Source organism: Pseudundibacterium arcticum, from assembly GCF_042646465.1.
GTDB lineage: Bacteria > Pseudomonadota > Gammaproteobacteria > Burkholderiales > Burkholderiaceae_D > Undibacterium_A > Undibacterium_A arcticum.
The window spans coordinates 57,176-114,846 of sequence record NZ_JBHRTP010000048.1 but is presented as its reverse complement, the minus strand read 5'-3'; the positions used below and the strand labels follow the sequence as shown (position 1 = coordinate 114,846).

At 57.6% G+C, this 57,671-nt stretch carries 44 protein-coding genes, 3 tRNA genes and 2 pseudogenes (2 of these 49 running past the window's edge); 36 read left to right on the top strand and 13 right to left on the bottom strand.

Going from position 1 to position 57,671, the window contains the following annotated elements; translation table 11 throughout:
* From ACFOFO_RS15540 to rlmD, 4 genes are all read left to right on the top strand, one after another.
* Nucleotides 1-629, top strand: partial view of a protein-L-isoaspartate(D-aspartate) O-methyltransferase gene (locus ACFOFO_RS15540; RefSeq protein WP_390331956.1) — the 3' portion only. Its footprint begins 277 nt before the window's first position; 629 of the gene's 906 nt are visible here — the last part of the coding sequence; the start codon falls outside the window, past its left edge; it ends in the stop codon at nt 627-629.
* A gap of 40 nt (nt 630-669) precedes the next feature.
* On the top strand, nt 670-1,644 hold the full coding sequence (locus tag ACFOFO_RS15535) for a peptidoglycan DD-metalloendopeptidase family protein (protein WP_390328032.1): 975 nt from the start codon (nt 670-672) through the stop codon (nt 1,642-1,644).
* A gap of 10 nt (nt 1,645-1,654) precedes the next feature.
* Nucleotides 1,655-2,671: an RNA polymerase sigma factor RpoS gene (rpoS, locus tag ACFOFO_RS15530; protein ID WP_390324048.1), complete on the top strand. Its 1,017-nt coding sequence runs from the start codon at nt 1,655-1,657 to the stop codon at nt 2,669-2,671.
* A gap of 149 nt (nt 2,672-2,820) precedes the next feature.
* Nucleotides 2,821-4,176 (top strand): 23S rRNA (uracil(1939)-C(5))-methyltransferase RlmD, encoded by a 1,356-nt coding sequence (gene rlmD, locus ACFOFO_RS15525; protein WP_390331954.1) that lies wholly within the window; start codon nt 2,821-2,823, stop codon nt 4,174-4,176.
* A 211-nt stretch (nt 4,177-4,387) separates the two neighbouring features.
* Here rlmD and ACFOFO_RS15520 read toward each other — a convergent pair whose 3' ends face one another.
* Nucleotides 4,388-5,077 (bottom strand): Bax inhibitor-1/YccA family protein, encoded by a 690-nt coding sequence (locus ACFOFO_RS15520; protein ID WP_390324051.1) that lies wholly within the window; start codon nt 5,075-5,077, stop codon nt 4,388-4,390.
* Nucleotides 5,078-5,332: 255 nt separating this feature from the next.
* Here ACFOFO_RS15520 and ndk point away from each other — a divergent pair, with 255 nt between their 5' ends.
* From ndk to ACFOFO_RS15440, 16 genes are all read left to right on the top strand, one after another.
* Nucleotides 5,333-5,758, top strand: a complete 426-nt coding sequence (ndk, locus tag ACFOFO_RS15515; protein ID WP_390324053.1) for a nucleoside-diphosphate kinase — start codon at nt 5,333-5,335, stop codon at nt 5,756-5,758.
* 62 nt (nt 5,759-5,820) lie between these two features.
* Nucleotides 5,821-6,993, top strand: a complete 1,173-nt coding sequence (gene rlmN, locus ACFOFO_RS15510; RefSeq protein WP_390328034.1) for a dual-specificity RNA methyltransferase RlmN — start codon at nt 5,821-5,823, stop codon at nt 6,991-6,993.
* A 35-nt stretch (nt 6,994-7,028) separates the two neighbouring features.
* Nucleotides 7,029-7,790, top strand: coding sequence for a type IV pilus biogenesis/stability protein PilW (gene pilW, locus ACFOFO_RS15505; RefSeq protein ID WP_390331958.1), 762 nt, complete (start codon nt 7,029-7,031; stop codon nt 7,788-7,790).
* On the top strand, nt 7,783-8,757 hold the full coding sequence (locus tag ACFOFO_RS15500) for a helix-turn-helix domain-containing protein (protein ID WP_390324059.1): 975 nt from the start codon (nt 7,783-7,785) through the stop codon (nt 8,755-8,757). Before pilW ends, ACFOFO_RS15500 begins: the two co-directional genes overlap by 8 nt.
* A gap of 9 nt (nt 8,758-8,766) precedes the next feature.
* Nucleotides 8,767-10,038 carry a flavodoxin-dependent (E)-4-hydroxy-3-methylbut-2-enyl-diphosphate synthase gene (gene ispG, locus ACFOFO_RS15495; RefSeq protein WP_390324062.1) on the top strand — a complete coding sequence of 424 codons (1,272 nt, stop codon included), beginning with the start codon at nt 8,767-8,769 and terminating at the stop codon, nt 10,036-10,038.
* A 27-nt stretch (nt 10,039-10,065) separates the two neighbouring features.
* Nucleotides 10,066-11,412: a histidine--tRNA ligase gene (gene hisS, locus ACFOFO_RS15490; RefSeq protein ID WP_390331953.1), complete on the top strand. Its 1,347-nt coding sequence runs from the start codon at nt 10,066-10,068 to the stop codon at nt 11,410-11,412.
* Nucleotides 11,413-11,424: 12 nt separating this feature from the next.
* The gene (locus ACFOFO_RS15485) at nt 11,425-12,075 is read left to right on the top strand and encodes a YfgM family protein (protein ID WP_390324065.1); all 651 of its coding nucleotides are present in this window, start codon (nt 11,425-11,427) and stop codon (nt 12,073-12,075) included.
* 18 nt (nt 12,076-12,093) lie between these two features.
* Nucleotides 12,094-13,239, top strand: a complete 1,146-nt coding sequence (gene bamB, locus ACFOFO_RS15480; RefSeq protein ID WP_390331952.1) for an outer membrane protein assembly factor BamB — start codon at nt 12,094-12,096, stop codon at nt 13,237-13,239.
* 7 nt (nt 13,240-13,246) lie between these two features.
* The gene (gene der / locus ACFOFO_RS15475; RefSeq protein WP_390331950.1) at nt 13,247-14,590 is read left to right on the top strand and encodes a ribosome biogenesis GTPase Der; all 1,344 of its coding nucleotides are present in this window, start codon (nt 13,247-13,249) and stop codon (nt 14,588-14,590) included.
* 189 nt (nt 14,591-14,779) lie between these two features.
* The gene (hfq, locus tag ACFOFO_RS15470; RefSeq protein WP_390324068.1) at nt 14,780-15,016 is read left to right on the top strand and encodes an RNA chaperone Hfq; all 237 of its coding nucleotides are present in this window, start codon (nt 14,780-14,782) and stop codon (nt 15,014-15,016) included.
* Nucleotides 15,017-15,031: 15 nt separating this feature from the next.
* Nucleotides 15,032-16,192, top strand: a complete 1,161-nt coding sequence (gene hflX, locus ACFOFO_RS15465; protein WP_390331949.1) for a GTPase HflX — start codon at nt 15,032-15,034, stop codon at nt 16,190-16,192.
* A 36-nt stretch (nt 16,193-16,228) separates the two neighbouring features.
* The gene (gene hflK, locus ACFOFO_RS15460; RefSeq protein ID WP_390331947.1) at nt 16,229-17,512 is read left to right on the top strand and encodes an FtsH protease activity modulator HflK; all 1,284 of its coding nucleotides are present in this window, start codon (nt 16,229-16,231) and stop codon (nt 17,510-17,512) included.
* A complete protein-coding gene (gene hflC, locus ACFOFO_RS15455) occupies nt 17,512-18,396 on the top strand; it encodes a protease modulator HflC (RefSeq protein ID WP_390331946.1) in 885 nt (294 codons plus the stop codon). The genes hflK and hflC overlap by 1 nt, the downstream gene beginning before the upstream one ends.
* 240 nt (nt 18,397-18,636) lie before the next feature.
* Nucleotides 18,637-19,794: an ATP phosphoribosyltransferase regulatory subunit gene (locus ACFOFO_RS15450; RefSeq protein WP_390324071.1), complete on the top strand. Its 1,158-nt coding sequence runs from the start codon at nt 18,637-18,639 to the stop codon at nt 19,792-19,794.
* A gap of 28 nt (nt 19,795-19,822) precedes the next feature.
* On the top strand, nt 19,823-21,121 hold the full coding sequence (locus ACFOFO_RS15445) for an adenylosuccinate synthase (protein ID WP_390324073.1): 1,299 nt from the start codon (nt 19,823-19,825) through the stop codon (nt 21,119-21,121).
* A 1-nt stretch (nt 21,122) separates the two neighbouring features.
* Complete coding sequence (locus ACFOFO_RS15440; protein ID WP_390324076.1) at nt 21,123-21,701, top strand: phosphoribosyltransferase; 579 nt, start codon at nt 21,123-21,125, stop codon at nt 21,699-21,701.
* 478 nt (nt 21,702-22,179) lie between these two features.
* Here the strand turns inward: ACFOFO_RS15440 and ACFOFO_RS15435 are convergent, their stop codons facing one another.
* The 7 genes from ACFOFO_RS15435 to ACFOFO_RS15405 all read right to left on the bottom strand — a co-directional run bounded on the left by ACFOFO_RS15435 (nt 22,180) and on the right by ACFOFO_RS15405 (nt 34,356).
* Complete coding sequence (locus tag ACFOFO_RS15435) at nt 22,180-26,655, bottom strand: EAL domain-containing protein (RefSeq protein ID WP_390331944.1); 4,476 nt, start codon at nt 26,653-26,655, stop codon at nt 22,180-22,182.
* 111 nt (nt 26,656-26,766) lie between these two features.
* The gene (locus ACFOFO_RS15430) at nt 26,767-27,762 is read right to left on the bottom strand and encodes an ABC transporter substrate binding protein (RefSeq protein ID WP_390331942.1); all 996 of its coding nucleotides are present in this window, start codon (nt 27,760-27,762) and stop codon (nt 26,767-26,769) included.
* Between the two features lie 145 nt (nt 27,763-27,907).
* Nucleotides 27,908-30,013 (bottom strand): TonB-dependent receptor plug domain-containing protein, encoded by a 2,106-nt coding sequence (locus ACFOFO_RS15425; protein WP_390331941.1) that lies wholly within the window; start codon nt 30,011-30,013, stop codon nt 27,908-27,910.
* 61 nt (nt 30,014-30,074) lie between these two features.
* Nucleotides 30,075-30,899: a citrate synthase family protein gene (locus ACFOFO_RS15420; protein WP_390324093.1), complete on the bottom strand. Its 825-nt coding sequence runs from the start codon at nt 30,897-30,899 to the stop codon at nt 30,075-30,077.
* Nucleotides 30,896-31,702, bottom strand: coding sequence for a citrate synthase family protein (locus tag ACFOFO_RS15415; RefSeq protein WP_390331939.1), 807 nt, complete (start codon nt 31,700-31,702; stop codon nt 30,896-30,898). Before ACFOFO_RS15415 ends, ACFOFO_RS15420 begins: the two co-directional genes overlap by 4 nt.
* A 26-nt stretch (nt 31,703-31,728) precedes the next feature.
* Nucleotides 31,729-32,478: an SDR family oxidoreductase gene (locus ACFOFO_RS15410; protein WP_390331938.1), complete on the bottom strand. Its 750-nt coding sequence runs from the start codon at nt 32,476-32,478 to the stop codon at nt 31,729-31,731.
* A gap of 9 nt (nt 32,479-32,487) precedes the next feature.
* The gene (locus tag ACFOFO_RS15405) at nt 32,488-34,356 is read right to left on the bottom strand and encodes a thiamine pyrophosphate-binding protein (RefSeq protein ID WP_390331936.1); all 1,869 of its coding nucleotides are present in this window, start codon (nt 34,354-34,356) and stop codon (nt 32,488-32,490) included.
* 702 nt (nt 34,357-35,058) lie between these two features.
* On the opposite strand from ACFOFO_RS15405, the pseudogene ACFOFO_RS15400 reads away from it, so the two are divergent.
* Nucleotides 35,059-36,322: pseudogene (locus tag ACFOFO_RS15400) on the top strand (glutamine synthetase family protein).
* 326 nt (nt 36,323-36,648) lie between these two features.
* On the opposite strand, the gene ACFOFO_RS15395 reads toward ACFOFO_RS15400, so the two are convergent.
* Nucleotides 36,649-36,733, bottom strand: a tRNA-Leu gene (locus tag ACFOFO_RS15395).
* A 247-nt stretch (nt 36,734-36,980) separates the two neighbouring features.
* Here ACFOFO_RS15395 and rnr point away from each other — a divergent pair.
* The 4 genes from rnr to ACFOFO_RS15375 all read left to right on the top strand — a co-directional run bounded on the left by rnr (nt 36,981) and on the right by ACFOFO_RS15375 (nt 41,926).
* A complete protein-coding gene (gene rnr, locus ACFOFO_RS15390) occupies nt 36,981-39,470 on the top strand; it encodes a ribonuclease R (protein ID WP_390331935.1) in 2,490 nt (829 codons plus the stop codon).
* Between the two features lie 3 nt (nt 39,471-39,473).
* Nucleotides 39,474-40,214 carry a 23S rRNA (guanosine(2251)-2'-O)-methyltransferase RlmB gene (rlmB, locus tag ACFOFO_RS15385; RefSeq protein ID WP_390324103.1) on the top strand — a complete coding sequence of 247 codons (741 nt, stop codon included), beginning with the start codon at nt 39,474-39,476 and terminating at the stop codon, nt 40,212-40,214.
* Between the two features lie 205 nt (nt 40,215-40,419).
* The gene (gene cysE, locus ACFOFO_RS15380; RefSeq protein ID WP_390324105.1) at nt 40,420-41,169 is read left to right on the top strand and encodes a serine O-acetyltransferase; all 750 of its coding nucleotides are present in this window, start codon (nt 40,420-40,422) and stop codon (nt 41,167-41,169) included.
* Between the two features lie 43 nt (nt 41,170-41,212).
* Nucleotides 41,213-41,926, top strand: a complete 714-nt coding sequence (locus tag ACFOFO_RS15375) for a YceH family protein (RefSeq protein WP_390331933.1) — start codon at nt 41,213-41,215, stop codon at nt 41,924-41,926.
* A gap of 174 nt (nt 41,927-42,100) precedes the next feature.
* On the opposite strand, the gene ACFOFO_RS15370 is transcribed toward ACFOFO_RS15375, so the two are convergent.
* The 3 genes from ACFOFO_RS15370 to ACFOFO_RS15360 all read right to left on the bottom strand — a co-directional run bounded on the left by ACFOFO_RS15370 (nt 42,101) and on the right by ACFOFO_RS15360 (nt 44,200).
* On the bottom strand, nt 42,101-42,889 hold the full coding sequence (locus ACFOFO_RS15370) for a UDP-2,3-diacylglucosamine diphosphatase (RefSeq protein ID WP_390331932.1): 789 nt from the start codon (nt 42,887-42,889) through the stop codon (nt 42,101-42,103).
* A 102-nt stretch (nt 42,890-42,991) separates the two neighbouring features.
* Complete coding sequence (locus tag ACFOFO_RS15365; RefSeq protein ID WP_390324109.1) at nt 42,992-43,480, bottom strand: peptidylprolyl isomerase; 489 nt, start codon at nt 43,478-43,480, stop codon at nt 42,992-42,994.
* Between the two features lie 129 nt (nt 43,481-43,609).
* Complete coding sequence (locus ACFOFO_RS15360; RefSeq protein ID WP_390331930.1) at nt 43,610-44,200, bottom strand: peptidylprolyl isomerase; 591 nt, start codon at nt 44,198-44,200, stop codon at nt 43,610-43,612.
* A 401-nt stretch (nt 44,201-44,601) separates the two neighbouring features.
* Between ACFOFO_RS15360 and cysS the strand changes: the two genes are divergently transcribed.
* The 11 genes and pseudogenes from cysS to ACFOFO_RS15305 form a co-directional block, all read left to right on the top strand.
* Nucleotides 44,602-45,990, top strand: a complete 1,389-nt coding sequence (cysS, locus tag ACFOFO_RS15355; RefSeq protein ID WP_390331929.1) for a cysteine--tRNA ligase — start codon at nt 44,602-44,604, stop codon at nt 45,988-45,990.
* Nucleotides 45,987-46,634, top strand: coding sequence for a DNA-3-methyladenine glycosylase family protein (locus ACFOFO_RS15350; RefSeq protein ID WP_390324112.1), 648 nt, complete (start codon nt 45,987-45,989; stop codon nt 46,632-46,634). Before cysS ends, ACFOFO_RS15350 begins: the two co-directional genes overlap by 4 nt.
* A 51-nt stretch (nt 46,635-46,685) precedes the next feature.
* Nucleotides 46,686-47,660 (top strand): acetyl-CoA carboxylase carboxyltransferase subunit alpha, encoded by a 975-nt coding sequence (locus ACFOFO_RS15345; RefSeq protein WP_390324116.1) that lies wholly within the window; start codon nt 46,686-46,688, stop codon nt 47,658-47,660.
* Between the two features lie 112 nt (nt 47,661-47,772).
* Nucleotides 47,773-49,233 carry a tRNA lysidine(34) synthetase TilS gene (gene tilS, locus ACFOFO_RS15340; RefSeq protein WP_390324119.1) on the top strand — a complete coding sequence of 487 codons (1,461 nt, stop codon included), beginning with the start codon at nt 47,773-47,775 and terminating at the stop codon, nt 49,231-49,233.
* 320 nt (nt 49,234-49,553) lie between these two features.
* Nucleotides 49,554-50,804, top strand: a complete 1,251-nt coding sequence (locus ACFOFO_RS15335; RefSeq protein ID WP_390324121.1) for an aspartate kinase — start codon at nt 49,554-49,556, stop codon at nt 50,802-50,804.
* A gap of 144 nt (nt 50,805-50,948) precedes the next feature.
* Nucleotides 50,949-51,042: transfer RNA gene (locus ACFOFO_RS15330), tRNA-Ser, on the top strand.
* A gap of 182 nt (nt 51,043-51,224) precedes the next feature.
* Nucleotides 51,225-51,301: transfer RNA gene (locus tag ACFOFO_RS15325), tRNA-Arg, on the top strand.
* 364 nt (nt 51,302-51,665) lie between these two features.
* Nucleotides 51,666-52,055: an ATP-binding protein gene (locus ACFOFO_RS15320; protein WP_390324123.1), complete on the top strand. Its 390-nt coding sequence runs from the start codon at nt 51,666-51,668 to the stop codon at nt 52,053-52,055.
* A gap of 66 nt (nt 52,056-52,121) precedes the next feature.
* The gene (locus tag ACFOFO_RS15315) at nt 52,122-54,575 is read left to right on the top strand and encodes an EAL domain-containing protein (protein WP_390331928.1); all 2,454 of its coding nucleotides are present in this window, start codon (nt 52,122-52,124) and stop codon (nt 54,573-54,575) included.
* Nucleotides 54,576-54,765: 190 nt separating this feature from the next.
* Entirely contained in the window at nt 54,766-57,318 is a 2,553-nt protein-coding gene (locus ACFOFO_RS15310; protein ID WP_390324129.1) for a chemotaxis protein CheW, read from the top strand.
* A 74-nt stretch (nt 57,319-57,392) separates the two neighbouring features.
* Nucleotides 57,393-57,473: pseudogene (locus ACFOFO_RS15305) on the top strand (1,4-dihydroxy-2-naphthoyl-CoA synthase); the annotation flags it as partial.
* Nucleotides 57,474-57,630: 157 nt separating this feature from the next.
* Here ACFOFO_RS15305 and ACFOFO_RS15300 read toward each other — a convergent pair.
* Nucleotides 57,631-57,671, bottom strand: partial view of a LysR family transcriptional regulator gene (locus ACFOFO_RS15300; protein ID WP_390331927.1) — the final stretch only. 853 nt of this gene lie beyond the right edge of the window; 41 of the gene's 894 nt are visible here — the last part of the coding sequence; the start codon falls outside the window, past its right edge; the stop codon is at nt 57,631-57,633.

The window sequence follows — 57,671 nt, the reverse complement described above, 5'->3', positions numbered from 1 at the left end:
CGGTCAGGCGCGCGATGGTGGCGCGGGTCGCCAAACAGGGGGTCACCGATGCCAAGGTGCTGGCTGCGCTGGAAGCGGTGCCGCGCCACCTGTTCATCGATCCGGGATTATCTAGCCAGGCCTATATCGATTCAGCGTTGCCGATTGGGCATCACCAGACCATCTCGCAACCGTATATCGTCGCCCGGATGATCGAAGTAATGCGTCATAATGCGCTCGGCGGCAAGCTCGATAAGGTACTGGAAATCGGCACCGGCTGCGGTTATCAGGCCGCCGTACTGTCGTTGGTGGCGAAGGAAGTGTATTCGATTGAACGCATCAAGCCGCTGCATGAACTGGCGAAAAACAAGCTGCGCCCACTGCGCATTGCAAACATCCGTTTGCACTACGGTGATGGTATGCTTGGGTTGCCGCAAGTAGCGCCATTTGATGGCATTATTCTGGCTGCTGCCGGACTGGAAGTGCCGCCCGCCTTGTTGGAACAGCTGGCTATCGGCGGCCGTCTGGTTGCGCCGGTAGGCGGCCGCCAGCAAGTGCTGCAACTGATTGAGCGTGTGGGCAAATTGGAATGGAAAAGCGCCACACTGGAAGCTTGTCATTTTGTGCCGCTGCGTGCCGGCACGGTATGAAGCCTCGCCGTATCACCTTGAAATATTGAACATGATCAAAATGAAAAAAATCCGATTGGCTTGCGTGGTGTTAAGCGCGGCCGTGCTCGCCGCCTGCGGCACCACGCGCAACAGTGCGCCGGTGGTGGACCGTCCGGCAGGCGGCAAGACCAGCGAAACCGCCAAGTCGACCGCGAAGGTGGTCGACAGTCACGGCAACTACACCGTCAAGAAGGGCGATACGTTGTACCGGATCGCGCTGGATCAGGGCCAAAGTTACCGTGACATCATTGCCTGGAACAACCTGAACAATCCGAACGACATCAAGGTCGACCAAGTGCTGCGCGTGCTGCCGCCGGAAGCCGGCGCGTCGGGCAATGGCGCCCAGACCGCCGCCGTATCCGGTTCCGGCGTGGAAGTGCGGTCGCTGTCGAATGGCCAGCCGAGCGCCCAACCGGCAGCTGCGGCGGGCGCACCGCAGGGCCCATATTCGAACAAGGCCGGGCCGCGCGGTGACAAGCGGCCGTATTCCGACAGTGCCTTGGCCGAGTTGCAGAAACCCGATACTGGCGGCGCGACTGTGGTCGCCAAGTTTGAGCCGCCCAAGCCGATCGAGAGCAAGCCGGCTGAGAAACCGGCAGACAGCGCGCCAGCCGGTGCTGACGATGAAGCCGTGGCCTGGATGTGGCCGGCCGACGGCAAGGTGATCGCCGGTTTCGACGACGCCAAGAGCAAGGGTATCGATATCTCCGGCAAGCTCGGCCAGCAGGTGCTGGCGGCCGGGGCCGGCAAGGTAATGTACGCGGGCAGCGGGATCCGCGGCTACGGCAACCTGGTGATCGTCAAGCACACCAATAACCTGCTGTCGGCGTATGCGCACAACAAGGCAATTCTGGTCAAAGAGGGGCAAAGCGTGAGCAAGGGCCAAAAGATCGCCGAAATGGGCAATTCCGACAGCGATGCGGTCAAGCTGCATTTCGAGATCCGCCAGCAAGGAAAGCCGGTCGATCCATCCAAATTCTTGCCCAACCGCTAGAAGTACGCACATGATACGCAAGCCGCACCAGCAGCTCGAGGACGAGATGGTACCGGACGATTTTTCCGATGCAGCATCTGAATTGGCGGAACCGTTGATCGACGGCGAACCGGCGTCCGACGAAGCGGCAGAGGGTGCGCCCGGCGAGCTGATTCCGGTTGAGGAGCTGAAAACGGTACTGGCGGCAGAACTGTCGACCGATACCACGCAACACTATCTGAACCAGATCGGTACCCGGCAGCTGCTCACTGTGCCGGAGGAAGTGCATTACGCGACGCTCGCGAAAGCCGGCAATTTTGAAGCGCGGCAGAAGATGATCGAGCACAATTTGCGGCTCGTGGTTTCGATCGCCAAGCACTATATCAATCGCGGCGTGGTGCTGCTCGACATGATAGAGGAAGGCAACCTCGGCCTGATGCGCGCGATCGACAAGTTCGAGCCGGAGCGCGGTTTCCGCTTCTCGACCTATGCCACCTGGTGGATTCGCCAGAGCATCGAACGTGCGATCATGAACCAGGCCCGCACGGTACGCCTGCCGGTGCACATGGTGCGCGAACTGAACCAGATCCTGCGCGCCAAATACCATCTCGAGGCGCGCCACCACAACGGCAAGGACGCCACGGTTGAAGACATCGCGCATCTGGTCGACCGTCCGATCGAGGAAGTACAGAACATCCTGGCGCTGTCCGAACACGCCACGTCGCTCGATGCGCCACTCGACAACGACCCGCAATCGAGCCTGATGGACATGCTGCCGGGCGACAGCGATGACGGTCCTGATTTGCGCGCAGAACATCACGAGATGACGATCCTGGTACGCGACTGGTTGAAAAAATTACCCGACAAGCAGCGCATCGTGATCATGCGCCGTTTTGGGCTGGATAATGACGACCCGGCGACGCTGGAGACACTGGCCGAAGAAATGGGCGTCACGCGCGAGCGGGTACGCCAGATCCAGCAGGAAGCGCTGGTCAAGCTGAAACGGGCATTCGCCGCGCACGGCGTGGGGCGGGACGAGTTGTTATGATCGGGTTGTCCGGGATGCCGATGCGCAGTCTTAAATGATGCCGTCCCGGTACGGCAACAGCCGCTAATCGAGCGAACCCTTCACGATTTCAGTAACCTCCCTCTTTTTTATAATTATCGACCGAAAACATCCGGTCACTCACCTTTCCCATGCAAGAAAATATCATCGACATCGTCTCCCTCGACATGGATGCGCGCGGCATCGGCCACGTACCGAACGAAGACGGCACGCCCGGCAAGGTCATTTTTGTCGAAGGCGCGCTACCCGGAGAACGCGTCAGTTTTCAGTCGTTCCGTAAAAAGAAGAACTGGGAAGCGGCCCACATGACCGCTCTGCACCGTGAGTCATCACTGCGCGTCAAGCCGCAGTGCGAATATTTCGGCGTATGCGGTGGCTGCGCGATGCAGCATCTGGAGCCGGCGGCACAGGTCGCGATCAAGCAACGTGTGCTGGAAGACAATCTGTGGCATATCGGCAAGGTCAGGGCCGAAACCATCATGCGCCCGATCTACGGACCGACCTGGGGTTATCGTTACCGTGCCCGGCTGTCGGTCAACCATGTGCCGAAAAAGGGCGGCGTGCTGGTCGGTTTTCACGAAAAAAAATCGCGCTTCGTGACCGATATGAAGAGCTGCGAGGTGTTGCCGCCGCATGTGTCGGCGATGCTGGTGCCGCTCCGGCGGCTTATCGAGTCGCTGTCGATCTACAAGCAGTTGCCGCAGATCGAACTGGCGATCGGCGAGGGCGAACAGGTCAAGATCACCGCGCTGGTGCTGCGCATCATGGCGCCATTGACGGCGGACGACGAGACCAGGCTGAAAGCGTTCGCCGACCAGTATCAGATTCAGTGGTGGCTGCAGACCAAGGGCCCGGACACTGCGGTGCCGTTTTACCCGCTCGACCTTGAACTGCACTACAGCTTGCCCGAGTTCGGCATCAAGATGCCGTTCAAGCCGACCGATTTCACCCAGGTCAATCACCATATCAACCGGGTCATGGTGGCACGCGCATTGCGCCTGCTCGATGTGCAACCCGATGAGCGGGTCGCCGACCTGTTCTGCGGGCTTGGCAATTTCACCTTGCCACTGGCAACCCAGGCACGCGAGGTGGTTGGCATCGAAGGTAGCGCGACCCTGACCGAGCGCGCGCAACAGAACGCGCAGGCCAATGGCCTGGCCGCCAAGACGTCGTTCAGCACGCGAAACCTGTTCGAGATTACGACAGACGATTTGATTGCGCTTGGTAAATTCGATCGTTTCCTGGTCGATCCGCCGCGCGATGGCGCGATGGCGTTGTGCCAGGCCCTGATCGGATTGGGCGAGCAGCACCGTGACTTCAAACCAAAACGCATCGTCTATGTCTCCTGCAGCCCGTCGACGCTGGCGCGCGATGCCGGTCTGCTGGTCCATGAAGGCGGTTATGTGCTGAAGAAGGCCGGCGTGGTCAATATGTTCCCGCACACTTCGCATGTCGAATCGATGGCGGTGTTCGAACTGGTGGAGTGAGGAATGGCGCGTCGGAGTGATCCGGCGATGCGATTGGATGCCGTTCGATTGAAAAATACTGGGTTGTGTATTTTTAGAGCCGCGCATTTTACGTGCGTATCGAGTGGTGTTTTGGCGCATACTCCCAGATGAGCTGCACTTAAGCTGCACTTACCCATAAAAAAACCGGCCTGCTGGCCGGTTTTTTGTTGCGGATACTCTTCGTGCATCCTCAGTCGCGACTGCCGCCAAAGATGCCGAGCAGCGCCAGCAGATTGCTGAAGATGTTATACACATCCAGGTAGATCTTGAGCGTCGCCGAGATGTAGTTGGCCTCGCCGCCGTTGATGACCTGCTGCACGTCGTACAGGATGTAAGCCGAGAAAATTGCGATCGCGATCACCGACACGGTCAGGTACAGCGCCGGAATCTGCAGAAAGATATTGGCGAGGCCGGCCAGCAGGATCACCAGCAAGCCAGCGAATAGCCATTTGCCCATGCCGGAAAAGTCGCGCTTGGATACGGTTGCGACGGTTGCCATCACCGCCATGATACTGGCGGTGCCGCCGAAGGCCATCATGATCAAGGCCGCACCATTCGAAAAGTGCAGGGTGTGACTGATCAGTCGCGACAGCATCAGCCCCATGAAGAAGGTGAAGCCAAGCAGGAAAGCGACGCCGAGCGCCGAATTCTTGGTCTTTTCGATGGCGTAGAAGAATCCGACCGCGACCGCCATGAACAGCATGAAACCGATCAGCGGACTGCCGGCGAACAGCGAAAAATTGAACTGCACGCCCAGCCATGCGCCTAATACCGTCGGGATCATCGACAGGGCCAGCAGCCAATAGGTATTGCGCAGCACGCGGTGGCGTACCACCAGGATGTCACTGCCGGCGTAGCTTTGTTGCAGATTCTGGTTCATGGGCACTCCCGATATGGTATTTGGAAAAAAGCTTGCAAAAGCATAACACGGTCAACGATGCCGGGCCTGCGCCATGGCACCACGGACGGGACTGCAGCCTTCGGCGGCAGCGGTCCGGTCCCGGAATTTTGCACCGGACCTGCGCCAGATGTCATTTCTACATCTCTAATATAGGGTGTTTCATGCTAAAATCAAAGGTTGATTGAATCATCAATTATCCGTCTTAAACCTTTCTTTTTATTGGAGTTTTTACACATGGCAATCGAACGCACCCTGTCGATTATTAAACCGGACGCAGTGGCTAAAAATGTCATCGGCCAAATCTATTCCCGTTTTGAGACCGCCGGCCTGAAAATCATCGCCGCACGCATGACCCACCTGTCGCGCGCTGAAGCGGAAGGTTTCTACGCAGTACACCGCGAGCGCCCGTTCTTCAAGGATTTGGTTGAGTTCATGATCTCCGGTCCAGTCATCATCCAGGCCCTGGAAGGCGAGAACGCGATTGCCAAACACCGCGACCTGATGGGTGCTACCGATCCGAAGAAGGCTGAAAAGGGTACGATTCGCGCCGATTTCGCCGATTCGATCGACGCCAATGCAGTACACGGTTCCGACGCTGCCGAAACCGCAGCGGTCGAAATCGCTTATTTCTTCCCAACGCTGAATGTATATTCACGTTAATTGAAAGAAGCGCTTGCCAGGGCCGATGCTGATCGTCCCGGCCGGCGCGACGAAGGAGCAACATCATGACGGTACTCACCAACTTGCTGGACCTGGATCCCGCGCAACTCATCGCCTACTGCGGCGAGTTGGGTGAGAAACCGTTTCGCGCCAAGCAATTGCAGCGCTGGATCCACCAGTTCGGCGCCAGCAATTTCGACGCGATGACCGATCTGGCCAAGTCGCTGCGCGACAAGCTCGCGACGCGCGCGATGATCGCCGCGCCGGCTGTGATCAGCGACCATACATCAACCGACGGCACCCGCAAGTGGCTGCTCGACGTCGGCCAGGGCAACGCGGTCGAAACCGTTTTTATCCCCGAAGAAAACCGCGGCACGCTATGCATTTCGACGCAGGCGGGCTGTGCCGTCAATTGCCGCTTCTGCTCGACCGGCAAGCAGGGCTTTAGCCGCAACCTGACCGTCAGCGAAATCATTGGCCAGCTGTGGATGGCTGAATTTGAGTTGCGCAGGACCAAGGGCATCGAAGCCGGCCCCAAGGGTGAACGCCAGATCACCAACGTGGTGATGATGGGTATGGGCGAGCCGTTGCTCAATTTCGAGCCGACCGTGACCGCACTCAAGCTGATGCTCGACGATAACGCTTACGGCCTGTCGCGCCGTCGCGTCACCTTGTCGACCAGCGGTGTGGTGCCGATGATGGACAAGCTGTCGCAGGAATGCCCGGTCGCCCTGGCGGTATCACTGCACGCATCGAACGACCCGTTGCGCGACGGCCTGGTGCCGCTGAACAAGAAACATCCGCTGGCCGAGCTGATGGCAGCGTGCAGGCGCTATCTCGAATTCGCGCCGCGCGACTTCATCACCTTTGAATACTGCATGCTGCACGAGGTCAACGACAGTGACGCGCATGCGCGCGAACTGGTCGCATTGGTGCAAAATCATGCGAACCCGGTGTCGTGCAAATTCAACCTGATTCCGTTCAATCCCTTCCCCGAGTCGGGGCTGACGCGCTCGCATAATCCGCGCATCAAGGCCTTCGCGCAGATCCTGATCGACGCCGGCATCGTGACTACGATTCGCAAGACGCGCGGCGATGACATCGACGCGGCCTGCGGCCAACTGGCGGGCGAGGTGCAAGACCGCACCCGGGTGCAGGAGCGCATGGAAAAAATGACCGAATACCAGAAAAAATTTGGCAAGAACTTTGGCCGCATCGTGGAGGTGTCTGCGTGAAAATAACAGGTTGCAAATTAGTGGTGGCCACGGTGATGGTAGCCGCCGTGGTATTGGTGGGCTGCGCATCGAATCGGTCCGCCAGCGCACAGGGAGAATTGCCGACCAGTTCCGATCAGACCGATGTCCAGAAGCGCGCGGCAATCCGGCTGCAACTGGCGATTGGCTACTACGAGCAACATCAGAACGAAGTCGCATTGGACGAGATCAAGCAAGCTCTGCAGGCCGATCCGAATTCCGCTGATGCCTACAGTGTGCGTGCCTTGATCTACATGGATATGGGCGAAACCAGACTGGCCGAAGACAATTTTCAGCGCGCAATCAAACTGGCGCCGAATAACCCTGATTTGACCAACAATTACGGTTGGTTCCTGTGCCAGAACGGGCGCGAAAAGGAATCGATCGCGTATTTTGAAACGACACTCAAGAACCGGTCTTATCAATCGCCCGCCAAGGCCTTGAGCAACGCCGGCATTTGCAGCCTGAAAATGAAAGACGGCGCCGCAGCCGAGCGTTATTTCTTGCAATCGTTTCGGTTCGACCCGTCGTATCCGCCGACCAGCCTGAACCTGGCAAAAATTTATTACGAGCGTCGCGATTTCGAACGCGCGCGGTTTTATCTGACCCGTCTGACCAAGGCGGATGTGCTGGACGCCGATGTACTGTGGCTGGCGATCCGGGTTGAACGCAAACTGGGCGATAGGGCATCGGCGGAGTCGCTTGCCACCCAGTTACGTCGCCGTCATCCAACCTCGCCGGAGTCGGCGGCCTATCAGCGCGGAGCGTTTGATGAGTGAATCGGGATTCCCTGAATCGAATACCATGCCGGAATCGGCGCAACAGTCGGATGCACATGCGACGCTGCCGGGACCCGGCTCGTACCTGGCCGCGCAACGCCAGGCGTACGGCTGGTCGGTGGAGCAAATCGCCGATCAGCTGAAGCTGGCGCCACGCCAGGTGCTGGCACTGGAGGCGGATGACTATGCGTCATTGCCTGGTACGGCAGTGACGCGCGGCTTTGTCCGGGCCTATGCCAAGGCATTGAAGATGGATGCCGCGGAATTGATCGGAATGTTGCCAACCGATATCGGATCAGCATCAATGCCGGCACGGCGTGAACTGTCGACACCTTTCGCGCAGACCCGCATGCCGTTTTCAGGTCGTCGCGGCAACTGGTCGAAATGGACCGCGGGTGCCGCAGCACTTGGGGTGTTGCTGGTGGCCGTCATCGCCGGTCAACACATGGGCTGGCTGCCGGTATTGCCGAAATCGATATCGTTCAATCTGAACAAGGAGCCGGCACCAGCGACAGGTGCTGATGCCGCCGCTGCCGTCGACGCCTCGCCTGCCGCGGTGACGAGCCTGCAGACTTCGACTTCTGGTGCAGTCGACGCACAACCGGGCACGCCAAATGTGGCACCGATCGATACCGTACCGCAGTCCGAAGTGCGTCCCTCTGCGACAGCGGCGGTTGCCTCTCCGGCGGTGATAAATTCGCCAGCGACTGTGCCGAGCGCTGCCCCGAGTGGGGGCAATCTGCTGGTCGTGACGCTGCACGAGGATTCGTGGGTTGAAGTCAAGACCGCCGGCGGCACCAAACTGGTGTCGCGCGTGCTGAAGGCGGGTACCACGGAAAACGTGGAAATCAAGGAGCCGGTGACGCTGGTCATCGGTAATGTGCATGGCGTCAATGCCAGCTTGCGTGGTGCGCCGCTGGAGCTCAAGCATGGCTCCGGCAATACAATCCGACTCAACGTGAAGTAAGCGCCGATGATGTCTTCGTTCAATTCCCCGATCGGCTCCGGTCCGCTGCCGCGCCGCAATAGTCGCAGTGCCACGATACAGTATGGTGCGCGCCGAATTATCGTGGGCGGCGGTGCGCCAGTCGTGGTGCAGTCGATGACCAACACCGATACTGCCGATGCGATCGCCACGGCGATCCAGATCAAGGAACTGGCGCGTGCCGGATCCGAGTTGGTTCGCATCACCGTCAATAACCCGGAAGCTGCCGCCGCCGTTCCTGCGATCCGCGAACAGCTCGACAAAATGGACGTCGATGTGCCGCTGGTCGGCGATTTCCATTACAACGGCCATACGTTGCTGAAGGATTATCCTGACTGCGCTCGAGCCCTGTCAAAATATCGGATCAACCCGGGTAACGTCGGGCAGGGCGCCAAACGCGATACGCAGTTTGCGCAAATGATCGAAACCGCCTGTCGCTATGACAAGCCGGTACGGATCGGTGTCAACTGGGGCAGCCTGGATCAGGCCTTGCTGGCGCGCATCATGGACGAAAACGCGCAGCGCGCCGAACCATGGGAAGCACAGGCGGTGATGTATCAGGCACTGGTCACCTCTGCCATCGAAAATGCGCAGCGTGCCGAACAGCTGGGACTGGCCGGCGACAAGATCATCCTGTCCTGCAAGGTGTCCGGCGTGCAGGATCTGATCGCGGTGTATCGCGAACTGGCGCGCCGCTGCGATTATCCCTTGCACCTTGGCTTGACCGAAGCCGGCATGGGCAGCAAGGGTATCGTCGCGTCGACCGCAGCCTTGTCGGTGTTGCTGCAAGAGGGCATCGGCGACACCATCCGCATTTCGCTGACACCTGAGCCGGGCGGCGACCGCACTCGGGAAGTGATCGTCGCACAGGAAATTCTGCAGACCATGGGCTTGCGCAAATTTGCGCCGATGGTGATTGCCTGCCCCGGTTGCGGACGTACCACGTCCACCGTATTCCAGGAACTGGCCGACAATATTCAGACCTATTTGCGTGACCAGATGCCGCTCTGGAAAAAACAATACCCCGGTGTCGAAGGCATGAATGTCGCCGTGATGGGTTGTATCGTGAACGGTCCCGGCGAATCGAAGCACGCCAATATCGGCATCAGCCTGCCCGGCACCGGGGAATCGCCTGCGGCGCCGGTGTTTGTCGATGGCGAGAAAAAAGTAACGCTGCGCGGCGAGCGCATCGTTGAAGAATTCCAGGACATCGTGCTGGAATATGTCAAAACACATTATGGAAAAGAGACTGCCACGGCCTGATCAGGGTTGCGGCATTCTGGACGAAGCATGTCAGAAAACAAAAAGACCGAAAAAATAGTTGCCGTGAAGGGGATGAACGACATCCTGCCGGCCGAGGCACCGCTGTGGGAGTTGTTCGAGAACACAGTGCAGTCGGTGTTGAAAAGCTACGGTTTTCAGCAGATCCGCACTCCTATCGTGGAGCAGACGCCGCTATTCGCGCGCGCCATCGGCGCGGTCACCGACATCGTCGAAAAGGAGATGTATTCCTTCACCGATTCGATGAACGGCGACCAGTTGACCCTGCGTCCTGAAGGCACCGCGGGCGTCGTGCGCGCCGTGATCGAACATAGCCTGGCGTACGAAGGACCGAAACGCCTGTGGTACGCGGGTCCAATGTTCCGCCACGAAAGGCCGCAGCGCGGCCGTTATCGCCAGTTCCACCAGTTCGGCGCCGAGGCAATCGGCTTCACCGGGCCGGATATTGATGCCGAACTGATCATGCTGTGCCAGCGCCTGTGGGATGACCTGGGCCTCGAAAACATCAGGCTGGAGCTCAATTCGATCGGCGATGCCGACGAGCGCAACAAGCATCGCGTCGACCTGATCGCGTATCTGGAGCAGCACATCGACATCCTGGATGCCGAGGCGCAGCGCCGCATGTACACTAATCCGCTGCGTATTCTCGACACCAAGAATCCGGCGATGCAGGCGATGGTCAATGCGGCGCCCAAGCTGCTCGATTACCTGGGCCCGGATTCGCTGGCACACTTCGAAGGTGTGCAAAAAATCCTGAAGCATAACAATATCCCTTACACCGTCAACCCACGCCTGGTGCGCGGCATGGATTACTACAACCGCACGGTTTTTGAATGGGTAACCGACCAGCTCGGCGCGCAGGGCACCGTGTGCGCCGGCGGCCGCTATGATCCGCTGGTTGAAATGTTTGGCGGCAAGCCAACGCCCGCCTGCGGCTTTGGCATGGGCGTAGAGCGCCTGATTGAGCTGATGAAGGCGGCCGGCGAGCCGGCCACGCAGAATCAATGCGACGTCTATCTGGTGCATCAGGGCGAGGCGGCGCAGCTGCAATCGTTCGTGCTGGCCGAGCGTTTACGCGATGCCGGGCTGGATGTTGTGCTACATTGCGCATCGGCCAACGCCGGCGGCAGCTTCAAGTCACAGATGAAGCGGGCCGACGCGAGCGGCGCAGCATTCGCGATCATCCTCGGCGACGACGAAATGCATCAGAATGTCGCGATGATCAAGACCATGCGCGCTGACGACGGTGAGGGCAAGCAGACGCCGGTTCCTTTTGATGAGGTGGTGGACCACCTGGTCGACCAGATCATCGGTGCCGCCGAGCACGAGCACGAACACATTCATTACCACCATTAACAGCAGACAATCATGGCATACGACCTCGAAGAACAAGAACAGATCGCCTCCATCAAGGCATGGTGGAATCAGCACGGCAACCTGCTGACCTGGGTGCTGATCGTCGCGCTGGCGTCCTACGCGGCATGGACCGGCTGGAATACCTATCAGCGCAACCAGTCGACCCAGGCCTCGCAGTTGTACGACGAGCTGCAAAAGGCGGTGGCGGCGAAAGACAATGCCAAGGTGCAGCGGGCGGCCGCCGATATCGGCAGCAAATTCGGTAAAACGGCCTATGCACAGATGGCTGCACTGACCGCTGCCAAGAGCGCGTTTGATGCGAGCGATGTGAAGACCGCCAAGGAACGGTTGCAATGGGTGATCAACAACGGCAGTGCCGACGAATACAAGGCGATCGCAAAAATCCGTCTGGCCGGCATTCTGCTCGATGAAAAAGCCTATGACGAAGGCCTGAAACTGCTGTCCAGCGGTATTCCGAGCCAATTCGACGCCGACGTGGCCGATCGCAAGGGCGATATCCTGGTCGCACAAAACAAGATCCCCGATGCCCGGGTTGCCTATCAATCGGCGCTCGACAAAATGGACCAGAAAAATCCGGGCCGTCAGTTGATCCAGTTGAAACTGGACGCAATCGGTGGTGCGACCGCCAAACTTGTCGGTTAATCGGGAAAAAGGAAAACTATGCGCGTAGCCGCTAAATTCGCGAGTCTTGCACTGATTTCCGCTCTGGCGGGATGCGCTTCGCTTAACCCATTCAGCAAACCCGATCCCCGGACGAAGCCGGCGGCACTGGTCGACCTCAAGCCGACCCTGGCCGTCCGCACGGTCTGGTCGACCTCGATCGGTAAGGCGGGCGATTATATTTTTTCCCCCGCTTATGCCAGCGACAGCATCTTTGCCGCTGCCGCGGACGGCTCGCTGTCGCGACTGGATGCTGCGACCGGGCGCCAGCAATGGCGCATTGACGTCGGCACACGTTTGACAGCGGGTGTCGGCAGTGATGGCGATACGGTGGCAGTGGCCGGTGAAAAGGGTAGTCTGCTGGCTTTTGATGGTGCCGGCAAATTGCGCTGGAAGGCACAGAGTTCGAGCGAAATCCTGTCCACACCCGTAGTCGGGCAGGGATTGGTCATCGTTCGTAGCGTGGACAACCGGATTGCCGCATACGACGCCGCAACCGGCGAGCGACGCTGGGTGGTGCAACGTGCCGCGCCGGCGCTGACGCTGCGTTCCGCGCCGGGTCTGGTGATTGCCGGTCAGAGCGTATTTGTCGCATTGCCCGGCGGCCGGCTGCTGGCACTGGCTTTGAGCAACGGCGGTGCGCGCTGGGAAGTGGCGGTCGGCGATCCGCGCGGCGCGACCGAACTGGAGCGGATTGCCGATATTTCCGGCACACCAGTGATCGTCGGACATGATATTTGCGCGGTCGCCTACCAGGGTCGGGTTGCCTGTTTTGATGCCGCCAACGGCGCAGGTCGCTGGGCCCGGCCATTGTCCAGCAATGTCGGCCTGAGCGCAGACGAGCGCTTCGTGTTTACCTCTGATGAGCATGGCAGCGTCACTGCCTTTGTCCGTGACTCCGGCCAAGGGGCATGGCGCAACGATCAACTGACCAATCGTCGCCTGTCGGCGCCGGCGTCGTTTGAGCGTGCGGTGGCCGTGGGAGATTATCAGGGATATATCCACTTCCTGTCGCGTGAAGATGGCTCTTTACTGGCGCGCGTGAGCACCGATGGCAGTGCTGTTCTTCCTGCTCCCGTCGTGGCCGGTGCCAATTTGATTTTTCAAACCCAATCAGGAACACTGGTCGCCTTAGCGTCCGAATAAGAATTTGATGAAGCCGGTTATTGCACTTGTAGGTCGACCCAACGTCGGAAAATCCACGCTTTTCAATCGTCTCACGCGCTCGCGTGATGCGCTGGTGGCAGATATGCCGGGGTTAACCCGCGATCGCCATTATGGCGAAGGCCGCATGGGCGAGCGTCCATTCCTGGTGATCGATACCGGCGGTTTTGAGCCGGTCGCCAAGGAAGGCATCATGCATCAAATGGCCAAGCAGACCAAGCAAGCTGTGGCCGAGGCCGATGTCATCGTGTTTATCGTCGACGGTCGCCAGGGCCTGACGCCGCATGACAAGACGATTACCGAATTCCTGCGCAAGGCCGGCCGGCCGGTGGTATTGGTCGTCAACAAGGCCGAGGGCATGAAATACAGCGCAGTCGCGAGCGATTTTTACGAATTGGGGCTGGGCGATCCGCTGGCCGTGTCTTCGGCTCATGGCGACGGCGTGCACGACATGCTGGACGAGGCGCTCAATATCGCATTTGCCAACCAGCCGCCGATCGAAGAGGAGGCCGATCCTGCCGTGCGCGGCACCAAGCTTGCGATAGTCGGTCGCCCCAATGTCGGTAAATCGACGCTGGTCAATGCCTTGTTGGGCGAAGAGCGGGTGATCGCTTTTGACATGCCCGGCACCACTCGTGACTCGATCGAAATCCCGTTCGAGCGCGATGGACGGCACTACACCCTGATTGACACCGCCGGCATTCGGCGGCGCGGCAAGGTGTTCGAAGCGATCGAAAAGTTTTCCGTCGTCAAGACCCTGCAATCCATTTCCGAAGCGAATGTGGTGCTGCTGTTGCTGGATGCGCAGCAGGATATTTCGGAACAAGATGCACATATCGCCGGCTTTGTCCTGGAAACTGGTCGTGCGCTGGTGGTGGGCGTCAACAAGTGGGATGGCCTGCAGTCCGATCGGCGCGATGAAATCAAGATCGACATCGAGCGCAAGCTCAATTTCCTGTCATTTGCCAAGTTTCATTTCATCTCGGCGCTGAAATCTTCCGGTATCGGGCCATTAATGAAGTCGGTCGATGCCGCGTATGCTGCCGCAATGATCGATTTGTCGACGCCCAAACTGACGCGTGCACTGATCGAAGCAGTCGAACATCAGGAACCGCGGCGCAAGGGGTCGATCAGGCCAAAATTGCGTTATGCACATCAGGGCGGCCAGAATCCGCCGATCATCGTGATCCATGGCAATGCTTTGGAGGCGGTTGGTGATCCATACAAACGGTATCTGGAGAAGCATTTCCGCGATACGTTCTCGCTGGTAGGCACGCCATTGCGGATTGAATTGCGCACCGGCAAGAACCCATTCGCAAAAATGCCAAAATAACCCCGAATTTCGGGCGTGGCCGATTTTTTACCGGATCCGGCCTTGATTCAGAGGGCTAGCGTCGAAAATGTAAGAATTCGATTTCGTTTGTGCGAATAATTTGCATTCATATTAAGATCTAACCGTTACGCACTTGAAAAGATTCGAGTCGTCTCCAACTCTCTAACACAACAACATAATGGAGCTGTCATGAGCAATAAAGGGCAACTGTTACAAGACCCGTTTCTGAATGCCTTACGAAAAGAGCATGTCCCGGTGTCGATCTATCTGGTCAATGGGATCAAGCTTCAAGGCCATATCGAATCATTTGACCAATACGTGGTTCTACTGCGCAACACAGTGACCCAAATGGTCTACAAGCATGCCATTTCTACCGTGGTGCCAGCACGCGCCGTCAATCTCGCCATTGAATCCGACGCGGAGTAAAGTATCACTGCATCTATGTCTCGTGCAGCGACCCTGACCACGCGCGCCGCGTTAGTCGGCGTCGATTTCGGTCACGTTGATTTCGCAGCCAGCCTGGAAGAGTTGTCGTTGTTATCGAAATCGGCCGGTGCTGATTCGATGGTGACCATTACCGGTAAACGATCCAGTCCGGATTCAGCCTACTTTATCGGGTCCGGCAAAGTCGATGAAATTGCGCAAGTGGTTGCCGATCAGGCGCTCGATATTGTCATTTTCAATCATGCCTTGTCGCCGGCGCAACAACGTAACCTCGAGCGGCGCCTGAATACCCGAGTGGTCGACCGCACCAGCCTGATTCTCGATATTTTTGCGCAGCGTGCACAGAGCCATGAGGGCAAGGTGCAGGTCGAATTGGCCCAGTTACAGCACCTTGCGACGCGCCTGATTCGCGGTTGGACCCATCTGGAACGTCAAAAAGGCGGTATTGGCTTGCGCGGCCCAGGTGAAACCCAGCTTGAAACCGACCGTCGTCTGATCGGCGAAAGGGTCAAGGCACTGCGGGCGCGCCTCGCCAAATTGCACCGCCAACGCGAAACCCAGCGTCGTGCCAGAGGGCGCAACAACACGTTTTCGATTTCGCTGGTTGGCTACACCAATGCCGGCAAGTCGACGATTTTCAATGCGCTGGCCAAAGCACGAGCCTATGCCGCGGATCAGTTGTTCGCGACCCTGGATACGACTTCACGCCGCGTCTACCTGGAAGAAGTCGGCAATGTTGTCATTTCGGACACGGTCGGATTCATCCGTGAATTACCACATCAGTTGGTGGCCGCGTTCAGAGCCACGCTGGAGGAAACGATCCACGCAGACCTGTTGTTGCATGTCGTCGATGCCGCCAGTCCGGCCCGAATGGAGCAAATCGAACAGGTCAATCTGGTGTTGAAGGAAATCGGTGCCGACCATATTCCGCAAGTATTGGTTTGGAACAAGATTGATGCCGCTGGCCTTGAGCCATCTTTGGAACGTAATGAGTATGATAAAATTCAGCGCGTTTTCATTAGTGCGCAAACTGGCGCCGGCCTGAGTTTATTGCGCCAGTCGATCGCGGAATTTGCAAAAACGCATCTTACTGAGCGTTTGAATCTTCCGCAGGCCATTGATCAGGCAGAAGCACTCGATGTACCCGACCCCGAATAGCATTCCAACTAATAACTCACGCCGGATCGCGATAGAATGCTTGCCTCATTACTCAGAAAAATTGGCTTGAAGTTTTCGTTGAACGACCCTCGCTGGGGGCGCGGTTCACAGGATGACAACAATCAGAACCATGCCCAGGAAGGAAAGAAGCCGAATGATGGCCCGCCGGATCTGGATCAGCTGTGGCGCGATTTTAATCAGCGCCTGAATCGCTTTCTGGGGCCAAAAAATGCCAACGGCGGTGAACCCGGCGGTGGCGGTGGTTTCAAGCCGAACATGAAGGGCGCCGGCATCAGTGTCGGCGTGATCGCCGCGATCGTTGCGTTTCTATGGCTGGTGAGCGGCTTTTTTATCGTGCAGGAAGGTCAGACTGGCGTTATATTGACGTTCGGCAAGTATAGCCACAGCACACCCGCGGGGTTTAATTGGCGCTGGCCGTATCCGATTCAGAGTCACGAGATCGTCAACGTATCTCAAGTGCGGACCGTCGAGATCGGTTACCGTTCCACGGTCAGGAACAAGCAGCCAAAAGAGGCGCTGATGCTGACTGACGATGAAAATATCATCGATATCCAGTTTGCCGTTCAATACAAGCTAAAAAATCCGTCGGACTGGATTTTCAATAATCGCGATCAGGATGAAACGGTCCGGCAGGTTGCCGAAACATCGATTCGTGAGATCGTCGGCAGGAGCAAAATGGATTTCGTGCTGTACGAAGGACGTGAGAAAGTAGCGCTCGACGTCGGTTTCCTGATGCAGCAAATCCTCGATCGCTACAAGTCGGGGGCTCAGGTTACCAACGTCACGATGCAGGGCGTACAGCCACCCGAGCAGGTGCAGGCAGCGTTTGATGACGCGGTGAAGGCGGGACAGGACCGCGAGCGCCAAAAAAATGAAGGCCAGGCTTACGCCAATGACGTGATTCCGAAGGCTCGCGGCGCCGCTTCGCGCCTGATGCAGGAGTCGGAGGGCTATCGCGCCAGTGTGATTGCCAGCGCGGAAGGCGATGCCTCGCGTTTCAAACAGGTCTTGACTGAATACCAAAAAGCGCCCGCCGTGACGCGGGATCGGATGTACCTTGAAACCATGCAAAAGATTTTCACCAATTCCACCAAAGTGATGGTCGATGCCAAGAGCGGCAACAATCTGCTGTATCTACCACTGGATAAGCTGATCGCGCAGGATGCGGCTGCCGGCAAGTCGGGCAGTCCCGGTCAGTCGCTGAATCCCGTTAATCCGCCATCGGACTCGGGGCAGGCGCTGGATGCGCATCAGCGTGAACTGCGCAGCCGTGATTCCCGCGATCGGGAGGGGCGCTAATGAACCGCCTGTTGTCTACCCTCATCGCGGCTTTTATCGCGCTCCTGATCCTGTCGTCGACCGTGTTTGTCGTCGATCAGCGCCAATATGCGATCGTATTTGCACTGGGCGAAGTGAAGCAAGTCATCAGCGAACCTGGGCTGCATTTCAAGCTGCCGCCACCATTCCAGAATGTGCTGTTCCTGGACAAACGCATCCTGACCATTGACACACCTGATGCCGACCGTTTCATCACGGCAGAAAAAAAGAATATTCTGGTTGATGCTTTCCTGAAATGGCGTATTACCGATCCCAAGCTGTATTTCGTCAGTTTTGGCGGTGACGAGCGACGCGCGGCCGACCGGATGTCACAAATCGTCAAAGCGGCGCTGAACGATGAAATTACCAAGCGTACTGTGCGGGAAGTGATCTCCGGTGAGCGTGGCAAGGTGATGGATGCGATCCGCAAGAAAGTCGCCGACGAGGCACAACAAATCGGCGTCGACATCATTGATGTGCGCCTGAAGCGGGTCGATTATGTCGATCAGATCAATGCGTCGGTGTATGACCGGATGAAAGCCGAGCGTACCCGGGTTGCCAATGAGTTGCGCTCGACCGGTTCGGCAGAATCGGAGAAAATCCGCGCCGATGCCGACCGCCAAAGGACGGTTTTGCTGGCCGAAGCATATCGTGACGCGGAAAAAATGCGTGGCGAAGGCGATGCCAAGGCGTCGCAGATCTATGCCGAGGCATTTAGTCAAAATCCGGAGTTTTACAAGTTTTATCGCAGCCTGGAAGCCTATCGCGCCAGTTTCAAGACGCGCAGCGACCTGATGGTGATCGATCCCAATTCCGAATTTTTCAAATACTTCAAGAGCCCCGGCGCCGCGGCCGCGAAAAAATGAATTGACCGGAATGTGGGTATTCCTAAACTGCCGTGTATGAAATAATGCGGGCTGTGGCCCGCATTATTTATTGTTGTGTTGGTTCTCATAGTAAAAAAGGCAACGACGCCTGGTTGCGACGTCGCCGGTCCTGAATTGTTGCGGCCATTTGTTGTTGTCGTGTATTGCTATCATTTATTGCTGCCATCCGGATTGACGGCATCCAATCGTACTTACCTATTTTCTGACGTCCTCCCTGTTATGCCCAACTGGCTTCTTCCTGAAAATATCGCCGATGTATTGCCGTCTGAAGCGCGCAAGATCGAAGATTTGCGTCGGGGTATTCTCGACAACTTCCGTCTGTACGGTTATGAACTGGTGATGCCACCGATGCTCGAGTATCTCGAATCGTTGCTGACCGGCGCCGGGCAAGACACCGATCTGCGCACATTCAAGCTCATCGATCAATTATCGGGCCGCACCTTGGGCCTGCGCGCGGACATGACGACCCAGGTGGCGCGGATTGATGCCCATTTGCTGAATCGGGCGTCTGTCACGCGGCTATGCTACGCCGGCAGCGTGTTGCATACGCGTCCGTCCGGACTGCACGCGACCCGTGAGCCGCTGCAGATCGGCGCCGAGATTTACGGTCATGCAGGGCTCGAGGCCGACGCAGAGATCCAGGAGTTGGCCCTGGCTTCGCTGGCGCTGGCAGGCTTTTCTCAGGTCCGACTGGATCTATGCCATGTTGGTGTGCTGCGCGCGATCATCGCAACCGATGCGGCAGCGCAAAAAGATCAGGCTGAACTGCATATTTTGCTGAGGGCCAAGGATGTTCCGGGCCTGCGAATCATCACTGCGAACTATGCTACGGTGACCCGTGACGCACTACTGGCCTTGCCGAATCTGTATGGCGATGCGAGTGTCATCGCGCGGGCGCGACAGCTGTTGCCACAACTTCCCGGCATCATCGCCGCACTCGACGAACTGGACACCTTGATCAGATCGGCGAATCGGGCCATCGTGACCATCGATTTGGCCGATTTGCGCGGCTACCAGTATGAGAGCGGCGCGATGTTCGCGATTTACGTGGCCGGATTGCCAAACGCAGTGGCGCGCGGCGGGCGTTATGATCATGTTGGCGAAGCGTTTGGCCGGGCTCGGCCGGCGACCGGTTTTTCGATGGATTTGCGTGAATTGTCGCGTCTGTTGCCCATCGCCGAACGCAAACGTTCGATCCGCGCGCCTTGGGGCAAGGAACCCGGCTTGCGGGCAAAAATCGCCGAATTGCGCAAGTCCGGCGAAGTCGTCATTCAAAGCCTGCCTGGGCACGACAACGATCAGGACGAATTTGATTGTGACCGCGTGCTGGTGCAAGACGATGGCAGCGGACATTGGATTTTGAAAAAATTGGCCTAAACGAAGTAACGGAAAATTAGAGAAGATTATGACAAAGAACGTGGTAGTTATCGGTACCCAATGGGGTGATGAGGGCAAGGGCAAGATCGTTGACTGGCTGACCGATCACGCGCAGGGCGTAGTGCGTTTTCAGGGCGGCCATAATGCCGGACACACGCTGGTGATCGGCGGCCAAAAAACCGCCTTGCAGCTGATTCCGTCGGGCATCATGCGCGCCGGCGTGGCCTGCTATATCGGCAATGGCGTGGTGCTGTCGGTACCGGATCTCCTGCGCGAGATCGATAAATTGCAGGCGATCGGCGTCGAAGTCGCATCGCGGCTGAAAGTGTCGGAAGCCTGTCCGGTCATCTTGCCTTACCACATCGCACTTGATTGCGCGCGCGAAGCTGCGCGCGGCGAGGCCAAGATCGGCACTACCTGCAAGGGCATCGGTCCGGCCTATGAAGACAAGGTGGCGCGCCGCGCGATCCGGGTGGCCGATCTGCTGAATGAAACACGTTTTGCGGAGAAGCTGCGCGAAAATCTCGACTACCACAATTTCGTTCTGACCAACTATCTGAACGCGCCTGCGGTCGATTACCAGAAGACGCTGGACGACGCGCTGGCGACCGTACCGCGCCTGAAGCCGATGGTGACTGACGTCTCCAGTGCGCTGCACACGGCCTACAAGAGCGGCGCCAAGCTGTTGTTTGAAGGCGCGCAAGGCAGTCTGCTGGACGTCGATCACGGTACTTATCCATTCGTCACCTCCAGCAATTGCGTGGCCGGGAATGCTGCCACCGGCTCTGGCGTCGGCCCGGGCATGCTGCATTACATCCTTGGCATCACCAAGGCGTACACCACCCGCGTTGGGTCCGGTCCGTTCCCGTCGGAGTTGCCGAGCGATCAGGGTGTCGGCGAACATTTGTCCCGTGTCGGTCATGAATTCGGTACCGTCACCGGCCGCGCGCGCCGCTGTGGCTGGTTCGATGCGGCACTGCTAAGACGCTCGGTGCAGATTAACGGCGTCACCGGTATGTGCCTGACCAAACTGGATGTGCTCGATGGCCTGGAATCGTTGAAGCTGTGTACTGGTTACAAGCTCCATGGCAAGACCATCGATATTTTCCCGGTCGGCGCTGAAGACGCAGAAAGCTGCGAGCCAATCTACGAAGAAATGCCAGGCTGGAAGGACAGCACGGTCGGCGCGAAATCGATGGATGCGTTGCCGCCCAACGCCCGCGCCTACATCAAGCGGATCGAACAATTGGTCGGCGTTCCGATCGATATGGTATCGACCGGTCCGGACCGCGAGGAAACCATCGTCTTGCGTCACCCGTTTGTCTGACATGCAGTCAACCTCAAAGCTCAGCGTCGTGCCACCCGCATCGAACGAGAAAGACCTGTGGGTCTCGTGGGACGGATACCATCGCCTGATCGAACGACTGGCGCTGCAGGTCCATGAATCCGGCTGGAAGTTCGACCAGATCCTGTGCCTGGCGCGCGGCGGTTTGCGGCCAGGCGATCTGCTGTCACGCATATTCGATGTGCAGTTGGCGATCCTGTCGACCAGTTCCTACCGCGAAACGGCGGACGCACAATCGAACCCCCAACGCGGCGAACTCGATATCGCCCGCAATCTCACGCTCAGCAAAGGTACGTTATCCGGCAAGGTGCTGCTGGTCGACGACCTGATCGATTCTGGCGTCACATTGGACAAGGTTCAGCGCCATCTGAGCCACAATTTTGGCGCCGTGACCGAAGTCAAATCAGCGGTCATCTGGTGCAAGGCAGGCGCATCAATGCGGCCCGACTTTTGTGCCGAGTATCTCGTCGGCGATCCATGGATCCACCAGCCGTTCGAGGAATATGACGCGCTGCACCCGCATATGTTGTCGGCGCGCTTGCGGCGACACGACGCCGAATAACCCGTTTGAGTTGCGGTTGACTCGCCTCGTGAGTATGCGTTATGTGCGATCATGCTGATTGCGTTTCTGCTTGCCTGCTCTGCCAGTATGCTGGAACACGCACTTCCCTGACGCCCTTGCATGGAATATGCAGCGAATGATGGTGATGAAAATGGTCTGGTGAGGGAAAATGGACCGTTTGTCTACCGATGAAATGCTGCGGATCCAAGCAGAAAAAAATACCGAGCAAATGATTTCAGAACTCGATACCCGCCGAGTTCGTCGAAATGGGCTATCGCGGCGCCCGGTTAAGCGGATGCCACGCCTTAACCCAAGTTAAAAAGCGGAGCCCGACGGACTCCACTTTAAACTTTGATGGATGCACATGCTGTAGGAGCGCCCCGTGGGGCACACCTACAAAGTAAGCCGTTTTTGCATGAAATCCTGATACTGTTTTCGCATGAAGCGCCGCTGCGCTTGGCATGGCTTCCCGCGTTTATTATGAAATATCCGGGTTAGGGATATCTTCCTGCCTGAGGCGGGTCTGGGACATGATGAAATGGGCGAACTGCTGTGCCGGTACCGGCTTGCTTAGCAGATAGCCCTGCATCAGGTCACAGGATTGATCCCGCAGGAAACGCAGCTGGGCTTCGGTTTCCACTCCTTCGGCCACCACTTCCAGGCGCAGACCGTGGGCCAGCGTGATGATGCCCTTGATGATGGCGGCGTCATCGGCATCGTGCGGCACGTCACGCACGAAGTATTGGTCGATCTTGATGGTATTGACCGGGAAGCGCTTCAGATAGGCGAGCGAGGAATAGCCGGTGCCGAAATCGTCAATCGACAGCCGCACATCCAGACTGCGCAGACGCTGCAGTGCCTGCAAGGTGTCTTGGGCGTTGTCCATCAGGGTGCTCTCGGTAATTTCCAGCTCCAGCAACTGCGGTGATAGCCCGGTGTCCGCCAGAACTTGCGCCACCGTGGCGCTGAAGTCTTCCTGCAAGAGCTGGCGCACCGAAAGGTTGACCGCCATTCTCATGGGCGGCATGCCAGACTTGAGCCAAGTCTGGAGTTGGGTACAGGCGGTACGCAGAACCCACTCGCCAATCGGGTTGATGAGACCGGTTTCCTCTGCCACCGGAATGAATTCGGCAGGAGAGACTGGCCCACGAGTCGGGTGGTGCCAGCGCAACAGGGCTTCCATGCCAACCACCAGGCCGTTATCGAGCCGGGCCTGGGGCTGGTAGTACACTTCCAGTTCCTGTCGGTTCAATGCCTCGCGCAGGTCACTTTCCAGGCGCATGTGTTCGGAGACTGCCAACTCCATGGCCGCCTCGAAAAACGTGAAGCCGGAGCGGGCCTTCTTGGCCCGGTACATGGCGGTATCGGCGTGCTTCAGGAGCGCGACCGCGTCGATGCTGTCGTGCGGATAGAGCGAGATGCCGATGCTGGTGCTGACAAAGATGTCGTGGCCGTCAATCTGGAATGGCGTAGACAGGGCGCGGCAGATGTTCTGGGCGGCAGCGGCAGCAGTATTCGGACCTGTCATGTCGGCCAGCACCACGGTAAATTCGTCACCGCCCAGGCGGGCCACGCAGTCCACGCTGCGCACACTGCGCCGAATCCGCTGCGCGACTGCTACCAGCAGCCGATCGCCTACTTCATGACCGAGGGTGTCGTTGACATTTTTGAAACGATCCAGGTCCAGGAACAGCACGGCCACCATTTCCCCGGTTTGCCGTGCCTGCTCGATACAGCGTTCCAGCTGCTTGAAAAACAGGGCACGGTTCGGCAGATCTGTCAGCGGGTCGTTATAGGCCAGGTGGCGGATGCGCTGCTCCGTCCGGTTGGCATCGACGATGCGCCGCACCCGCTGTGACAGGACGGCGAAATGGATCGGTTTGGGGATATAGTCGCTGGCGCCGGCGGCAAATGCCCGTTCAACCGAAAGATTGTCTTCCAGCGCGGTAATCATCAGCACCGGGATGGCGTGCCCGTTGGGATGCTCTTGTAGTCGGGCGCAGGTGGTAAAACCGTCCATTACCGGCATCAGTGCATCCATCAGGATCACATCCGGTTGGATGCGCTTGAGCAGCATCAGGGCCTGGGCGCCATTCTCGGCCTCTTCCACCCGGAAACCGTCCCTTGATAACGTATGCCGTAAGGCGCTGCGTGTGCTGCGGTCATCATCCACCACCAGCACCAGGATACTTGCCTCTTCGGGCTTGATGGGGCGCTGGTTTTCGAGAAATACCTCGCTGCCAAGCAGTACCGCCACCTCGTCGAAGGCTGAACGCAACTGTGGCAATAGCAGGCGTATGTCATCGATCTGTTGCTTTAAGGCTAAGTCTTCCACTGCCTTGGCGCACAGGGTCAGGCTGGTGGCACCCAGGTTGCTGCTGCAGCCCTTGATGGTGTGAGCTGCGGCCCCGGCTGCTTCGGCGTCACGTTGGCAGACGGCCTGCTCCAGTTGTTCCAGATAGGCCGGCACGTCTTCCAGGAAGGGCCTCACTGCATGTTGCAAAGCGGGGCCGAGAATTTCACGCAGCTTGTCGAAGACGACCCGATCCAGCACGCCATCTTTAACCGCTACCGGGTTCGGTATTTCTTCGACTGTCTGCTTTGTCGCCATGCCTTTGGCAAACCAGCACTCCAGCTTGTGCCGCAGCGCAACCAGGGTGATGGGTTTTGCCAGATAATCATCCATGCCTGCTGCCAGGCATTTTTCCAAATCTCCCGGTTGGGTGTTGGCAGTCATGGCGACGATCGGAGTGCGTCGTCCCTGCGGCTCTTCAATATTGCGAATCTGCGCCGTGACTTCATAGCCGTCCATCTCCGGCATGTTGCAATCCATTAGAATCAGGTCGAAACGGCTGCGACGGGTGGCTTCAATCGCCTCCCAGCCGTTGGAGGCAAATTCGCAATGGCAGCCGCTCATGGCCAGCATACCGCCCGCCACCACCTGATTGGTACGGTTGTCTTCCACTACCAGCACCTGATACGTGCCGGCTGCAGTTGTCGGACCCGCCGGCAGAGTGGGTGGTGTTGCTGCAATGCTGCGGGTTTCCCCGTCCGACAGCAGATGTCGGATCGCATCCAGCAGACGATTCAGGCGCAACGGTTTTCCCAAATAGCCATCGGCTCCCACCGGCAGTTCACTCTGCGGCGCACCATAGCGATCCAGCAGTAATAAGCGTGTCGCCGATAGTGCTGCATGGGAATGGATATGGCGAGCCAGGTCTGCACCTTGCCCGTCGCTGGCGCTGAGGTCCATGATCACCAGAAAATAGGGTGTTTGGTTCTGTTCTGCGCGTCCCAGCTCCAGCAGTGTCTCGGCAGTGCTGCCTGTTGCGCGGCAAGACATACCGTGGTCCGTCAGATTTTGCGTCAGGAAGCTGCGTACAATCTCACTTTCAGCCATTACCAGCACCCGCAGTCCAGTCAGGGTTTGCTGCTCGGGCACGAATGGCCGCAGTTCGCCTGGTTTGCACAGGATCGTCAACCAGAACGTGGTGCCCTGTCCAAGCTGGCTGACGACCCCGATTTCGCCGCCCATGAGTTCCGCCAGCTGCTTGCTGATGGTTAGGCCGAGGCCGGTGCCGCCGTACTTGCGGGTGGTGGAGCGGTCGGCTTGGGAGAAGGATTCGAACACATGGCGCGCCGTGTCCTGGTCCATGCCGATGCCGGTGTCACTCACCTCAAAACGCAGGCTGATGCGGTCAAAGCTGTCGGCAGTGCAAGAGATGCGCACCGCCACCTCACCATGCTCGGTGAACTTCACCGCGTTGCCAATCAGATTAAGCAGCACCTGTCGCAGGCGCAGCGAATCACCCTTGATCCGATCGGGCACGCCGGAGGATAGCAGGTAACCAAGCTCCAGGCCTTTTTGTTGCACTTGACCGGCGAGCAATTCGATCACCTCGTCAAGCAGCTTGCGCAAGTCGAAGTCGATCTCCTCCAGTTCCACCTTGCCGGCTTCCACCTTGGAGAAATCGAGGATGTTATTGATCAGATCCATCAGTGTGTGAGCCGAACTGCGGGCCACCTCGACGCACTCCTGCTGCGGCGGCGTGAGCGGCATCTCCTTGAGCAGGTCGAGCATTCCTATCACACCATTCAATGGGGTGCGCACTTCGTGACTGACAGTGGCGGCGAATTGCGCCTTCATCAGCGCCATGTGCAGTGCCTGATCCCGGGCTTGCTTCAATTCCGCTTCCCGCTCCTCCAGCACAGTCATCATTTTGTTGAAGGCATGGGCCATGTCGATGATGTCGCGTGGCCCCCCCGGGACGGCGCGCATGCCCGACTCGCCAGCCTCGGCACGTCCCATCAGGCCAGACAAGGCGTTCAATGGTCGGATCAAGTGCTGCGCCAGAAGGCGGATGACTCCCAGCAGGATGATGGCGAAGGAGAGCGTGATTGCCAGGTTGCCTAACAGCAGCGAAACCACCAGGCGATTCATGCTTCCCTTGCCGAGCACCACATGCACATACCCCAGGAGTTCGGGTTTGTGCTCCTGCAGGTCGAAGGGCGATGCTCCTGCCTGGCCTTCATAGACCGGTGCGCCGAAGCGCCATTCGTCACCGGTTTCCCCTGCCAGCATGGCGTGGGTCAGGGCGACATCGGGCTGGAGTCTCCGATTCGGTTGTATTATCGTGCCTGCCTTGGTTTCTGACAGCAGGACCTTGTGGCCAGCATCGGTGATCTCCACCTGGAGTACATCCGGGAAAGCCAGGGTCGTGGCGACCCCCTCACGGACATTGTCGGGCGAGTGATAAAGCAAGGCCAGGGTGCTCTGCCGTGCCAGATTCTCGGCGATATGCTGGCCTTGCTCGATGAGATAACCCCTCATTGCTCGGCTGGTTTCCCACGAGTTCATCAGGGAGGAGAACAATGCCAGGCCCAGGATGGAGGCAGTGACAATCACCATCAGTTGGCGGCGAAAGCCGGTGCGGCGGAAGTAGTCGTAAAACATGATGTGCTCGTTAGGATGGGGCGAAAGGAGCCGTCACGTACTGACCGATCATCCATATTGCCTGCGCATCCCATGATGGGTTGGATTGCTGGCAGTACTTCAGGGTATTCATCACGGCTCCGGGAAAACGAAATCGAAACTGCGTTGCTGCTGATAGCCGATGTTCAAGCCGATGTGGCTGGCGGTACGCAGATTGACCGCCGTGAGCACCTCGCGCAGCGGTGACATGCCACGCTTGCGCGGTTCCCCCGCGAGCACGCCAAGGGCGAAATTGGCTAAATCATGTCCCAGTCCCACATTGTTCGGATACAGGGCGAACAGGGCGCCCTTCTTGACGTGCAGGAAGCTGCTGGAAAAGACGGGTACGCCACGGTTCCAGGATTCCTTGAGGATCAGCGGCAAAATCGTGTCCTCGTCCACCGTGGTGGAATCCTGGGGCAGCCAGACCGCGTCAAACCGGCTGTCGGCTGTGGCGAAAGCGGCTTCGTAGAGGCGTGCCGCCGAGGCCAGATCTCGCGCTTCATGGGCCACCAGTTCCAAGCCTTGGGCCTTGGCTGCTTCGCGTGCCAGCTTGAGTAGCCATTCGTTGTGTTGCGGATCGTAGATTACGGTCACCTTTTTTGCGCCGGGGAGCAGTTTTTTCAGGAGGGCGAACAGCAGGACCGGGTCCGGCGTCAGACTGATGCCAATCAGGTTGCGGCTCTCCGTTTCGGGGACCGAGAGCACGCCGCCCACTACCACGGCAATGTCCCGGTCCAGCCCGGATGCGGTCTTCAGCCCCTGGCGTCCGAGGGCGATCACTACCTTGGTGCCGCTGCGCTTCAGCTGCCCGTTCAGGTCGGCCGTATTGCTGTTCGGTCCGATCGGGTAGCTGTTTACCCGCACTTTGGCTTGCTCTTCGATGCCTTCGATGATCTTGGCAAAGACGCTGCGAAAGGGCTCTCCGATGTCCGGGTAAATGACGGCGATCGCGCCCTTGCTTTCCAGCATATCCTGTCGTTTTGGCGGGCTGTCCAACGCGGCAAGGACGATCATCGGGTTGAGTTCGGAGCGCATGACCGGCACCCCGGTACCGCCTTCGATCCAGTTCAATAGCTGGTTTTTCACGGCCCAGTCACTCCCGTTCCTGTCCGAGTATGCGGTCTCATGGCCAGCGTGGGCGAGTGCACCAGCGAGTGCCAGCAACAAGCCAAGCGCAACCCGCAACGCGGCGGGATAGCTCATCCGCGGAGGGCGAATCCCCACAGATGCCTTAGAGCTTGTGCTGGAACTGGACATAGAAGGTCCGTCCCGGAAGCGGTAAGTCGAAGGGAATATTGCCCGGGGCTAAGCTTGGTTCTCTCACATCCTGGTTGAACAGGTTCAGCAGCATGGCATTGACGGTCCAGCCGCCGGCTAGCTGCTCTCGCCTCAGGCTCAGATCCAGCGTGGTGTAATCGGCGATCTGGGGCCGGGTGTCGCCCGGTTGCCGCTTGCGGTCGGCGACATTGTTGATCGTCGTGCCAAGCTGCCATAGCGGCGCAAAGCGCCAGTCGGCCCGGGCGAACAGCCGTTGGTGGGGCGCGAGACCAGCGTCCTGGCCGGTGGCCTCATCGGTGGAATGCTGCAGTGAAAAGCTGCCCGAAAGCCGTACGGTGCGCGTCGCATCCCAGGTCGCTTCCAGCTCCAGGCCGCGCCCTGTCTGGTCGCCGGTATTTTGCGCGGTGGCGCCGCTGGCATCTGGCACGAAGCGGATAATGTCGCGCATACGATAGTTGAACAGGCTCAGGTTGGTTTGCAGCGTGTTGGTGGGTTGCCAGGAGAACGCCAGTTCATTGGTCGCGATCGTTTCCGGTTTCAGGGAGGGATTGCCAATCGTGACCGGGTTGTTGATGCTGTACTGCTCGGTGAATGACGGAGCGCGGAAAGCACGGCCGTGCAGTGCCTTGACGACAAAGTTATAGGCCGCGTCCCACACCAGCGCCAGGCGCGGATTGGTGGTCGTGCCGAAGTCCGAATAGCGGTCATGCCGCACGCCAGCCGTCAGGGTCCAGTCCTTTGCGATAGTCCATTCATCCTGGGCAAACACGTACGCCAGGTTGCGTTTGTGGGGCGTAAGGTAGACGTCTGGCGTGCCGCTGACATCGACGATGCTGCCCAAGGGGATAAAGGCGGGGCCGATACCTGGAACGATGACGAACTTGAAGTTCTTTGCTTCCGATGTCTCATATAAATCCTCAACCCGAAACCCGGTGCCCAGACGGAATCGATGATGTTCAAAGCCGCTATAGAAGGCCGAAATACTGCCGTGGGTGTGGCGCTCGGAATGCCCCGGGTTGCCGACAACCCCGTTCGGGAACGCACCACCAAAGGCGCCGGCTGGGAATAGCATATAAGCCGGATCGCCGGGTTTTTCTTTGATATCGTAATATCCAATGACACTGGACACGTCCCAGTTCGGGGCCCAGTTGGCATTCTGGTAAGTGAGGTCAAGGTACAGCCTGGATTCAGGGGCGCGGCCATTCTGGTCCAGACTCTCGGCCAGCCCGGTGCCTATGCCTACTTCGCGCTGCTGATAGGCGGCGCGAAAACGCCACTGCTCAAAGGACAGATCGGCGCGCGCGTCCAAGGCATTGCGCACCGCGTTGATCGCCCCGGGGGCAAGGGATGCGTTGGTGCCGAAGAGTTTGTCCAGCGAAGATTGGAGATCCTGCTGGATGACGCGATTTTGGCCGTCGGTGTGGCCGACACGGAGATAGAGGGCGGCTTCCAGCGGACCCAACTCGCCGCCATGCTGTATCCAGGCATCACGGCTATTGAAGCTGCCGGCACGTGCGCCGAATTCGGTGCCCTTGATGTCGGCCGCCGTCTTGGTAATCACATTGATCACGCCGGAGACCGCATCGGCACCGTACAGCGCCGATCCGGGACCCCGGATCACTTCGATCCGGGCCACATTCTCCAGCGGCATACCGCCCCATGCCAGGCTGCGATTGCCGAGAAATACGTTGGTAATTGGTATTCCATTGACCAGCATCAGGACTTGCGGATTGTAGCCGGTTTGTATGCCGCGGAAGCTGTAGATGGGGTTGGCCGCCAGCGATGAAACGGAGACATGCAGGCCCGGGACACTTTCCAGCACCTGATCCAGGTCGGTGGCCCCCATCGCCTCGATATCGCGGGCAGTGATGACGGTAGCGACTGCCGGTGCGCGGGCAATTGCTTGCTGACTGCCGGTGGCGATGCTAACGGTGGACTTGTCGCCGTAGGCCAGCGCTAGTTCCTCTTCTTCAGATGCTTGGGCGGCAGCAGTGCCGGTCCAGACCAGAGCTAAAGATGCGCAGAGCGCTTGACGTTGCAATCGTTGCATGGGTCGCATGACTGTTTTTCCTTTTTATTTTTCGTCAACCAAATTGGACTTACGGGTTCCCTCTTGCCTTCTAACCGCTGCTGGCCCGCCAGGAGCGTTGTGGTCGCCCTTCATACGCAATATCCGCACAAGAAATCCGATATAGCGCACCTTCAGGGCGTTCCGATGCTTCGATGAAACACGGCTGCATTCCTGCCAGGAACGCTGGAAATACGAACAGATAGTATTCCTTGGGCGACAGGCCGAGATCGGCGGCCAAAGCGGCGGCCAGACCACCGTAGTTCATTCGCATCCGCCAGCGGCCGGTGAGCAAGACTTCCTCAATGGTAAAGGCAAGCTGCAGGTAGGGCCCCTGATCCAGGCCCATGCTCCGTGCCAATTCCAACATGGGTTGATTGCGCTCGTCGCAATTGATAAGGGGCCGGCCGTAGCCGGCAATGCTGCGATGTGCTTCCAGTTCGACGTTCACGCAATCGGCGAGAGTGGTGCCTTCGTCCAGCCGCTGGCGGGTGCGAATCAAAAAATCGATGGCCCGTAGGCTGATGCCGCCGCCATAGATCGATGCTTCCGATACCGCCAGAGCGGCCGCGACACCCAGAGCGCCGGTGCTGCGTGCGCTTCCGGCCAGCGCCGCGACCCGGTTGTTCCAGAGCCGCACATCCGGGTAGCTGGTGTAGGTCCAGATCGCATGCATCAGACGCAATTGCTCCGCGGAGAAGCGGCGGCCGGTAATGCCGAACACGTACAGCTCGACCCAGTCCATGTCCTTGAGCTCGGCATGCAGATCGTGGCCACGGAAAATCACATGGCTGCCAGGGAAGAAAGCACCCATGCGGCTCTTCAATACACCGACGTTTTCCGGCAGCAGATTGGGATGGCTATCGCACATGCTCATGCAGGCTCCTGGATGGAATCGGTTTCCAGTTCCACGCTACCAAAGGGAAATTTCTTGTAGCCGTACTGGCGCTGCTCCATAGCATGGGCAGCCGCGCCCGGCAGGCGCAGCAAGAGGTGGAGCATTTCCCCCTGCTCAGGCGTAAAGCCGAGGTCGGCGAGAGCAGCAGCGGCGACACCGGACAGGGACAAGGGGGAAGCCGCTGCGGCTTCCAGCGTGGTCAGGTTTTTTTCCAGCCAGCACAAATAGGACCCCGTGCTCAGGCGGGCCAGACATGTCAGGGTCTGCCTGACGGGCGTGGCGGTGCTGATACCATGCGGATCGAAGCCCGGCGCATGTTCTGGCGTCGGCCAAATGCTGCCCGGGCTTGCGGTGCGCACCGGGAGTCGACGGCGCCAAGCCTCGAGGTCGGTACCGCAGGCGGCCCAGTTTTCCATTGCCAGCAATACCTCGCGGCCGCCAGCCAGCTGTCCCGCGCCTACTGCCAGTGCCGCCATGAGACTGGAAGCGGCGGTCGAGCCGCAGACGCCGCCGCACATGGCCGCATGTACAGACGAATCTCTGGGGCCCGGGTTGGCCAGCGCCACCGCCAATGCTTCCAGCAAATCTGCTTGCGACGCGGTGGGCGCCTCTTCGTGGAACAGCAGGTAGAGCATTTCCACCCAGCGGGCTTGCCCCAGCATCTCTCCATAGACATCATAGCCGCGGCAATAGGCGGCACGGGTAGCGAAGGGATTGTCCGGTTCCGGCTCTTCGCGCCAGATGCGGCTGTGTATGGTGTTTGGATTTTCCGTGTCGCTCATACTATCCCCTGTGGTGATGGGCACGGCTAAAGCAGGCTCATGCCGCCATCGACGACGATTTCCTCGCCGACTAAGTAGGATGAGTCGTCCGAGGCGAGGAACAGGACGACCTTGGCGATCTCTTCCGGTGTGCCGAAACGCTTGATGGGTGATTTGTGTTCGATCTCGCCTTTTATCGCCTGGACCATGTCCGCGGGTAAGCCAAAGCGCTCGAACATGGGGGTGGCGATGGGGCCGGGGCTGATCGCATTAATCCGAATCCCGCGGCTGATGAGTTCCAGACTCAGCGACTGCACCAACGAGCGCAGGGCGGCCTTGCTTGCGCCGTAGACGCTGAAATTGGGTGAGCCCAATTGGTTGGTGATGGAAGTGGTGACGATGATAGATGCGGTGTCGCCGAACAGGGGCAGCGCTTGCTGGATTGTGAAGAACACCCCTTTGCAGTTGATCCCCATGATTTCGTCGAACTGGGTTTCGGATACCTGCTCCAGGGGCGCTGCTGTGGCGACAGCAGCGTTGACGAACAGCACATCCAAGCGCTTGAAATGATTGTTTACTTGCTGCATTAATGACGTGATATCGGCTAAATTTCCGGCGTCGCTGCGGATGACCAGAGTTTCGCTGCCCAACTCTTCTCGGGCACGCGCCAAGCCATCTGGATCTCGGCCAGTAATCGCTAGACGGGCGCCGTGGTCACGGAACAGTTTTGCGGTAGCTAAACCGATTCCGCTCGAACCACCAGTGATGAGTACCGTTTTTCCTTTGAGTTTTTCCATTGTGATTCCTTATAGGCCGCCGGCCAAAACGCGCATACGAACATTCATGGGGGGCACCTCGTCGCGATCGATGAGTACGTCCAGCAGCGTCGGGCCTTGGCGCGCGCATATGGCAGAGATATCCAGCTTGAGCAGATCTTCTGGCGAACGGATGGTATGGCCTTCGGCGCCCATGGCCCGGGCCATGGCGGCGAAATCGGTGGGGGGTAGATCGCAGCCGATCTGTTCGGCTTTCGCGAGCCGCTGGCCGTGCTTGACCATTCCCAGGGCCTGGTCGTTGAGGATGACGAAGATGACGGATAGCTTTTCGGCCACTGCTACCGAGATTTCCTGGCCATTCATCAGAAAGCTGCCGTCGCCGGTAATGCACACCACCGGTAGCTTCGGATTGGCTGCCGCAGTACCGATGGCGCCGCCGATGGCCCATCCCATCGGGGCAAAGTTCATGGTGACCCGCAGCCACCCGCCCTCGGTCTTGCGTCGACCGGGCGGGCGCTTAGTCCCGCCTGCGTGCCGTCTTTCGCTGATGCGTCGGTCTATGTTGGGCTGCAAGTAGTGGATGGCCCAGGTAGTGCTGTCGCCGGTATCGGCCAGGAAGCGGGTGGTGGGGGGGAATAGCCGACCCAATTCGTACATCAGCCGTTGCGGCAGGATCGGCGTCGCATTGCTCTCGGCCTTGTCGGGGGCGGCCAGCATGTTGTCCGGTTTCCGGTGGGCGCCATGCTCCTGATGCGCGCTGCGCCGCTGCTGCGCAGGCTCGATATGGCCGCTCTGCCTAGCTTCGTGTAACTGCTGGACGAGTCGGGTGAAGATCGTCTGGATGCGACCGCGCATGTGAAAACGCGCCATCGGCGTGCGGGTCAGGTGCTCTTCCGATTCGTCGATATGTACCAGCCGTGCATTCAACAGACTGTCGCTCCAGCCGCCGCTGTTCCATTCACCCATGCCGGTGCCGACGGCAACGATCAAATCCACCGACTTATCCCGCAGCACGGCCTCGGCCGAGGCATGACCACCGAAGCCGAAAACGCCGCGAAACAGCGGGTGATGCGGGTTGACCAGGCCTTTGCCATCTGGGGTGGTGACCACCATGGCCCCGCTCATTTCGGCGAATTGGAGTATGGAACCGATGGCCTCGCCACAACATACGCCTATCAGGAAAACCACATTTTCGGCCTCGGCCAGCATGTGACGCAGCGTTTGAAGCGCATCGTCGTCCACCAGGGCGGATGGCTTCAGAAGAGAACACAAGTCGTAGGCAGGGGCTGGCAGTGGATTCGGACTGCGGAATACATCCACCGGAATGCTCAGGTGCGCCGGCCCCATGGGAGTACGGGTGGCTAGTTGTAATGCGGTAATGAGTTTGTGTTCAAACTGCGCCGGATGGGATACCAGCGAGTTGTAGCGGGTGCAGTGCTGCAGCATGCCCAGGGTATTGATTCCGGTGCAGGCGGATTCCTGCAGCGGATTCTTGCCGAAAGTAGGCAAGGCCGGCTGACCGGTGATGACCAGCATCGGGATATTGTTGTCGTAAGCGCAGGCGACACCGGTGATCAGATTGGTGATGCCGGGGCCGGAGGTGGAGCAGCAGACCCCGATCTTGCCGGTTTCGCGCGCATAACCGTCGGCCATGAAGGCGGCTCCTGCCTCGTGGCGCGCCAGGATGTGGCGTACACCGCCCCTGCGGCTGCTTCGGGCGATGGCATTGAACAGGGGCTCGATGGCACCGCCGGGAATGCCGAACACGTATTCGATCTCCATCTGTTCCAGATAGGCCAGCAGCAGATCCGCTATTTCTATCGGCTGCTCGGGAGTCCATTCCGGACTGTTTTTCTTTCTTTCCGTATTGTCATGCGCCAGAAAAATTTCAGTAGTCATATCGCCGCCTCTTCGGTAATGGAAAGATGGCGTCGATCGATTGGCGAGCATCCGGTTCAGGCATAGTCGGGCCGATCAATAGGCTGATTATTGCTGCTGTGCGATCCTATTGTATCCATCTCTGAAATAATTGCCACCTGGATTTAGTCAGCCGGATAATCCTGCAACAGCGTGCCGAAGCCCCTCTAGGGAGTGTGGTTGTTTAAATTTCCACTTTGGCATCGATCCCGTTTTGGATGGGGGGCGTCCATCCCATTGCTTATATAGTTCCATCGATTGCGAAGCACTACACCAGCCCTTGGCACGAGAGCACTTGCGCCACCGCGTTGTCGGCTGACAGCATTAGCGTTAGGATAAAAGCGGACATCACGCAGCGGATTCCGGATAGGGGCTTGGCTTCTCGCTCATTTGCTAAAACTAATGGGAGTATATCGAGTATCTCAGCTTTTTTAGTGCGGAAATGTAATTTTTCTGAGGGAGTATATGCAGGCGTGCAAAACAGACGCCTGGCGCGATTCTGCCGCAGCGATGAGCTGCAGATCGGGCCCACGATAGCCAATACCATCGCTCTGCAAAGGGATACTGAAAAACAGCACTGCGTTAGATGGGAAAGTGCCGATAAGAACAGGAATCTTAGGAATTACAGAAAACCCAGAAGGGGAGGGCGATATGTCATGACGGGACAATTTTTCGTATAACGATATGGGCCTGTGGCTCAACGAGAGGCGAGTCACCGAAATCGAATGCCTGGTGCCTGACCTGACCGGCGTCGCCCGCGGCAAGATCTTGCCGCGCGCCAAATTCACCGAAGAGCGCGGCATGCGCATCCCGGAAGCGGTGCTCGGCATGACCGTGACCGGGAATTTCCCGACCGGCGATGCAGCCTACGAGCGCGCCATCTCGGCGATTGACCGCGACATGGTGCTGCGCGCCGATCCCGGCACGATTACGCTGGTGCCGTGGGCAGTCGACCCGACTGCCCAAGTGATCCACGACTGCTATTTCTCCGACGGCGCGCTGGTCGATTTTGCGCCGCGTTCGGTGCTGCGGCGGGTGCTCGGGCTGTATGCCGAGCGGGGATGGTCGCCGATCGTCGCTCCGGAACTGGAGTTCTACCTGACTGCGAAAAATACCGATCCCGACTTGCCCTTGATACCGCCGATCGGGCGCAGCGGCAGGTCGGAAACCATCCGTCAGGTTTACAGCATCGATGCGGTCAACGAGTTCGACCCGCTGTTCGAGGATATCTACGATTATTGCGAATTGATGCAGCTCGACGTCGATACGTTGATTCACGAAGTCGGCGCCGGCCAGATGGAGATCAATTTCCTGCATGGCGAACCGCTGGGGCTGGCGGATCGGGTGTTTTACTTCAAGCGAACGCTGCGTGAAGCGGCCATGCGGCATGAGATGTATGCGACGTTCATGGCCAAACCGATGGCGGAGGAACCCGGCTCGGCGATGCATATCCATCAAAGCGTGCTCGATACGAAGACTGGACAGAATATTTTCAGCAACGCCGACGGCACAGCCAGCCAGGCGTTCTCGCATTACATCGGGGGCCTGCAGCGCTATATGCCCGCCGCGATGGCGATCGTGGCGCCGTACGTCAATTCGTATCGGCGCATCGTGCGCCATACCGCGGCACCGATCAATATCCAGTGGGGTATCGACAACCGTACGGTCGGATTTCGGGTGCCGATCACCGGGCCGGAGGACAGACGCATCGAAAACCGCGTGGTCGGCGCCGACGCCAATGACGGTCGATAGCGCGTACGACCTTGACTATGAGCTGCCGCAGAGTCTGTCGGAAGCCTTGCAGGGATTGCGTCAGGAAAACAGATTGCGCGCGGTGCTCGGTGAGCGTTTCGTCGACGTCTATGCCGCGATCAAGGATACCGAGTACGACGAGTTCATGAAAGTCATCAGTCCGTGGGAGCGCGAGCATCTGCTGCTGCATGTCTGAGTGGAATCGATGGCCGCCCGCCAGCCGTCGTTGCCACGCACCGGCACAGAATCGGATCCTGTCCGCCAATCCCAGTGCCCATGTCAATCAGCACGCCGAATCGATAGCGCCATCGTCTTGCGACTGGATGCTGCGCATTACCTGCACCCATTCGACTCCGCTTCAGCGCATCAAGTTGGTGGGGCAGGTCGGAGCGCGGATACGTTCGGCGTCCAAAAACAAAAAACCCGCATCTCGAATTGAGTCATGCGGGTCAGTTGATTTCTAGCCGATTACTTCAGATTGCAAATCATGCGCAATAAACCTGCCAGATTTTTGAAAAACTTTGGTGCCCACGGAGGGACTCGAACCCCCACACCCAAAGGCACATGGACCTGAACCATGCGCGTCTACCAATTCCGCCACGTGGGCACTGCTGTACTTCTGATACTATAAGCACTTTTCAACCGGCCTTAAAACTCGACCTTCAGAAGTTTTGAAGCCGTTTGTGTTGCTTATTTGTTTTCGCTAATTGCCGCGAAAGAACAAAATTATAGCGGAAAAATTCTGGAAGTCAAACAACAAATTCGTACTCCCCGTAAAAAATTGCTGCGTTAGGAAAACAGGACACTCTCCGTTACACTAAGCCGCATTAATAATAACTCACTTAAACAGCCTTTTGAGCCAATACTCCTACACCATTCCCAGCCGCGAGGATATTCTCGGCATACTGCGCACTGCGACTACCCAGCACAATGCGGACTCCATCGCAGCCGAGCTCGACGTCAAACCGGAAGAAATGGATGGCCTGATGCGCCGTCTGAACGCGATGGAGCGCGACGGTCAGATCAAGCCCGATAATTCCGGCCGCTATCAGCTTGCGAATCTATCCAGCTTCATCCTCGGCCGCGTCAGCAGCCACCGCGATGGTTACGGCTTCCTGATCCCGGACGATGCCGGCGACGATGTATTCCTGCCGGAAAAAGAGATGCAAAAAGTCCTGCACGGCGATCGCGTGCAGGCGCGTATCATCGGCACCGATCGTCGCGGCCGGCCCGAGGGCACGATCGTCGAGGTTGTCAGCCGTGCCAACACCCATGTGATTGGCCGTTTGCTCAATGAAAACGGGGTGTGGGTGGTGGCACCGGAAGACCAGCGCATCAGCCAGGACATTCTGCTAGCCGGGTCGCCCGGCAAGGCCAAGGCCGGCCAGATCGTCAGCGTGCAACTGATTGAGCAGCCGTCGCGCTTCACCCAACCGGTCGGCAAGATCGTCGAGGTGCTGGGTGAAATAGATGATCCCGGCATGGAGATCGAAATCGCGGTCCGCAAGTTCGGCGTGCCACACGAGTTTTCCGAAGCGGCAAAAAAATTGGCAGCCAAATTGCCAGCCGAAGTGCGCGACAGCGACCTGGACGACCGGGTCGACCTGCGCGACGTGCCGCTGGTCACCATCGACGGCGAAGACGCGCGCGACTTCGACGATGCAGTATATTGCGAGCCGATCAAGATCGGCCGTGCCGATGGCTTCCGTCTGATCGTCGCGATTGCCGATGTCAGCCATTATGTCAAGCCGAACGATGCGCTCGATGCCGATGCGCTGGAACGCAGCACTTCGGTCTATTTCCCGCGACGCGTGATCCCGATGCTGCCGGAGAAACTGTCGAACGGACTGTGTTCTCTCAACCCCGACGTTGATCGACTGACACTGGTGTGCGATGCAGTGGTCACCGCAAAAGGCGAGGTCAAGGCCTACCAGTTTTATCCGGCCGTGATTCATTCTGCCGCGCGCCTGACGTATACCGAAGTGGCCGATATTCTCGGTAACACCAAGGGGCCAGAAGCGGCCCGGCGCCCGGGGCTGGTGCCGCATCTGCTGAATCTGTACGCGTTGTACCGTGCCTTGCATCAAGCGCGGCAACTGCGCGGCGCGATCGACTTTGAGACCACCGAAACCTATATCGTCTGCAACCCCAATGGCAAGATTGAAAAAATCCTGCCGCGCACCCGCAATGACGCGCACAAGCTGATCGAGGAATGCATGCTGGCCGCCAATGTCTGTGCGGCCGACCTGCTGCAGCGTCACAAGCACCCAGGTACCTACCGGATCCATGCCGCGCCGACCAAGGAAAAGCTGACCCAGGTAAGGACTTTCCTCAAGCAAGTGGCCTTGCATCTGGGTGGCGGTGACAGTCCGGCGGCGTCCGATTACGCCGAATTGATGAACAAGATCAAGGCGCGTCCGGATGCCGCCTTGCTGCAAACCATGCTGTTGCGTTCGATGCAGCAGGCGGTCTACAGTCCAGACAATATCGGCCACTTTGGCCTCGCGTATGAGGCTTACGCCCATTTCACCAGCCCGATCCGGCGCTATCCCGACCTGCTGACGCATCGTGCGATCAAGGCGATTTTGCAAGGCAAGCGCTATGAGCCGAAGGGAATCGACAGCTCCAAACTGAACACCACGATTTCGAACGCCATTCGCAAACAGCAGCAGAAAGACAAGACCGAGGGCAAGCAGAAGCCGGTGGACAGCTTGACGATCTGGGATGCGTTGGGGGTGCACTGTTCGGCCAACGAGCGTCGGGCCGATGAGGCCTCGCGCGACGTCGAGGCCTGGCTGAAGTGCTATTTCATCCGCGACAAACTCGGCGAGCAATTTTCCGGCACGATTTCCGGCGTCACCAGCTTCGGCATATTTGTGACGTTAGATGAGCTGTTCATCGAAGGACTGGTGCACGTGACCGAATTGGGTGCCGATTACTTCCAGTACGACGACGCGCGCCACGAACTGCGCGCCGAGCGCACCGGCAAGCGTTATCAACTGACCGACCGGGTCACGGTGCAGGTGAGCCGTGTCGATCTGGAAGCGCGCAAGATCGACTTGCGATTGGTGACCGAAGACGGCTTGGCGATACCCGGCAAAACCGCAGCGAAGAAAGACGGTCGAGCAGCCGATTCCGGCACCGCGCACAAAGCGCATGACAAGGCCAGCGTCAAAGGTGCAAAACAGGACATGAACCGGGCACAGCCAGCCAAGGCGGCCAAGAGCATCAAGGTGAACAAGACCAGATCGGCCGCAAGAACGGCAAAAACGACCAGCACGGTCGGATCTGCCAAGACCGGCGCATCCAAATCCTTTACAAAATCCGGCATGAAGAAACGATAGAACATGAAGAGCAAAATGATTTTCGGCTTTCACGCGGTGACCGCGCGTCTGCGTCACGACGCGTCGTCGATTGAAGAAATTTATGTCGACGCAGGACGCGTCGACCGTCGCATGCAGGATCTGCTGCACGCCGCCAAGGCGGCCAATGTCAGGGTGATTTCGGTGGACGACCAGCGCTTGGATCGCATCGTCGGCACCCGTCGTCATCAAGGCGTGATTGCGCTGGCCGGTGAAATATCGCTGGCACGCAATCTGGACGAACTGCTGGACGGTATCGACGGTCCGCCGCTATTGCTGGTACTCGACGGCATCACCGATCCGCACAATCTGGGCGCCTGCCTGCGGGTTGCCGACGGTGCCGGCGCGCACGCCGTGATCGTGCCGAAAGACCGCGCAGTTGGCCTGAATGCGACGGCCGCCAAGGTTGCCAGCGGCGCTGCCGAATCGGTGCCTTACATTACGGTCACCAATCTGGCGCGGACCCTGCGTGAACTGAAGGAGCGCGAGATCCTGCTGATCGGTACCACCGATGATGTCGAGACCAGCCTGTACCAGGCCGATTTCACCGGCCCAGCGGCATTGGTGATGGGCTCGGAAGGCGAGGGCATGCGCCGCCTGACACGAGAAACCTGCGATGTCCTGATCAGTATCCCGATGTTCGGCGCGGTGGAAAGCCTGAACGTGTCGGTCGCATCCGGCGTCTGCCTGTTCGAGGCACGCCGCCAGCGGCTCGTCGCGACCTGATTCGGCAGATGTCGCCCCGGCGGCTTGCCTGCCGGGTCTGCGCTTGCCGCTGTCACCGCTCGCCACTCCGACTGACGCGCCAAGCCAGGCCGGGCGGCAGATTCAATCAGATTCATTGATCCGGATCACACCGCCCTGTTCCACGCAAGCAAAGTTGGCATGAAAACGCTACCATTGTGCCTCCCGGCAACCATCTCTTTCTCCCATGTTCCAGCATATTCGCGAAGACATCGCCAACATCATTGAGCGCGATCCGGCCGCCCGTACGGCCTTTGAAGTGCTGACTTGTTATCCCGGCCTGCATGCGATCGTGATGCATGGTTGGTCCCACTGGTGTTGGACCCATGGCATGAAATGGCTGGGCCGCTTTATCTCACAACTGGCGCGGCTGTTCACCGCGATCGAGATTCACCCGGGCGCCGTAATCGGCCGACGTGTGTTCATCGATCACGGGTTTGGTGTGGTGATCGGCGAGACTGCCGAGATTGGCGACGACTGCACCATTTATCAGGGTGTCACACTGGGTGGCACCTCGCTCAACAAGGGCGCCAAACGGCATCCGACCCTGGCGCGCGGCGTGATTATTGGCGCTGGTGCCAAGGTGTTGGGCGGCTTTACCGTCGGCGAAAACGCCAAGATCGGCTCGAATGCGGTAGTGGTCAAGGAAGTGCCGCCCGGCGCCACCGCGGTCGGCAATCCGGCCCGCATCGTGCCGAAGGAAGCCCACAATGCACGCGACGATGCCAAGGCACGCATGTTTGCCGCCTATGGCGTGACGCCGAATGGCGACGATCCGTTGTCGAAGGCACTGCACGGTCTGATCGATCATGCGGCGACCCAGGAGCACCAGATCGAATGCATTACCGCGGCACTGAAGGGCGCCGGTATCGGCTGCGAAAACCTGCTGCAAACTGACAAATTCGACCCCGATCAGCTCAATAAACTGGTTGGCTGATGGCCGATAAGAATTCGCCAGAAACCCGACAAGAGTCTGACAAATGAATACAGAATCGAGCACCGCCAGCGTTGATAACGGCAATCCGGGCGATGGAGCAATGCTCGATCCATTCGAAATCCGGGTCTTGGCGGTGCTGGCGGAAAAAGAGGTGCTGACGCCCGACAATTACCCGTTGTCGTTGAACGCGCTGGTCAATGGCTGCAACCAATTGTCCAGCCGCGATCCGGTAATGTCCATGTCGGAGCAAACGGTGCTCGATGTGCTACAGCGGCTGATTGGACAGAAATTCGTGCACCAGGTGAATCAGGCCGGCGCCCGGGTCGTCAAATACGAACACCGGATGCGTGTCAAGTGGTCGCTGGAACAGCACAAACTGGCGGTCCTGACCATGCTGATGCTGCGCGGCATGCAAACAGCGGGCGAGCTGCGAACCCGGTGCCAGCGAATCCACGATTTTGCCGACGTGGCACAGGTGGAGGAGGTGCTGGAATTTCTGATCGATAAATTCCCGCCGCTGGTGGCGCGGCTGGCGCGCGCGCCCGGTACCAAGGAGGCGCGCTATGCGCATTTATTGTCCGGAGAAGAGGCATTGCAGCGGCAGCAAATCGCGGCCGGCTTCAGTTCCAGCGCGCTTGTTGCGGAACCGCCGGCAAGCGACCGGATCGCGCAACTCGAGCAGGAAGTTACCCGGCTGCGGACCGAGCTTGACAGCCTGACGCAACAATTCGAGATATTCAAAAAACAGTTTGATTGATGACAGCTTGATAGAAGCAAGCGTTCGTTCGGACGATCCTTGGGCAAAATAATACTGGGCGGTGTATTTTATGCTACCGCAATACAACCAAGGTCTACCGATAGTATTTTTTCCTATACTCCCGCAAAAAGACTATTTTGTCGGGAGGAACACTGGCGTCACTCACCACGCACTTCAGGCCAGTGCGGTCCCGTCCACATCGTGGCGGCTGATCTTTCCGGCATGGTCCAGCGCGATCCAGCCGCCTCGTACCGGCTCATTGTCACAGTCCCAGTCCGGCAACACATAGCGCGTCCGGTCGCCACCAGCGTGCGGGTAGACATGACGGGCCGGCCGATGCGTGTGACCGTGGATCATGATGGCGCTGGCGCTGGCATCGAACAACGCCGCGATCGCGTCGCGATTGACGTCCATGATCTCGTACGACTTGCTGCGCTGCTGCTCGCGGCTTTCGCTGCGCATGCCCTCGATGATGGCCTTGCGCTGTGCCAGTGGCTTTGCCAGAAACTGCTGCTGCCAACCCGGTTGCCGCACCTGCGCCCGAAACGCCATGTATGACAGGTCGTCGGTGCATTGGGCATCGCCATGTACCAGAATGATTTTTTGTCCCGCGATGTCGGCAATGAACGGTTCCGGCAGGCGTGTGGCACCGGTGGCTTGGGAAAATGTGTCGCTGGTCAGGAAATCGCGATTCCCAGGAATCCAGAACACCGCAACACCGGCCTTGCTGACCCGCTGAATGGCGTCGACGACGTGCTGATTGAACGGGGTCGGAATGTCATCGTCGCCGGCCCAATACTCGAACAGGTCACCGAGCAGATAAAGCTGTTGCGTCTTCATTGCATGGCCACCCAAAAACGCGAGGAAAGCCTCGGCGGTTTTGGGCTGCGACGGTTTCAAATGCAGATCGGAAATAAAAAGCGCAACCGTTTCAGGTTGCGCTGTGCTGGTGGCAGATTGCATCGTCAGCATCGTCCTATGTGCAGGGTTACCGGCGTCGCGGATGGCGCAGCGACGATAGGAGAAGATGAAGAAGATGCAGCGAACAGGCGGACGCGCATTTTGTCAGACGATTTCAGCTTTTTCGATGACGACATTGTCAACCGGGACGTCGGCGAACATGCCGGTGCGCGTCGTTTTCACCGCGCGGATCTTGTCGACCACGTCCATCCCTTCAACCACCTTGCCGAAGACGCAGTAACCCCAGCCATCCTGGCCCGGATAATCGAGGAAGCTGTTGTCCTTGATGTTGATGAAGAACTGGGCCGACGCCGAGTGCGGATCCGAGGTGCGGGCCATGGCGAGCGTATATGGCGTATTTTTGAGGCCGTTCTTGGCTTCGTTTTCGACCGGTGCGTTGGTCGGCTTTTGTTTCATGCCGGGCTCGAAACCACCACCCTGGATCATGAAGCCGTCAATGACACGGTGGAAAATGGTGCCGTCATAGTGGCCGGACTTGACGTAGGCGAGGAAGTTATCGACGGTCTTTGGCGCCTTGTCAGCGTCCAGGTCGATCTTGATGTTGCCGTGATTGGTGGTGAGGAGAACAGCCATGAGTTTCCTTGGTGGTGATGTTTAATAATTATGTAGCAATAATCTAATAATAATTCGGGCCATCCATGATCGACCGAATGCGTCTCCGATCATGAGGTCCGAATTTACGCCCGAATGATGGGCGACATTTTATTTGACGATGGAGGCAGATTCAATCACGACCGGTTTGACCGGCACGTTCTGATGGAGCGGGCCGTTCGCGGTGGGAACCTGCTTGATCTTGTCAACCACATCCATGCCTTCGATCACCTTGCCGAATACCGCATAACCCCAGCCATCACGGCCCGGATAATCGAGCATCGAATTGTTCTGCACATTGATGAAAAATTGCGCGGTGGCCGAATGCGGGTCCGCCGTACGTGCCATTGCCAGTGTATAGGTCTCGTTTTTCAGGCCGTTCTTGGCTTCATTCTCGATCGGTTTGTCGGTCGATTTTTCTTTCATGTTCTTGTCGAGGCCGCCGCCCTGGATCATGAAGTTGCCGATCACCCGGTGGAAAATCGTGCCGTTATATTGGCCCTTCTTCACATAGCGCAGGAAATTCTCGACGCTTTTCGGTGCCTTTTCCGGGTACAACTCCAGCTTGATATCACCCATATTGGTTTTCAGCAAAACCCGCGCTTCGTCCGCGGCATGTGCAAGTACGGCCGAGCCTGCAAGAGTCAAGCCAGACAGCAAAGTGATCAGACTAATAAAACGGCGGCGAGTCGTGTATTGCATTGTGGCTCCTCAATGATTGATTTCAGATGATATTTTGTCGGTCTTCGTTTTTACCAAGACACCCAAATCGGCGCAGAGCGAAGGCTGGCGCCAGCGGCTCAGAACCGAAATGAATGCTTATGCGGTGGTCATGTTTTTGCCGTTGCCGCCAGCGCACCAGACTCAGCAGCGCCAGCGTACCGATTAAATTCCGGTCCGACCGCGGTTCAAATAACGCCCATGTGTGGGAAACTTGGGTTTCATCAATGTTATACTTTGACCGAAGCCCCATTCTATCAAATTAGCATTAACCAAGAAGCATTTGGCGGCTACGGTATACAGACCAACGCGCTCCCTTCCAGGAGCGCGCTATTTTTTTGTTCTTGATGTAGCGAAGACCGAGCTGACACTGACGATCATCCATGAGCAATTTAAAGATTTACAACACGCTGGCGCGCGAAAAACAGGTATTTACCCCAATTCAGCCGGGTAAGGTCAGCATGTACGTCTGCGGCATGACGATTTATGATTATTGCCACGTCGGCCACGCGCGCATGATGATGGCGTTCGACGTCGTCTATCGCTGGCTGAAGGCGTCCGGTTATCAAGTCAACTACGTGCGCAACATCACCGATATCGACGACAAGATCATCCGCCGCGCGGTCGAAAACGGCGAGACCATCGGTCAGCTGACCTCGCGCTTTACCCGCTACATGCACGAAGATATCGGTGCGCTGGGTATATTGCCACCCGACCATGAGCCGCGCGCTACCGAGTATGTGCCGCAAATGCTGCAGCTGATCGAAAAGCTTGAAAAGAACGGCCTGGCCTACAAGGCGGACGACGGCGACGTCAACTTCTCGGTGCGCGACTTTCCGGGTTACGGCAAGCTGTCCGGAAAATCGCTGGACGACCTGCGCGCCGGTGAACGGATTGACGTCAATACCGACAAGCGTGATCCGCTCGATTTCGTGCTGTGGAAGTCGTCGAAAGTATCCGAGCCGGACGAAGTGAAATGGCCATCCAAATGGGGTAGTGGCCGTCCGGGCTGGCATATCGAATGCTCGGCGATGTCCTGCGAATTGCTGGGGGAGCGCTTCGATATACACGGCGGCGGCGCGGACCTGCAGTTTCCGCATCATGAAAATGAAATCGCGCAGACCGAAGGTGCGCTACAGCATCCTTTCGTCAATTACTGGATCCACAACGGCTTCGTGAGGCTGGATAACGAAAAAATGTCTAAGTCGCTAGGCAATTTTTTCACGATCCGCGACGTGCTGAAAAAATTCGATGCCGAGGTGGTGCGCTTCTTCATCCTGCGCGCCCATTACCGCAGTCCGCTCAACTATTCCGACGCGCATCTGGACGACGCCAAGGCGGCGCTGACCCGCTTGTACACGACGCTCAAGGAAGTGCCGGCAGAACATGCACCGGTCGATTGGGATGAAGCTCATGCGCAGCGCTTTGCCGAGGCGATGAACGACGACTTCAACACGCCGATCGCGATTGCGGTGCTGTTCGACCTGGCCAACGAGATCAATAAAACGAAATCGGTCGCGCTGGCACGCCAGCTCAAGGCGCTGGCCGCGACGATCGGCATCCTGGAACGGACGCCGCAACAGTTCCTGCAGGGCGCTGCAACCGGTGCGGCAGCGGGCGACCCGGACATCGAGGCGCTGATCGCGGCCCGAAGCGCGGCCAAGAGGGCGAAAAATTTTGCCGAGTCCGACCGGATTCGCGCCGCGTTGCTGACGCACGGCATCATTCTCGAAGACAAGCCCGACGGCGTCACCGAATGGCGTCGCGCATGAGCGAAGATGTTAAATTGGTCAAGTTCGGTATCCCGGAATATTGGGATCAGGCCAAGCACGAGCTGATGAAACGCGACCGCATCATGAAGAAGCTGATCCCGCAATTTGGCGATCTGCATCTGGTCGGCCGTGGCGAGCCGTTTACTACGTTGGCGCGCTCGATTATCGGTCAGCAGATTTCGGTCAAGTCTGCCGAATCCGCCTGGCAGCGGTTTTTGCTGACATGTCCGAAATGCGCCCCAGCCCAGGTACTGAAGGCAGGATCCGAGAGTCTGATCGGGTGCGGCCTGTCCAAGCGCAAGGCGGAATATATCCTCGATCTGGCAGATCATTTCAAAGCCAAACGCGTCCATCCCGACAAATGGACCGAGATGGCGGACGAGGAGGTCATTGCGGAGATGATCCAGATCCGCGGCATCGGTCGCTGGACAGCGGAGATGTTTTTGATATTTAATCTGCGTCGTCCGAATATATTGCCTTTGGACGATCTGGGATTGCTCAAGGGCATTAGTGTTAATTATTTTTCCGGAGAGCCGGTTTCACGTAGCGATGCGCGTGAAGTGTCCGCCAACTGGGAGCCTTGGCGCACCGTCGCCACCTGGTATTTGTGGCGCAGTCTGGACCCGGTACCGGTAGAATATTGAAAAAACAATGTATCTTGACCGCAGCGATGGCGGCAGTCAAAAGGAGCCAGTATGAGTAAAACAACCTTTCTCAATTTCGAGCAGCCGATAGCCGAGCTGGAATCGAAAATCGAAGAACTGCGTTTCGTGCAGGACGATTCGGCGGTCGATATCTCGGAAGAGATCGACCGGCTGGCGAAGAAGAGCCAGCAGCTGACCAAGGATCTGTATGCCAAGCTGACACCGTGGCAGGTATCGCAGATTGCGCGTCATCCGCAGCGTCCCTATACGATGGATTACGTGAACGAGATATTCACCGATTTCCATGAGTTGCACGGCGACCGCAGTTATGCGGACGATCTGTCGATCGTCGGTGGCCTGGCGCGTTTCAACGGCCAGGCTTGCATGGTGATCGGCCATCAAAAGGGGCGCGACACCAAGGAACGCGCCCTGCGCAACTTCGGCATGCCGAAGCCGGAAGGCTACCGCAAGGCCATGCGCCTGATGAAGGTGGCGGAGAAATTCGGTTTGCCGATTTTTACTTTCGTCGATACGCCCGGTGCTTTCCCCGGCATCGACGCGGAGGAGCGTGGCCAGTCGGAAGCGATCGGCCACAATCTGTATGTCATGGCCGAACTGAAGGTGCCGCTGATTGCGACCATCATCGGCGAAGGCGGTTCCGGCGGCGCGCTGGCGATTGCCGTCGGCGATGCGGTGCTGATGCTGCAATACGCGACCTATTCCGTGATCTCGCCGGAAGGTTGTGCCTCGATCCTGTGGAAGACATCGGAACGTGCCTCCGACGCTGCCGAGGCGCTCGGCCTGACTGCGCATCGGTTGAAGGCGATGGGCCTGATCGACAAGATCGTCAATGAACCGCTGGGCGGCGCGCATCGCGACACCAAACAGATGGCAGCGCTGCTCAAGCGCGCACTGGCCGATACGCTGCGTCAGTTCCAGGGCGTCAAGACCAAGGATCTGCTGGCTGCCCGTCATGAGAAATTGATGGGCTATGGCAAATTCAAGGAAATTTCGCCGTCGGAGTGATGCCGCAGAATGGGCATGAACTCGTGAGCCGAATTGGTGTGGCAAAAAACGTGATAAAAAAACGTGAAAACAAAGCTGAAAACATAGCGTGACAAATAGGCAGCAAACATCAGTGACCGAAGTCTTTGAACGCGCGCTGGGAGACATCCTGGCGCGCGTTTCACGTTCTATATCTGAAAGAACAGACGTATCCAGCCCGTCCTTTTCAGCTGTAGCGGACACCACAGCGCCGCTCCCGGGAGCAGTGTCGGACCCGGCGCAACTGGCCAGCATCGCGATCGCTTATAGCGGCGGACTGGATTCCGCCGTGCTGCTGCATCTCGCCCACCAGTATGCGATTACGCATGGCATCAGGCTGTTTGCGTTTCACGTGCATCACGGCATCAGCCCCAATGCCGATGCCTGGCGCGAACATTGCCGGCATGAGGCCGAGCAGTTGGGTATCGTGTTCGCGTCGCGCCAGATAGATCTGGCGCAAGACGACAAGAGCGGTATCGAGGAGGCCGCGCGACTGCAGCGTTACGCCGCGCTCGGCGACCTGTGCCGGATCCATGACGTATCCCTGCTGCTGACCGCGCATCATCTGGACGATCAGGCCGAAACCGTGCTGCTGCAATTGCTGCGCGGCTCGGGCGTTGCCGGGCTGTCGGGCATGGATATCGTGAATTTCGCACCGGACTTGCTGGCTAATCCTGATCTGATGATGGCAAGACCGCTGCTGACCGTGGCGCGCAACGACCTCGAAGCCGTGATGCGAGAACGACACCTCGCCACCATCGACGACGAGTCGAACCGCGATCCGCGCTATGCGCGCAATGCGCTGCGGCATAACGTGATGCCGGCGCTGGCGCAATTCTTTCCCGGTTTCCAGCAACGCTTTGCGCGCAGCGCACAGCATGCGCAATCGGCCCAGCGGCTACTGATCGAACTCGCGCAGCAGGATCTTGCTGACTGCCTGGATGGCGCCTGCCTGAACATCACCCGACTCAAACGGCTCAGCGCGGACCGCAGCTATAACTTATTGCGCTACTGGTTCGGTACGCGCGGATTGCGAATGCCATCGAGCGCATGGCTCAGCGAGTTGTGTGCACAACTGTTTGAAGCGCGCGCCGATGCACAGCTGTGCGTTACCCATCCGGATTGTCATATCCGGCGACATCAGGACCGGATATTCATTACGCCGCGACTGGATGACGACGAGCTGAATCAGGCGCCGCTGGCATTTTGCTGGGACGGCGCGCCGCAAATACATTTCGCGGCGTATCGTGGCACCCTGCATTTTGAAGCGGACCAAGAGGGCGTCAGTTCGGCCTGGTTGCGAGCGCAATCCTTGCTGATGCGCTACCGGCAGGGTGGTGAGCGGCTCAAGCTTGCAGCCAATCGACCCACCAAGAGTCTGAAATATCACTATCAGGCGTTCGATGTACCGGCGTGGGAGCGCGAGCGCTTGCCGATGGTCACAACCCAGGCCGGAGTCCTGTTATTTGCGGCCGGCATTGGCATGGATTGCCATCACCTCAGCACCGCGGCAGGCCCGCACATTCGGCTTCGCTGGCAGCCGAATTCGCTGTAATCGACCGGTGACCAGTGCGGCGTCACGCCGTTATTTTTTTGATTTTTGATGGTGTATATAATAATTGTCCGCTGTTTAATTGCGGAAATACATGATGTCTATGGGAGTATATTTTTGCTCCATAATGTGTTTACGGTTGTATCCGGTCTCCCACAAACGAGCCGAACGGCATCACCTCAGCATGCCTTGCGCCATTGATCTACCCGATCACCCTGTGCGCTACTTGTCATTTTGCGTTGCAGCATGTACAGTCAATAGCTGATTTTTCGCAAATTTTACTCATCGTCAAGTCTTTTATTTCTCAATAATTCCTCATAATCATGGCTTTAATTGTCCACAAATACGGCGGTACCTCGATGGGCTCGACCGAGCGCATCAAGAACGTCGCCCTGCGCGTCGCCAAATGGCACGACGCCGGCCATCAGATCATTGTTGTGCCGTCGGCGATGTCCGGCGAGACCAACCGCCTGATCCGCCTCGCCAAGGAAATCATGCCGGAGCCGGATCCGCGCGAACTCGATATGATTGCATCCACCGGCGAGCAGGTTTCCGTCGGTTTGCTGTCGATGGCGCTGATGGCGATCGGCAAGCAAGCCGTGTCCTATGCCGGCTGGCAGGTCGCCATCCGGACCGACTCTGCGTTTACCAAGGCGCGCATCCAGTCGATCGACGACCAGAGAGTGCGACGAGACCTCGATGCTGGCAAAATCGTCATCATCACCGGCTTTCAAGGTGTTGATGAGCACGGCAATATCGCGACCCTCGGTCGTGGTGGTTCGGACACCTCGGCAGTAGCGGTGGCCGCCGCGTTAAAAGCAGCGGAATGCCTGATCTTCACCGATGTCGATGGCGTCTATACCACCGATCCGCGCGTTGTTTCAGAAGCGCGTCGGCTGAAGACGGTGACGTTTGAAGAGATGCTGGAAATGGCGTCGCTCGGCTCCAAGGTGCTGCAAAGCCGCTCGGTCGAGTTCGCAGGCAATTACAAGGTCCCGACGCGCGTGCTGTCGTCGCTGACCGACCCCATGATGCCGCTGGAAGAAGAAGCCACTTCCGGTACATTGATTTCGTTTGAGGAAGATACACATATGGAACAAGCCGTCATTTCCGGGATCGCGTTCAATCGCGACGAGGCAAAAATTACCGTTTTGGGTGTACCTGACCGCCCAGGCATCGCCTATCAAATCCTTGGTCCGATTGCCGATGCCAATATCGAAGTCGACATGATCATCCAGAACCAGTCGGTGGAGGGCAAGACCGATTTCACCTTCACGGTGCCCCGCGGCGAATTCAACCGCTCGATGGATGTTCTGAACAATAGCGTGAAGGCCCATATCGGCGCTGCCAATATCATCGGCGACAACAAGGTATCAAAAGTGTCGGTGGTGGGCGTCGGTATGCGCAGCCACGTCGGCATCGCGTCCCAGATGTTCCGCACCTTGTCGGAAGAGGGCATCAATATCCAAATGATTTCCACCTCCGAGATCAAGATTTCGGTCCTGATCGATGAGAAATACATGGAATTGGCGGTCCGCGCGCTACACAAGGCATTTGAACTCGAAAATGCCTGATTCGGTGTCGCTGCGGCAGATCAGGTGCAATTCGTTTGGTGACGCAAAAATTTCGCTTAACGGAGATAGTTTCATTGACCAAATGCATCTGAAAAGATATTATTCTCGTCTTTGCTGAAACGGACTTGCGAGGCCGTCCAGCATGGAGACTTGGCCGAGTGGTCGAAGGCACTTCCCTGCTAAGGAAGCATATGGGCTTAAACCTGTATCGAGGGTTCGAATCCCTCAGTCTCCGCCAGTTATTGATGTTCGTGTAATTAGACGACGTCGTTGCAGTATCTGTAGCAAAGCTAGGTTTACAGCGGATGTATGGTTTGGTGAGTAAGCTGCAAGATCAACTGCAAATAATCGCCAAATTGAGCTATGTTCTTACAATAGTGCTTCCAATATAAGGTTAGATCAGCTATAATTTTGTTTTTCGCGGCTGTAGCTCAGCTGGATAGAGTACTTGGCTACGAACCAAGGGGTCGTGGGTTCGATTCCTGCCAGCCGCACCAGTAATACTAAAGACGTTAGTGAGAATACTCACTAACGTCTTTTTTTATTTCCGGCGCCGTGTCCGAGCGGTGTCCGAAAAATCTGTAACTCGTCTTTCATGTGTGCATCGTTGCGGTGCGCTACAAAAACAGTTTTCTAAGAGGATCTGTTGGCGCTGAAGCGATTTTGACCGTGCCGCAGATTTTAGCTGTCTCGTGTCCAACTTCTGAAATCCCACAAGGGGCATCGTTTGCTAAGCATGCGGATGGGCCAACGAATTCGGGTAGCCTGATCAAGTACCTGGACGCGGTTGCCAGCGCCCAGCCATTACCTTTTGTTCAAGCGTAGTAGCCACTTCCACTTGTTCGCGATAAAGCCCTGAAATTGCCCACGTTCGCCCGCGCGTGTGAGAAGGTCGGGGCCGACTGTGCTTGTAAAGGCGTGGACTTCCCACGCTATTTATTACGGTTGTGCGAACTGGAACGTATCGACTGTGAACGATGGAGCGATGCATCCGGCTGGCCAGGTTTCCTGCTTACCAAGAGTCGGGTTCCCTTCGACTTCATGGCGGTGCCGACGCTGAACAAATCTCTGGTATTGGAACTGGCACGCTGGGAATGGATTGATAAGCGCGAGAACATCATCGCGCTAGGGCCTTCGGGTGTCGGCCAGACCCATACCGCGCGCTGGCATGGTGACCGCATGTCAGAAAGGACACAGCGTCACCTTCACCACGGCTGCTGGCCTGATGCACGAACTGATAGAAGCGCGTGACGAGAAACGGCTGTGGTCAAACGAAGGTTCAATTCCACAACATGGCCATAAAATGGTGCAAATAATTTGTTCGCCGCACTATTTCAGCGCTTTTCTCATCCGACACGGACGCATTGCACCAATGCCCTCCGCTTCATTCAAGCAAAGTCGCGATGGCCCGAAACTTGCGGTGCAAATGTATTAATTATTCAGGATATTGTGACATTAGCTGCCATGCATGAATCCGCTTCCCTGTCTCGTCCAACATCCACATTCTCTGATGATTCGAACGTAACGCCGAAGCTGCGATCTGCACTGGCCCAGGCGATTATTTCCGATCCCGTGGAGAAAGCAGCATCCTTCGGCCGTTGGTGGCATGACGCCGAGACCGCTCAGTTGGTATTGTCGGCTGGCGCTGCGGGCATGCTCGGCGTTGAAGTGGGCTGGCATCCTACGCTGGAAAGTTGTTTCGCACATGTGGTTCCAGATGATGTGTTGATGCTCATGTCAGCACTGGCTACGGCCGGTGTAGCGGCCAAGCAGATCGAATGCGAGTTTCGCATCGTCAATGAAGTCGATGGCTTGCGCTGGTTGCGCCTGATGTCAGTGCCGCACGCCTTGGCGTACCATGAGGTCCCGAGCGGGGTACTGCTGGATATCACGTCCGCAAAGCATGCGGCGATACGTGAGCGGCTGAGCTTCGAATCAACACAATTCTTGGTTGGCACGAATACTTTGGGTGAAGCGGTGACCAAGGTGATTCAACTGGTATGTGAAAACCTGGGATGGGAATGGGGCGCTTATTGGGCACTGGAGTCGGCCCAGATGGGCGCACAGCAGCTCGCCTGCAAACATTTCTGGCATGGCCCGCGAGGTTCGCTCGATGCATTTACCCAGGAAAGTTGCACAATTCGGATGGCACCCGGCGCCGGATTAGTTGGTCAAGTATGGCAGACCGGTGAAGCCCGCTGGATCGAGAACATGGCCAACGACCAGGTTTTTTTACGTTACAACAGCGCTCAGACGTGCAGCTTGCGCTCTGGCTATGTGTTCCCGGTCGTCTACGTGACGGATGACGGACACCCTCACAGCCCCGGCGTGCTGGAATTTTATAGCAGACTGTCACGTCAACGCGAAGCGCAGTTGCCTAATCTATCCGTGACGATAGGCGCACTCATTGCACAGACGGCGCAACGAATCGAGCAACAGGAGACCATCCGTCAATTGGCACAGATAGACGGTTTGACAGAACTGGCCAACCGCAGCCACTTTTATCGGATGCTTGACAGCAGATGCCTGAACGCCACCGCTTCAGGCGCATCATTCGGTCTGATGTTCATCGATCTGGATCGCTTTAAACCAGTCAATGATGCCTTCGGTCATGAGGCCGGCAATGTGGTGTTGCGTGAATTTGCACAAAGGGTGCAGACGCTTGTGCCAGCAGGAAGTCATGTCGGCCGCCTCGGAGGTGATGAATTTGCAATCCTGTTGCTACCAGATGGCGCGATGCCGCAACTCAATGAACAACTTGATGCGTTGGCAGAGTGCGTGCTGCAGGCGGCTCGTATGCCGTTCACGTTCGATGGTCACGAGATGACGGTATCAGCCAGCATCGGCATCAGCATCTTTCCTGAAAATGGCATGACCAGCCCCGAACTGTTGCGTAGCGCCGATGCGGCAATGTACCGTATCAAGAAAAATGGGCGCAATGCGCTCAGTTTTTTTTCGAACAGCACATCCGATACGCTTGCAGTACAACAATCCGATTTGGCGCAGCGCCTGACGATGGAGGTGGAGTTGCATCAGGCACTGGCTGGCAATGAACTATTTCTCGAATATCAGCCAATATTCGATAGTAGCGGTCAGCACATGCACGCCGTCGAAGCGCTAATTCGCTGGCGTCGCTCGAATGGCGACATCGTGCGTCCCGATGTTTTCATCCCGATTGCAGAGCAGAGCCGCCTGGTTGTCCATATCGGACGCTGGGTCGTAAGGCAAGCATGCCACGACCTGGCTCAGTTGCATCAGTCGGGCTTCATGGCGCTACAAATGCATGTCAACATGGCAGCGCCAGAATTTACCAGTAGCAAGCTGCCAGACGAACTGGGCTCAATCATCAAGGCATCCGGCATAGACGCACGCCATCTCTGCCTGGAACTGACCGAGCGCATGCTGATGCAGCAGCCAGACAAGGTGATTCCTGTGATGCGCACCCTGCGGCAACTCGGTTTTGAGATCAGCCTGGATGATTTCGGCATGGGCTATTCGTCGCTATCACGCCTGAAAAATTTGCCGATCTCCTCAATGAAGATCGATCGCTCCTTCGTTAGCGGTTTGCCACATCAGAGAGACGATACCGCGATCGCGCGCACCATCATCGAGCTTGGTCGCAATATGAATTTGCACGTCATCGCCGAAGGGGTGGAAACCGACGACCAATTGGCATACTTGCGCCAGTATGGTTGCACCTTGATACAGGGCTTTGTTTTTAGTCGACCCAAGCCACTCGATGAGCTGATTGCTTTGTACGGCCCAAAGTAGAGTCCATCCGAAAATCAATTGCGCGCGTCAATTGGCATCTATTGCTGAATGCGACATTTTCCAGGCAGCGTCCCGCTTGACGGAGTGGGAGAAGAAGAAAAATCCCCGAAATAAATGCAGCGCTTGCAGACAAATCCGGATTGCGTTTTGGACGCATACCTCAACCGATTCTTTCACAGGACCCCGCATCATGAATCATACTGCCCCGCTTCAGATCGATAACTTTCTGCCGTACATGCGCGATGTGATCCGTTGCGAGCAATCACTGCACGAACTGAACCTGATGTGGCGCATGATTGAAGCCTCGGCCAAGATGAATTGTCCGCTTGAGGCCAAAGCCATACTGCCGACCATGGCCGCCACGCGTGCTGGTTTCAACCGATTGGAGCAGGAACTGGTGGCCAGTCTGGTCCGTGAAAAAGTTGCGACAGTGCTGAATGAGATCGGCACCAAGGCCCAGTACGTAATCGACATCGTGGTGCGAAATCTGTACGAACGTACTGCCGACGTTGGCTTTCTTGCGACCGATAACGAGTTGTGCGCGTTCGTCGCCGGGCTGCATCAAAACCAGGATATGATCCGCGCCCGATTGCGGGCATACCGTAGCAAGTACACCGTGTACGACGAGATAATTTTGCTCGATCTCGCCGGCAACGTGCTGGTGCAGATTGACGAAACCACATCCCTGGAAGGCAGTGCCGATCCGCTGATTGCACTGACGCTGGCGTCAGACAAATATGTCGAAACTTTTCGTGTTAGCGACCTGCGTCCGGGCAAGAAAAAGGCACTGATCTACTCGCGTCGCATGCTGCATCCGGACACCGGCGCCGTAGTCGGCGTACTGTGCCTGTGCTTTAACTTCGAGCAAGAAATGGCAGGCATCTTTCACTCGCATCGCGATCCTACCGGTCGCTCGAACATGCTGTTGCTTGATGGTGATAATCGTGTCATCGAAAGCGCAGATGCACTCTGGATTCCGTTGGGCGCTATTGTACCGATCAATCTGAATGCGGCGCCTGAATTGATGGTATTTGGCGGTCGCGAATATCTGGTTCGGACCTTTGCCGCCGAGGGCTATCAAGGCTATATGGGGCCGCCTGGCTGGCAGGGGCAAGTCATGATTCCTGTTGAAGTCGCATTTGCCGGTGGCCGCAGTAATTCGATGGAGGCACTCGACCCGGCGATTTCTGAAGGACTGTTGTCACACGCCCAATCTTTTTGCCCACCATTGTATGAAATCATGGTTGCGGCAGAATCGATACGGCGCGTAGTGTGGAACGGCCAGGTAATGACCGCGGGTCAGCATGGCGAGTTGCTGAACCTGAAAACAATACTGGACCAGATCAGCGAAACCGGTTCCCGCAGCAACGAGTTGTTTGCAAAGTCCATCGGCGACCTGTACGAGACCGTGCTGGCATCGAGTCTGCGTGATTCTGAGTTCGTGTCACATCTGCTGGTCGATCTGCTGGATCGCAATTTGTACGAGCGTTCGGATGATTGTCGCTGGTGGGCGCTGACGCCAGAATTGCGGAGTGCATTGGCCTGCCCGGAGCGCGACCGGGGAATGATCGAACGCATCATCGGCATTCTGGAATACATCAATCGTCTGTATACGGTGTATACCCGAATCTTTGTCTACGACCACACCGGCTGTATCGTCGCTTGTACTAATCCGGAGCAGGAGGGCAGCTCGGTGATTGGCACCAGCATTGATGCTGCAACGCTGGCGCAGGTACGCGCACTGCGCACCGAACAGGATTATCACGTGTCGTCATTTACGCCAACACCGCTGTATGGCGATGCACCAACCTATGTTTATCACGCCGCGATTCGAGATCCTGTTGATGACCTGCGCGTGGTGGGCGGCATCGGCATTGTATTTGATTCAGCACCTGAATTTTCAGCAATGCTTCACGGCGGACTGGGGGGCAAGGAAAACATCACTGCCTTCTTTGTTAATCGTCAAGGAGTCGTGATTTCCAGCACCGACCCGACCCGACCGGTCGGCGCCAGACTGGAAGTAGATTCAGCCTTGCTGGCACTTCCGAACGGGTGCAGTGCATCGCGTATTGTGATTCACGATGGTCATTACGCGATCCTGGGGTGTACGGTGTCCTGCGGTTACCGCGAATTCAAGGTGTCCGGTGGTTACCGCGACGATGTGCTGGCAGTCGTGTTCAATTCGTTCGGCGCAGTGCGCGAACGCAACGGGATGAATGCCAAGGCCGACACGGCCCTGATGACTGATTTGATGGAGACAAACGGACGGGAGTTTGCCACTTTCTTTATCGATGGCTCCTTGTTCGCGCTACCGGCAGAGTATGCGGTGGAGGCAATGCCTGCGTCCGAAGTTTCACGGGTGTCGATGGATGGCCGCGCCGAGCGGATCGGCCTACTAGCACCAAAGCATGATAACGAAAATAAAAAATTCGTATGGGTGTTCGATCTCGGTCATCTCATTCGCGGCACACCATCAACGATCGATAGCAGTAGTCAGGTAATTATCGTGCGGTACGGCGATCAGACGCTCGGCCTGCTGGTCGGCGAACTGCATGGCGTGCCGCAGTTCAATGAGGCGCAGATTATTCCCACCCCATTTGCTGGGCACGCCGATGGCATGCTGGTGACGCACGTTATCAAGGCCAATGGCGGTCGATTGCTGATTCAGGCTGTTGATGTCGCTTATCTATTTGACATGCTGATGGATCGGGAAAAGCCACTAGAGATAAGAATTTCTGCCTGATACCATTGAGATAGAGATTAAATTTAAAAAAGAGCTCATACCGGGGTACTAACCAACATCCAGGGCAGGCGGCTGAAATCAACGAACTGAGCCCCACCGCAATCGCTATCGCAAAGCGTTCGTTCAACGCCGACACCGAGAATATCCGCGGTATCAGCTTCATCTTGCCATCCGGCGTTGCTGTCCACAGGATTTGGGGATCGCATCGGCAAGCGATCTAAAGTGTCGTTCGCCCTCATCAATTTGACCCTCTAAAGAAGGCAATTTTCTGGGGTATTGGTAGGTTGTTTTCGCATCACCGCGCTGCATGACTTACTCCGCAAATAATTGCGCCAGCGTTTGCCGTAACCAAC

Bases quoted from the DNA above. Each gene is read 5' to 3' on its own strand.
- bamB (WP_390331952.1), top strand. From the start codon at position 12,094: ATGCGCGTAGCCGCTAAATTCGCGAGTCTTGCACTGATTTCCGCTCTG.
- hflX (WP_390331949.1), top strand. From the start codon at position 15,032: ATGTCTCGTGCAGCGACCCTGACCACGCGCGCCGCGTTAGTCGGCGTC.
- rpoS (WP_390324048.1), top strand. From the start codon at position 1,655: ATGATACGCAAGCCGCACCAGCAGCTCGAGGACGAGATGGTACCGGAC.
- cysE (WP_390324105.1), top strand. From the start codon at position 40,420: ATGTTCCAGCATATTCGCGAAGACATCGCCAACATCATTGAGCGCGAT.
- hflK (WP_390331947.1), top strand. From the start codon at position 16,229: ATGCTTGCCTCATTACTCAGAAAAATTGGCTTGAAGTTTTCGTTGAAC.
- ACFOFO_RS15500 (WP_390324059.1), top strand. From the start codon at position 7,783: ATGAGTGAATCGGGATTCCCTGAATCGAATACCATGCCGGAATCGGCG.
- ispG (WP_390324062.1), top strand. From the start codon at position 8,767: ATGTCTTCGTTCAATTCCCCGATCGGCTCCGGTCCGCTGCCGCGCCGC.
- hfq (WP_390324068.1), top strand. From the start codon at position 14,780: ATGAGCAATAAAGGGCAACTGTTACAAGACCCGTTTCTGAATGCCTTA.
- ACFOFO_RS15410 (WP_390331938.1), bottom strand. From the start codon at position 32,478: ATGGAAAAACTCAAAGGAAAAACGGTACTCATCACTGGTGGTTCGAGC.
- ACFOFO_RS15375 (WP_390331933.1), top strand. From the start codon at position 41,213: ATGAATACAGAATCGAGCACCGCCAGCGTTGATAACGGCAATCCGGGC.
- ACFOFO_RS15310 (WP_390324129.1), top strand. From the start codon at position 54,766: ATGAATCATACTGCCCCGCTTCAGATCGATAACTTTCTGCCGTACATG.
- ACFOFO_RS15335 (WP_390324121.1), top strand. From the start codon at position 49,554: ATGGCTTTAATTGTCCACAAATACGGCGGTACCTCGATGGGCTCGACC.
- rlmD (WP_390331954.1), top strand. From the start codon at position 2,821: ATGCAAGAAAATATCATCGACATCGTCTCCCTCGACATGGATGCGCGC.
- ACFOFO_RS15360 (WP_390331930.1), bottom strand. From the start codon at position 44,200: ATGCAATACACGACTCGCCGCCGTTTTATTAGTCTGATCACTTTGCTG.
- pilW (WP_390331958.1), top strand. From the start codon at position 7,029: ATGGTAGCCGCCGTGGTATTGGTGGGCTGCGCATCGAATCGGTCCGCC.
- ACFOFO_RS15485 (WP_390324065.1), top strand. From the start codon at position 11,425: ATGGCATACGACCTCGAAGAACAAGAACAGATCGCCTCCATCAAGGCA.
- ACFOFO_RS15420 (WP_390324093.1), bottom strand. From the start codon at position 30,899: ATGAGCATGTGCGATAGCCATCCCAATCTGCTGCCGGAAAACGTCGGT.
- ACFOFO_RS15405 (WP_390331936.1), bottom strand. From the start codon at position 34,356: ATGACTACTGAAATTTTTCTGGCGCATGACAATACGGAAAGAAAGAAA.
- hflC (WP_390331946.1), top strand. From the start codon at position 17,512: ATGAACCGCCTGTTGTCTACCCTCATCGCGGCTTTTATCGCGCTCCTG.
- ACFOFO_RS15365 (WP_390324109.1), bottom strand. From the start codon at position 43,480: ATGGCTGTTCTCCTCACCACCAATCACGGCAACATCAAGATCGACCTG.
- cysS (WP_390331929.1), top strand. From the start codon at position 44,602: ATGAGCAATTTAAAGATTTACAACACGCTGGCGCGCGAAAAACAGGTA.
- ACFOFO_RS15415 (WP_390331939.1), bottom strand. From the start codon at position 31,702: ATGAGCGACACGGAAAATCCAAACACCATACACAGCCGCATCTGGCGC.
- ACFOFO_RS15435 (WP_390331944.1), bottom strand. From the start codon at position 26,655: ATGTTTTACGACTACTTCCGCCGCACCGGCTTTCGCCGCCAACTGATG.
- der (WP_390331950.1), top strand. From the start codon at position 13,247: ATGAAGCCGGTTATTGCACTTGTAGGTCGACCCAACGTCGGAAAATCC.
- ACFOFO_RS15450 (WP_390324071.1), top strand. From the start codon at position 18,637: ATGCCCAACTGGCTTCTTCCTGAAAATATCGCCGATGTATTGCCGTCT.
- ACFOFO_RS15445 (WP_390324073.1), top strand. From the start codon at position 19,823: ATGACAAAGAACGTGGTAGTTATCGGTACCCAATGGGGTGATGAGGGC.
- rlmB (WP_390324103.1), top strand. From the start codon at position 39,474: ATGAAGAGCAAAATGATTTTCGGCTTTCACGCGGTGACCGCGCGTCTG.
- ACFOFO_RS15370 (WP_390331932.1), bottom strand. From the start codon at position 42,889: ATGCAATCTGCCACCAGCACAGCGCAACCTGAAACGGTTGCGCTTTTT.
- ACFOFO_RS15345 (WP_390324116.1), top strand. From the start codon at position 46,686: ATGAGTAAAACAACCTTTCTCAATTTCGAGCAGCCGATAGCCGAGCTG.
- ACFOFO_RS15425 (WP_390331941.1), bottom strand. From the start codon at position 30,013: ATGCGACCCATGCAACGATTGCAACGTCAAGCGCTCTGCGCATCTTTA.
- ACFOFO_RS15520 (WP_390324051.1), bottom strand. From the start codon at position 5,077: ATGAACCAGAATCTGCAACAAAGCTACGCCGGCAGTGACATCCTGGTG.
- ACFOFO_RS15440 (WP_390324076.1), top strand. From the start codon at position 21,123: ATGCAGTCAACCTCAAAGCTCAGCGTCGTGCCACCCGCATCGAACGAG.
- ACFOFO_RS15350 (WP_390324112.1), top strand. From the start codon at position 45,987: ATGAGCGAAGATGTTAAATTGGTCAAGTTCGGTATCCCGGAATATTGG.
- ACFOFO_RS15535 (WP_390328032.1), top strand. From the start codon at position 670: ATGAAAAAAATCCGATTGGCTTGCGTGGTGTTAAGCGCGGCCGTGCTC.
- hisS (WP_390331953.1), top strand. From the start codon at position 10,066: ATGTCAGAAAACAAAAAGACCGAAAAAATAGTTGCCGTGAAGGGGATG.
- ndk (WP_390324053.1), top strand. From the start codon at position 5,333: ATGGCAATCGAACGCACCCTGTCGATTATTAAACCGGACGCAGTGGCT.